Source organism: Photobacterium iliopiscarium (genome assembly GCF_003026395.1).
GTDB classification, from domain to species: Bacteria; Pseudomonadota; Gammaproteobacteria; order Enterobacterales; family Vibrionaceae; genus Photobacterium; species Photobacterium iliopiscarium.
The window spans coordinates 1-57,671 of the sequence record NZ_PYOO01000001.1 but is presented as its reverse complement, the minus strand read 5'-3'; the positions used below and the strand labels follow the sequence as shown (position 1 = coordinate 57,671).

Here is a 57,671-nt window from a genome sequence, read left to right as displayed (position 1 = left end):
GGTACGGATGCGCTTGGTAAAGCACAGACGGGTACTGGTAAAACAGCAGCGTTCTCGTTGCCTGTACTGAATAAAATTAATCTTTCTCAGCATAAGCCACAAGCTATTGTTATGGCTCCAACACGTGAGCTTGCAATTCAGGTTGCTGCAGAAATTAAAGTTCTTGGTCAAAACATCAAGGGACTTAAGGTTCTTGAGATTTACGGTGGTGCTTCTATCGTTGATCAAATGCGTGCACTAAAAAATGGTGCTCACATTGTTGTTGGTACACCGGGTCGTGTTAAAGACCTTATTACACGTAAGCAACTTCACCTAGACGAAGTATCTACTTTCGTTCTTGATGAAGCTGATGAAATGCTAAAAATGGGTTTCGTTGACGACGTTACTTGGATCATGGAACAAGCACCAGAAACTGCACAGCGTGTACTTTTCTCTGCAACTATGCCTCCAATCGTTAAAGAAATCGTTGATCGTTTCCTACGTGATCCAGCACGCATCGACGTTGCAGGTGAAAACCGTACTGTTGCTCAAGTATCTCAACAATTTTGGATTGTTAAAGGCGTAGAGAAAGACGAAGCAATGAGTCGTCTTCTTGAAACTGAAAATACAGATGCATCAATCGTATTCGTTCGTACTCGTCAAGATACTGAGCGTCTAGCTGATTGGTTATCTTCTCGTGGCTTTAAAGCTGCGGCACTTCACGGTGATATTCCTCAGTCGCTACGTGAGCGTACTGTTGATCATATCAAACGTGGCGTGATTGATATTCTAGTTGCAACTGACGTTGTAGCACGTGGCCTAGACGTTGCACGTATTACACACGTATTCAACTATGACATCCCATTTGATGTTGAATCATACATTCACCGTATCGGTCGTACTGGTCGTGCTGGACGTGAAGGTAAAGCGATCCTATTGGTTCGTACTAACCAAATCCGCATGCTACGTACTATTGAGCGTGTTACTAAGTCTCGTATGGAAGAAATCCAACTTCCTCTACGTGATCTAGTTGCTGCATCTCGTCTAAACCGTTTAGGTGAAGAACTAGCTGCACAAAAAGAACAAACTAATGTAGATGCATTCGTTGAACTAGTAGCTAAACTACAAGAGTCAATTGATGTTGATGCAGCAACACTAGCAGCAATGCTTCTTCAGCGCCAGCAAGGTAACCGTCCTTTATTCTATAAAGGTCCAGATCCAATGCTAGCAGCTATTGAGCGTGAATCACAACGTCGTGAGCGTCGTGGTGATCGTGATGATCGTGGCGACCGTCGTGGTGACCGTCCTGATCGTGGCGAACGCCGTGGTGATCGTCCTGAACGTGGTGGTGAGCGTGGCGAACGTCGCACTTTCAACAGCGCTGATTGGGATACTTACCAGTTACAAGTTGGTCGTGAGCAAGGTGTTCAAGTTAAAGATATCGTTGGCGCAATCGCAAACGAACTTGGCTTAAGCAAAGAGTTCATCGGTGCGATTAAACTTGCTCCTTCACACACTTTTGTTCAACTTCCTAAGAAGATGACAGCAGAAGTTACAGCACAATTGAAGAAACTACGTATTCGTCAGAATGACGTTCAAGCAGTTGTTGTTGAAGGTGAAGTGTTACGTGAACATCGTCCACGCACTGGTAACCGTGATGCAAACCGCAGTGGTGGTGAGCGTACTGGTCATCGTGGTAGCCGTGACGGCAATCGCGAAGGCAACCGTGGCGGTGAACGTGGTGGCGAGCGTCGTTTCGATCGCAACCGTGGCAACGACACTCGTGGTGGCTACCGTGGCAACCGTGATGGTGCAGCAGCACGTCCAGCGGGCGACCGTAAACCACGTACTGATGCATAATTTGCGCTAGTGTGATAAAAAGCCAGACGAAAGTCTGGCTTTTTTTATGCCTTTTTTTGAGGTATAGAGCTAATTAATTAACGTTACGACTAAGATTTATATCAGTAACACGTTTTAATAAATATTCTTTAAAATTAGCGCAACGGACCGGCATATGTTTTCTCGGTTTGTAATATAAACTTAATTCAAATTCACTACTGATATAGTTATTTAACACTGAGACTAATTTATTTTGCTGTAAATCTTCTTGGATTAAACTGTAAGGTAAATAAGCAATCCCACCACCAGATAACGCGATATTTTTTAAAATCTCACTGTCATCAACTTCCACTGTCCGTGAAATTTGCACTGAATTATATTCACCATCTTGCTCGAAAATCCATCTGTTTCCTCCCACCAGTGTGGTCGCAAATAAACATAAATGCTTTTTTAAATCGTTAGGTATTATTGGTTGTCCGTAACGTGCAATATAAGCGGGAGAACAACATGCTTTTAGCGGTTCACGTAATAAAGTACGTTTAACTAGCAGACTATCTTTATCTTGAAAGCCTCGATACGTTGCATTAGCGCGGATTGCAAAATCGACTTCATGAACATTATCCACCTCAAATGCCGTCTCAATGATTACAAAATTAATATTCGGGTTATCACTGACATATTCACCGATAATGCTACTTAAATAATATTTAGCAAATAGTGGGGTGGATGCCACTTTAATCGTGCCACTATCTTCCTGGCTAAGTGTTTGAATTTCATTAAGTATTTCGTTAATTTGAGTATTAATTTGTGTAAAACGTTGAAATAAATGTTGCCCCGTCTGGGTGATAGAAATTTTACGGGTTGTGCGTTTTACTAGGCTTATCCCCATCGTTTCTTCAAGTTCAGTGATCCAACGGCTACCCGCCGATGGTGAAATGCCGTATTGCTTAGCCGCTTCGGTGATGGATTGACATCGAACAACATGAAGAAAAAAAATGATTTTATCTAGCATTACTTTCTCTGTATCAATAAGTAAATTGGTATTAACGAACAATGATTAGAGTATACTAAATATGCGTATTGTTGCATTGTTTGTGGTTAGATTTAATTATAAGTGTGTCATTTTTGCAATTGTGTCTTGTTATATTGAGGCTAATGTTTAAATGAAAGTTATCTAAACTAGAGATTGAGCACTACGTTTTAATTTGATTATAAGACGATAATATAAGGGAAAATATATGCTAACAGGTAAGGTTTGTCTCGTCACAGGTGGAGCGCAAGGAATTGGTCGTTGTATTGTTGAAACCTTTGCTCGTCAAAATGCAACTCGTGTCATTGCTTGTGATATGAATATGGGCATGATGGCTGATTTAGAACAACAGTTCCCAAACGTCACAGCATTAGAGCTTAATGTTTGTGATCGAGAAGGGGTTGCTAAAGCAGTAAAACAGTTAACAGAACAATATGGTCATATTGATGTTTTAGTCAATAATGCAGGAATTACACGTGATAATTTGATTGATAAAATGACCGAGTCTGATTGGGATCTGGTTATGGATGTTAATCTCAAAGGTGTCTTTAATATGACCCAAGCGATTGCTCCAACGATGATGCAAACAGGCAGTGGTTCCATTATTACTATGTCATCTGTCGTAGGTACAGACGGAAATATAGGTCAAACTAATTATGCGGCAACGAAAGCGGGCGTTATCGCGATGACGAAATCATGGGCGAAAGAATTTGCCCGTAAAGGTGCACAAGTACGTGCAAATTGTATTGCTCCAGGGTTTGTAGAAACGCCGATGACTATTGATTTACCCGAAAAAGTGATTAAGCATATGACGTCAAAAACACCACTAAAGCGCATGGGTAAAGCTCAAGATATTGCTAATTGCGCATTATTTTTAGCGAGTGCTCAATCAAGCTTCATTACCGGACAAGTATTGAAAGTTGATGGTGGTCTTGTTATTTAGTGATGAACTATGATTAAACGTTATTCTAAAATCATTGTGTTTATTGGTACCTAATAGCAATAGATGCAATGATTTTTATATAATAGGGCAGGAATAAAAGAATAGAAATGATGATTTTCTCTGTGAGATCTTTATTTGTGTTATTTTATTGTAAAATAAGGATGATTTTGAAATTAAAACTAATATTTAAGCAAAAAAAGCCTTAAAATGCTACGGTGTTAAGTATATTTTAGCGGTTATGTATAGTGATATTTTCATCATCTACACTGTGGTTTATAAGCATTGCGTGTACGCCATTATCGGTTACACTTTTTTTTTGGTCACTTAAGCAAAAAAAAATTTGGTTGAATATAACAGCCTTAATGTTTGTGTTTGTTGCTAGCGGTTTGATTATTGTGCAACAGTACGAGGATTATGCTCGTTTTACAGATTGTATAAGTAAAGGCTTTAACTACAATGCTTTTTCAGCAGAATGCAGCTTAGTTTTACATGATAATTAATCATATCAGCTCATTCCTTTGAGCATTAGCTGTTTTTTACGACAGACTGATTCTTTATCTCATGCTTGCGACAATTACATGAGTAGAGTGGAATAAAGCGTAAATAGGCATTCCTAAACGTAATGTTTCATCCATTAAATCTTGATTATCAACAAAAGCACAAATACTGATTTCGTCGGTTAAGCTAATCGTAATTTCTGTTGATTGGCGATCTTGCTTCATTGCCGTGATTGTGCCGAGTAATTGGTTATCAAATCGATCTCGCTTTCCATGAATTAAATTTTCTTCGCTACAAATTGTAATTGCTGGACCTTTGATTAACGTGACTACATCTTTATTTTGTTTGAGGTGTAAACGTAGGGTACTGCCATGGGTGATTGTTGCTAGGATATTATGCTGCTCGGTAATGGCAATGGTAACGACATCATGTAAATCATGGGTTTCAATTGCGTGAATATGGCCAAATAATTGATTACGCGCGCTGGTTTGTAATGAAAAGCGACTCATAATACCGAGTAGACTATCTAATGGTGCATTTTCATCGTTAAGTGCTTGTAAGCCCATGTCTTGAATTTTATTTAAAAGATCATACATCTGGATCAGACGTTGACCAAATCGTGTTAGTGTCGCACCACCACCACCTTTACCGCCTTTCTCACAATTAACTAACGGTTGTTCGTTGTTATTATTCATATCTTTAATGGCATCAAAGGCTGCTTTATAGCTAATGCCTGCTAATTTAGCGCCCTGACTAATAGAGCCTGTGGTATCAATGGCTTTTAATAGTGCGATACGACGTGGATTGGCAAACATCTTATTATTCATTTGTAGTGTTGCAATGGCAGTAAGATTCATGGTCTTATTCTCATTCTTATTAGGTGTTTTTTCTATGTTATCGCATTTTGTGAAAGATTTTAAATCTAATAATAGAGATTGTTAGTTGTAACGATAATAATGGACAAGTATTTGAGTTGGCGCAAAAAAAAACCTTACTGATGAAGAACATCAGTAAGGTTTAATCAGGTTAAATTGTATTATTTTCCTGCGATATTTAAGCGAGAGAAGCGTATTTTAGGAGCATAGAAACTGCGGCTATAGTCATTATCAAGTTGGTTTCCTACAGCATCAATTTCTTTGATCATTTGGTAGAAATTACCGGCAACAGTAATACCACGAACTGCTTGTAAGCGTTGTCCGTCACGGCAGAGAAAACCACTCGCACCAAATGAGAAATCACCACTCACGGCATCTGCACCTGAATGAACCCCTTGTAATTCAACTAACTCTAAGTATTCTCCAGCAGTAATTTCCGCATCAGAACTGCTACCTGCACTGATGACGGTGTGGCTTCCTCCAACACCTAATCCACCTTTAGCCGATCGAGAACCGTTTGCTGTATTCTCAATACCAAAGTAACTCGCTGTGTGACTATTATGTAATAAGCTCTGTAACTTACCGTCACCAATCAATCGTGTGTCGCGGGTTGCAAATCCTTCGCTATCAAAGGCTTTAATTGCAAAGCCGCCATTTACATACGCCGTATCAGTTATGGTTAGCAGTGGGCTCGCAACTTGAGAGTGAAGCGCATCACGCCAAGGGTTTATTCCTTTCATGGCCGCTTGCCCTGATAGACACATGCCATAGGCTGAAAATAAATTACTCAGTGCACTGAGAGTAAATATTACCGAATAATGTTTACTCGCAATGGGTGCTCCGTCTAATAATGCTTGTGCCATGTCATAGCCATGGTTAATACAATAAAACGGATCTAATTGATGAAATAAACGCCCAGATGACATTCCACCATGCATTGCTTGTTTACCGTCTTTTTCATATAGAGTGTAAGCGTAGCAATACGTTGAACGCTCATTATGACTGCATAATGTTCCTTCGGTATTGGCTAAAATGACATGGTTATCGGATTCAGCAAAACCATTATAAGGCGCGCTCTTTGCGTGAGGTTTAGTGACTACTCCTTGTTCTAATGACAATGCGAGAGCAATTTTATCATCAACCGTTGCGGTTTCAATTTGATAAACTTCGGGCTCAATGGTAGCTAGACGGCTATCAAGACAACTGATTTTTTGATGTTGATCTTGTTGAGAGTATTGTGCGTTGATTAAGGCATTATTGACCATTAAATCAAGGCTAGCGAGATCCAGTGATTCAGAATAACTGGTAGCGGTGCGCTGATCTTTAATCACGCGAACACCAATGACTTGACCTGACGTTACTTTATATTCGTCAAGTTCACCTTGATTTGCTTTTAATGAAAAATTGTTACTACGGTTTGCAATAACATCGGCAGCGGCATCTTGCGCTTTAACCCGATCAAGTACGTAATCAATGGCTTGTTGTAGTGCATTTTGATCTGTCATTAGTTGCCACCTCCCACAAGAATATTATCCACTTTCAATGCCGCTTGGCCGACACTTGTTGGCACCGAGCCACTTACCGAGCCACACATACCAGCCGCGAGTGCAAAATCATTACCAATCATGCTGATTTCTTTCAATACTTTAGGGCCAGTGCTGATTAAGGTTGCTGATTTTAGTGGCTTAGTGATTTTACCGTTCTCAACTAAATACGCTTCTTGGACGGCAAAATTAAACTCACCCGTACCCGGTTGAACGGAGCCGCCGCCCATTTTCTTAGCATAAATACCGCGTTCAACACTCGCAAGCATATCATCGAGAGTGCTTGTGCCAGGTTCAATAAAGGTATTACGCATACGTGAAGTTGGGGCAAACTTATAAGATTCGCGACGACCTGAACCGGTACGTTCAAAGCCTGTTTTTAAGCCCCCCATACGATCGACCATAAAGCTAGTTAGTTTACCGTCTTTAATCAGTTGAGTACGTTGGGTTTCCATGCCTTCATCATCAATGTTGATTGAACCCCATTGGTTAGTCATGGTGCCATCATCGACAGCATTCACTACTGAATTGGCAATTATGTCGCCCATTTTATCGTAAAAAACGGAGGCTTTTTTAGCGACAGAAGTGGTTTCAAGTAAGTGGCCACAGGCTTCGTGGAAGATCACGCCACCAAAGCCATTACCAATAATGACGGGCATTTCACCTGATGGACAGGCTTCTGCAAACAGCTTGACCATTGCTTGCTGTGCAACATCATGGCCTAACTTTTGTGCGTCAAGGTGAGTATTAAATTCCCACCCTGTAAATGCACCCGGTGCTTCGTAACCTGTTGATTGCTCAGAACCATTTTGTGCAACAGCATTAGCAGAAATTCGAGTGTAATGGCGCGTGTCACCAATATGAAGACCCTCTGAGTTGAAAATCTCAATTTGCTGTTCACGTTGCGCAACGCTACCTATAAATTGGGCGATTTTTTCGTTTTCAGCGCGGGCTGCTTGATCTGCTTGGCGTAAAAAGGCAATTTTAGCCGCCATATTGGTGTCTTGGCTTAGCGGTAATTGACAGCTATGTTGATTGTTATAACGGCTTAAATTTAAAGAACCCGCGGTTAATATTTGGTCGCGTTTATCTTTTGCTGCAAGTAAAGACGTGACGCGTTTTAATTCTTCTTCGTCTGTACTATTAGTGTAGCCGTAGAGGACTTTATGTCCAAAAAACAGACGGATACCAATACCAAAATCAATGCCTGAGTTAACTTTATCAATTTCAGCAGAGATCAGTTGAACAGAACTTGATTGATGATGTTCGACAAATAATTCAGCAAAATCAGCACCAAGAAATAGTGCGTGATCAATGACTGTTTTAGCAGTATTAGGGTTTAGCATTTGTGCTCCCTTCTTTTTATGAGCTCTATTTTATAACCTAGCAGTAAAGTGATAAAATTTCTCACTATTACTGCAATTGGTATGAGCGATGAATCTATAACGACGGATTAATTAGATTATTTAGCTACCGTATTTGCAGTGATTGAACACAGAATATTTTCCAGTTCATCCCACGGTAAGATCTCACTATCAATAACTTCAATACGCGATTCAAATCCTTCTAGTGAGAGTTCATTTACTGACACAACTTGATTAACAACGTTAAAGGCAAAACAACCATTTTCAGTATTTACCACGGCTTTAATACGGTTAGCACTAAGGTTGGAGAATAAGCTAAATAATTTTGAGAATTCAAATAATTGATCAGCGGCAAAGAACCAGCCGCAACTGTGGTATCCCTGACCATGATTTTCTTTACGAATAAATTGTTGTCCTGGCGCTAATTCTAATTCTGGTAGTGGTTCTGCTTGGTCGTGACCATGATGGTGGCTATGTTGTGCTTGGCGGTCTGTTCGCTCAATATCTAACCATTCAAGTTCAAGTCGGCCATGTTCAACTTCAGCAATGAGTGCTTTTTGAGGTTCGGCTTTTTCCATTGCAGTTTGGAAAGTGTATAAATCAAAATCGTCACATTGATCGATTTTGTTGGCAACGACAACATCAGCCAGTGCGAGTTGGTCTTGAAAATTAATATTGTCGGTATAAATGTTCTCTGCAAAATGGCGCGGATCAACGACCGTGATAGTTGCACGTAAATCAACATAGTTACGGTAGCTTTCTGAGGTTAATTTATGAATCACTTCTTTAGGGTGGCCTAAACCTGTTGGTTCAAGTAATAAACGGTCAGGTTTTTGTGCTAGCAGTGCATTAATACCCACTGACATTGGCAAGCCTGCCACACAGCACATACAGCCACCAGGGACTTCTTTAATAATCGCCCCTTGCTGTTCTAAAATAGCACCATCGACGCCAACATTGCCAAATTCATTGATTAAAATTGCCCACTTTTCATGTTCAGGCTTACGTGAAAGCAAAGAAAGAATAGCGGTGGTTTTACCTGCGCCTAAGAAACCAGTAATAATATTTGTTGGAATGCGTTTCATGTTTTTACTCAATTCCTAAACGATGGAGTACAAAAATAATAATGCCAGTTTACGTGAGCAGCACTAAAGTAACTAGTATAACTGGATGAAGCGTTAGTTAAGTGCCGTTTTTGACTGCAAAAATGGTGCAAACTAAAAAAAGGTGGGTATGTTATAACGTTTTTGGCATGATTAATTATTCAATGAATAGACGGTGAATATGAATGATTAATTGGTTTATTGTGAGTTCTGATTCGATAAAAAAGATAGGTCATGATACGACCAATAATTGTCTTTATATTGATTTTGGTCAGCGTGACGGGTATGAAGTTTATACCAATGTATCGTTATATGCTTTTTATCACTTTTCGTTAGCGGTATCGATTGATGAGTATTACCAGCAGGTGATTCGAGTAAATTACTCAAGAAAACCGCAATGTTATTAGTGGTAACTTTGTTATCATTTTAAACGGCGTATTGAGTTGAAAAATATATGTAAAAAGCATAATTTAATTTATTTATTAAAATAACAAACATTGTAATATTTTCTTATTCATAAGTATTTATATGTAAATGTTATTTATCAATAAGTGAGCTAAAATGAGTATTGCTCTTTTGACAGAAGATGAGTTTCTATACCAGAATCGGATCAGTCAGCAGCAGTGGCAAGCGAGCCAAATCACATGGGCAACATTAAAAGCAATAGGTTTATGTCATGAAAAACGAACCGAGGCATTAAATGTAACTGCCGAGTCTTATGCGCGTATTATTCAACAATGTTCTCATGTTCATTCTGTACGTTGGCGAGTAAAAAAACCACAGCATCTTATGGAAAAAATTGTTAGAAAAACACAGCCACATAGTGCGACATTTAAAGCTAAATATCTGGGTATTAATCAATATAACTATGATGCCATTGTTACTGATCTTATTGGTGTACGTGCGTTGCATCTGTTTAAAGATGATGGATTAGCCATTCACGATTATTTAATGAGTAAGTGGCAATATGAAGAGCCACCTGTTTATTATGTTCGAAATGGTGATGATGATGTTTCTGCTGAATTACCCGCAGATATTCAAGTCAAAATACACCCAGCAGGTTATCGGTCATTGCATTATGTGTTTGGTAGTGAATTACAACAACGACCTATTTTTACTGAAGTACAAGTTAGAACTATTTTTGAGGAAGCATGGACAGAAATAGATCATAAAATACGTTATCCTAATTTTTCTACTGATGCGGAAATTTGTTCTTTTTTATTAATATTTAATCGTCTTGTTGGATCTGCTGATGAAATGGGATCGTTTGTAAGACAACTGGCTGTAGAAGCAACACAGCGACAACAAACATTGATGGCATTGTCCAATGGAACAGAAACCAATGCGAGTGATGTAGAAACACTATTTCAAAGGTTAGAAGAACAGTCTGAAAAACAGCATAATTCTCAGTTGGTTATAGATCAACTTCGTCTGCAAGTGATGCAATTACAAACGGATAAAAAAGCGTTACAGCAATCAATCAACGCTAATATATTAACGTCGGTAGCGACAGTAAGTCAGCGTTGTTGTAAAGCTTCTGAGTTGTTAGATAAATAGTTGTTCTATCTCTTTTTCGGATGGATTCTAGCTTGTTAATAGCAAAAAAACATTTATAGTGGTATGCATAAAAGTTATCAATTATAAAAATAAATGTACTGAGGAAATTTTTGATGAGAACGCGGTTGGATCGTATTCGCCATGCGGTTTGTTTTGAAGTTATTGGCTTAATCTTATTGGTGCTTGTATTAAGTCAATTTGGGTTTGATGGTAGTCATGTTGGTGTTGTCGGAATTGCGTTTTCAATTTTAGCAACAGGGTGGAACTATATTTATAATATATGGTTTGACCGTATGCTTTATCGTCGTTATAAAACAGCGGCGAAAACGACTATCATTCGTATTCTTCACAGTATTGGATTTGAAGCTGGCCTTCTTTTTGTGACTATTCCGATTTTATCTTGGGCGCTAAAAGTGACATTATGGGAAGCTTTTGTGCTTGATATTGGAATGGTACTTTTTTATCTTATTTATGCATATGTTTATAACATTGCTTATGATCGCTTATTTCCAATACCAGAAATGCAACAAGATTAAAATTGAATAATGTAAAAAAAAGCCCCTAATGTTGATATCATTAAGGGCTTTTTTATTGGCACATTATATTAATGATCAACATAAAAACTATAACAATTTTTACCTTTTTTCTTACTGTCATAAACCGCTTGATCTGCATTGTTGATCAATTGTTCGATATCGTGTGTTTGGTTATCTGTCACTGCGACACCAATAGATGCTGAAAACGGAATGACGATATCACCATTACTCACAGAACCATTAAGTTGGCTAATAAGCATTTCTAATATATTGATTAAATCTGTTTCATTATTGAAACCACTGGTTAATACAATAAATTCATCGCCACCAAAACGACCAATTAAATCGATTGGATTATTAAAAAATGACTTCACATGTTGAGCAAAGATACGAATAACATCATCGCCGTAATAGTGACCTAGAGTGTCATTGATGGTTTTAAGGTTATCAAGATCAATAAAAAGTAGTGCTAATTTTTGATGACACTTTTGAAGCGTAATGTTTGCATGTTGAATGAAATACTTACGGTTTAGTAAATTTGTTCGAGAGCAATAGACACCATCTTTAGTTGTGCTAATGATGTTTTTAAAATGATGATTCATATCGATATTACTGTTTTTTGATAGTGATTGAATCGGAATAATAGAGGTGCTTTCTTGAATAAATGCATCTATCGGGGAGGTGATGATAGATACTTTTTTCATTAGGTAATAGCCAATAGCGATTGATGCGATAATAGAGATAAAAATATTAATAATCATAAAAAGAACTTTATCTTTTAAATATTGATTATAGTTAAGTGTTGTAACTAAATACCAAGGGGTATTTTTTAATGGATGTAATGATAATATTTCAAGTTGGTTTTTATTATTTATAACATGATAATTAAATGTACTTTTATCATTAATATTATGTAATATTTGTTTGTTGCTTAATGAAGAATAAATATTATCTTTCTTGAGTGTATTAGTGTCTTCACAGTTATTAGTGTCTTTGCAGTCAGTTAAGATGCTATTTTTGATGCTGGTATTTTCTTGGTAAGCTAACGCATAATTGATCTCTGCATATGAAACAGATGCAAAAATAGTTCCTTCCTTTATAAGGTTATTGAAATAGTTACATATTATATAGACATAGCTGTTAGAAATAGGGGAATAAATTAAATTACTAATGGTTAATTTTTTTTGCTGTATTGCTTGTTGGAAATAATGACGATAGTTTATATTTTCAATATTTTTCCGATAGGTTGTTGCTGCATTACCCTTAATATCGGTAATGCCTAGTGTTTCGATATTAAATGCTTCTTGGTAAGGACGAATAATTTCAATTTTCTGTGATAATAATGACATATCTTTCATGATAACATCATTAGAAATTGCAGTTAGTAGGTCAGTGTGTTTGCTAATGATGGTTAAAATATTATTTTCTGTTACTGCTCTATTCCGTATAAGTAATTTTTGTATGTTGTTATATTGGTTATAAGACCAATAGCTAAGATTAAATATAACTAATAAGCTTAAGCATAGTAAAATGTATTGAGTTATTTTCTTTTTAATACTATGACTAATGTTCATGAAGTGGTGTCTTTTTATCAGGTAATGTATTTATACATATTTAAAGGTTATTTTACTGTTTTTGAAATGCGAGTGGAAAGTCTTTATTTGTAACAATTTGTCATACTTGAGGCTTAAAAAGGTATAAAAGTTAATAAGTTAGTACCTGACAGTATTTTTGTATGAAAAAATCGCTTTTTATTGGATGATTATTCTTTATTGAATGAAGCATCACAAATCAGCATTTAAAAGAAGAGCAAAATTTTAAATCAGCAGTTGTTAAATGTAATGCAGCATAAAGCAAGAATACTGTTATAATGTATACCGTTCAAAATAAAATACTGTAGTAAAAGATAGCAATGAGTTGTCATGAGTAATCGAGGTATATAAATAATATATAACAATTGCTTATATTAATAACTTGATTTTTATGGTTAATTTTTTGATGTTTAATACATTAGTTGTAATTATTTTATTGAGTTTTACTATGATTAAATAATTTGCATATCCTACAGTAATCGTATGCAATACTATAGATTATTAGTGAAAGAAATGATGGTGTTTGGGGTGGTCAGCGAGAGATTTGCTGGGTATTTGTCTATTTTTTGAAAATGATTTTTAACATGTTAGTAAACTATACTATCAGATTTATTTGTCATGGGTGATGTACGTTGAGTAAACAAAGAAAACTCGCACGAAAGGCGGTTGACGTGCAACAATCGATGATGATTGCGTGTGAAGAGTGTGGGTTAGTTGTTGATATCCCTAATTTAAATGAAGGTGAAAAAGCAGCGTGCCCTCGTTGTGGTCATACTTTAATAAAAGCCGTTAGTTTGCCTTTTCAACGCCCAGTTGCTTACGGTATCGCGTGTTTGATCATGCTAACATTAAGTCTTTCATTTCCCTTTTTATCTTTTACTGTTAATGGCATGGGGCATCAAATTACGCTATTAAATGCAGCGGAAACATTACAACATTTTGAAAATAGCGTATTAGCTATTTTATTAATGACAACAGTAATTATCTTTCCTGCGGCCTATATCGTGTTAGTTTTATATCTTTATTATACGGCTAAAAAAGTAAAACATATTGGTCATATTATTCATGCGCGTAGTTGGATTAAATTTTTATGTCGAATATTATTTAAAATTCAACCATGGCTAATGGTTGATGTGTTTTTAATCGGTGTGTTAGTTAGCCTTGTTAAAATTTCAGCGTTAGCACACATTGGCTTAGGTAATTCGTTTTGGGCTTTTTGTCTTTATAGTGTATTAGTTGTTAAATGTGTTTCGTTAGTTGATAGAACATGGTTGTGGGATCAATTTTTTGCCATGGTTCCTGTGTCAGGGGTTCATGATGGTGATACACACATGGATAATAACCATGTTGGATGTCATGCTTGTAATCAAATAAATCCAATGCCAACAACCCATCATGCACGTTGTTTACGTTGTGATAGCCGATTACATGTTTTCGATGCTAGCCATTCATTGCAATATGCTTGGGCGTATTTAATTGCGTCTATCGTTTTTTATATTCCTGCTAATTTGTATCCAATGATGTATACCGTGAGTTTAGGCCAAACGGAAGGCTCTACAATTTTAGGCGGTGTAGTATTACTTTGGAAAATGGGTTCGTGGCCAATTGCATTAGTCATTTTTATGGCCAGTATTTTTATTCCAATGGCAAAAATGTTTACCTTAGCATGGTTGTATTTCTGTGCGGGTAAACAAGACGATAATTCTGCTAATGTCGCTATTAAGCGTTTGAAATTATATCGCATGACCGAATTTATTGGTCGTTGGTCTATGGTTGATATTTTTGTGGTTGCCATCTTAGTGGCGTTAGTACAGTTACAAAATGTAATGGCAATCTCACCAGGGCCTGCCGCATTATGTTTTGCAATTGTGGTGATATTTACGATGCTGTCAGCCATGAGTTTTGATCCACGGGTATTTTGGATACCTAAAGGTAAATCATATAAACAAGATTCAGAGTTAGATGCTACTGAATCCAATTTAGTAGTGCCTAGTGTACATAAATGAGAAAGCAGATTATGAGTGATAACCAGCCGATTGAGGCTAAAGTGCAACGTTTGAAACAAGTATCACCAATATGGATTGTTCCGTTGGTTGCGTTAGGTATTGGCCTTTGGATGTTTATTCAATATCTAAATAGTCAAGGTCCTGTGATTACGATTCGGCTGCCTAATGCCTCAGGTATTGAAGTGGGTAAAACCGCGATTAAATCGTTAAACGTTAAAGTCGGCGTAGTAACTAAAGTCCAATTAAGTGAAGACTATAGTTACATTACTGTGACGGCTCAAATGGATAATGATACTGGGCGTATGCTTAAAAATGACACGCTATTTTGGGTCGTTAAGCCACGCATAGGTAAAGGTGGTGTGTCAGGTTTAGATACGCTTCTTTCTGGTTCATATATTGAAATGCAACCGGGCGAAGGTAAAGAGGACAAGCATCATTTTGTTGCGTTAGATGTCCCACCAGTTGCTCCTGCTGATGCCAAAGGATTACGGGTTATTTTAACCAGTCGTCAAGCGGGTAAGTTAGGCGTTGGTGATCCGGTTCTTTATGATGGATTTACGGTAGGTCGTGTTGAACAAGTTGGTTTTGATATCAACAGTAAACGTGCTAATTATCAATTATTTATTTTTGAACCTTATGATCGCTTAGTGCGCACAAGCAGTAATTTCATTTTAGCTTCTGGTGTTCAAGTTAAGGTTGGAGCGGAAGGCTTTAATGTTAAAATTGGCTCATTAGAATCGTTAATCACAGGTGGGGTAACATTCTCTACGCCAGCTGATGATCAAGGCTCATTACAATTAAAGCAAAAATCATATTATCGTTTATATAACAATATTGCTGAAGTTCGTGAGAAAATGTTTGAACAACATCTTGATTTTGTAATGTTATTTAGTGAATCTATTCGCGGTTTAAAAGCGGGTGCTCCAATTGAATATCGTGGTATTCAAATTGGTACGGTACAAAAAGTGCCATTACGTTTACCAACAAGCCAAGAAGGTTTCACGAGTAAGCAGATTCCAGTCTTAGTACGAATTGATCTTGGTCGTGTTTATGATCATACCGATGAAGGTACATTAACGTCATTACATGAAAACCTTGAAAAAGAATTTAAGAAAGGTTTACGGGCAACATTGAAAACGGGTAATTTGCTGACGGGTGCATTGTATATTGGCACTGATGTCTATAAAGGTGAAAAGCCAGTTAAGACATTGGAATATGATGGTTATGATATCTTCCCAACCAAAGCGGGCGATTTAGCTGAAGTACAAAAACAGCTAACAAATTTATTGAATAAATTTAATAAACTGCCTGTTGAAGATACATTAAATTCAATGACAGCAACGTTAAAAACATCTGAAAAAACCATGGCAACAATGCAAACGACGATCAATGATTTAGATCGTTTGTTAAAGCAAAAAGATACCCAAGCATTACCTGGTGATGTTCGTGATAGCTTGAAGCAGATTCAAACAACACTTAATGGTTTTGGTCCTGATGCTGCACCATATCAAAACCTTGAAGGCGCCTTAACACGTTTTGAAGCAGTAATGACTGAGTTACAGCCTGTGTTACGCCAACTAAATGAAAAACCAAATTCACTTGTATTTGGTGATGAGCAAACAAAAGATCCAGTACCTGTTGGAGGTCGTTAATAATGAAAAAGTGGTTAATCATCGCAATGGCTACTTTAGCCGTAACGGGTTGTAGCAGTGCGCCTGAAGGTGTGAATACCTTCTTGCTACCAGCGGGTAAGACATTGACAGTATCGCATGTTAATAATCAACCATTATTGATTGTGCGTCCGGTTGAAGTGGCAGCACATTTATCGGGTACGGGTTTAGTGTATCAAACGTCGGCAACCGAAATCGTGGAAGCTCAGCAAAATTTATGGGGTGAGGCGTTAGCAAAACAGTTAACCCGTCGTATTACTCATGATTTGCGCCAAAAGCAACATCGGTTGTGGGCGACACAGTTAACACCGACATTATCAACGACGGGAGCCCCGCGATTACAGGTACGTATTAACCAGTTTAATGGTGTATATACCGGCGTTGCTAACGTTGCGGGTGAGTGGATGATTATTGGTGCAAGTGGTGATTTACAAACAGTACATCCATTTGAGTTTAGTGTGCCATTAACGGCTAATGGTTACAGTGCTCAGGTTGAAGCTTTATCAACGGCTGTTGGTGAATTAACAACGCAAATAGCAAATGCTGTGAAGTAAGTTTATTCACTTAAAAAGAAGCCCACAGGTTAATAGCCTGTGGGCTTTTTTATTACTTTTAGTATGGTAGCGCTACCTTATGAAAGGGGTATTTATAGCTTAGAGAGTCCCGCTTTATTGGTGTGCTTGTAAAAACGTTAATGCATCATCCATAGTATTAAAAATAGTATGTCCTAAAGCGCGAGTTTCAGTATCAGGTTCTACAAGGTCGATAATTTGTAACGTAGCCATATTGGCAGCGACTGCCGCTTTAACGCCGTTATTTGAATCCTCAAAGGCGATACATTGATTAGGTTCAATATGTAGACGTTGTGCCGCAAGAAGATATATTTCCGGATTAGGTTTACCCTGAGTTACTTCATCGCCACAGGTTATGTGTGAGAAATATGTTGATAGTCCTGCGAGATGAAGTTTTTTCTGTGCGAGAGTTTTGTGAGTAGACGTGGCGACAACCATGGGGATCTTTTTCGTTTGTAACCAATCTAATAATGCGATGACACCTTGCTTAACCGGAATAGCTTGATGTTCAACAACGGCAAGGTAACGTTGCATCCAGCGAGGGTGAAAAACATTATAATCCAATAGGTTACCGTAGCCTTGTTCAATAATAGGTTTAATCCCAGCTTGATTACGTCCAATAATAGAGAGATAAACATCTTGTTTAAAGGGAATATTCATCTCAATACATGTTTGTTTAAAGGCGGTCATACACACTTGTTCGGTATCAAGCAATAATCCATCCATATCAAAAATTGCTGCACTATATTTCATCATATTCTCAGTGTGATTATTTTGTTAGACAGTTTCGCATAATATTAAAACCCAGAATAGACTATTTATAATAAACATAAATAATTAATTTATGATGATAATTTTATGGGGTATTTAAAGAATAGGTTGTGTATTTTTTATTTGATAATAATATATCTTCGTTATTTATACATATGTAAATAATATTATTTTAATTAAAAAGGAATATATCATGACAAACCATAACCTATCTAAGCCACTACCTGACTTTATAAAAAAAAATTGAATTTCATCTAGAAGAGCTTATTTATCCAAGAAAGAACCAACAACATTTAGTATTAGGTAAAAAACCGACAGAAAATGGTGTTTTATTACAGAGTAATGACTATCTTGCCATTTCTAATCATGATCATATTCGAGAAGCATATATAGAGTCGCTTAGTAATAATAAAAAAGACATTGTTATGTCGGCTATATTTTTACATAAAGAAGATGATCATTCATTTGAGCATCAGTTAGCAAGTTATACTGGGTTTGAGCATTGTATTTTATCTCAATCTGGATGGGCGGCAAATGTGGGATTAATTCAGACGATCTTACCTATAAATACACCTGTCTACATTGATTTTTTTGCTCATATGTCATTATGGGAAGGGGCTCGGGTTGCGGACGCTCAGATTCATAGCTTTCTACATAATAATATTCGTCATTTAGAAAAGCTAATAAAGCGTAATGGCCCAGGACTTATTTTAGTTGATTCTGTTTACAGTACCTTAGGTACAGTCGCGCCTTTAACTGAGATTGTCGCGTTAGCCAAAGATTATGGTTGTGCTATTTTGGTTGATGAGTCACATTCATTAGGTACGCATGGACCAAAAGGTGCAGGGCTCGTTGCAGAATTAGGTTTAACCGATGATGTGGATTTTATAACCGTTAGCTTAGCGAAAGCATTTGCTTATCGCGCAGGGGCGATATTGTGTAGTAACAAAATTGGGCAAGCATTACCGTTTGTTGCCCGTCCAGCTATCTTTAGTTCTGCGTTATTACCCCATGAAATTGCGGTATTAGAGGCGACATTGAATGTGATTAAAAACAGTGATGATCGCCGCGCACGATTGGTAGAGCAAGCTGACAAATTACGTTATGGCTTAATTCAACTTGGATTTAATATTCAAAGCCAATCTCAAATTATAGCCCTTGAAACCGGTAATGAAGACAATACTGAAATAATGCGTGATCATTTAGAAAATATGAATGTTTTTGGTTCTGTTTTTTGTGCGCCTGCAACACCAAAAAATAAAAACCTTATTCGTTTTTCTGTTAATAGTGAATTAACCGATCAAGAAATAGAGGTTATATTAAAAGCGTGTTATTTGATGAAAATTGAATTAGCATCATAATTATTACTAATATATTCTAATAGTTAAATAGATGGTATTAAAATAGTAAATAATATTAAGCCTGCTAATAGTATTTAGTAGGCTTATTTGTTTTTAATTATACAGATTTTTATATTATTAAATATATACTTCCAATGTATTTTTGAGTCAATATTAATACTTTAATGAGTAAGGAATACGATTATTTTAATTAGTTGTTGATATTGTTTTTTGCCGCTGTAGTATTTATTACAAGATTAACGATTAATTATTTAACGAAATTAAATAAACATGCATATGTTATTTAAGGGGTATTCATGCAAAAGAAAAAATTATGCCTATTATTAGCTATGTTTACAGGAAGTGTAAATGCTGCTGATTTTGAATCACCATTAATTTTACCTACAGAGATTGCTCATACAGAAGTTGCATCACAATGGGCTGTTGGTCATTATCAAAATATTAAGCAAGCGAATCGAGTTTGGAATAATTATAATATTGATATTAAATTGTCACCGGCTACTATTAGTTATCTTGATTATCCTTATGAGACAATTGAAGAAGTGTCTGACAATATTAAACAAATGATCGCAAATGACCCAAGTATTATTAATAATACGCTAACGACTTTTGCATCACAGGTTTCAAATACAACTAAGGGGCATGCACGCTCACCAATGGGATTTGAAGATCTAGAATCAATGAATAATGCTCAATTGATCCTAAGTGCTGATAGTGTAATAAATAGCCGTTATAAATTTGTTTATGCTCATGAAGTTGGACATACTTTTGGCGCTAAGCATACTGAGGCGAATACTGTTGGTAGTACTGATGCTCTGTTTAAAAACGCTTACGGCACCAAACAATGTAATGCGGAAGGAACAACCAGTTTAATGTCTGGCTTTAGCAGCTATAACTCAGCAAATGGCTTACCGTTTATTAATGGTCAAGCGGGTTGTGATCAAGGTAGTGGTGATGTAGTGAGTTTGCTCAATAAAACGGCATTAGCAAAAGAAGGCCTAACTGATTTAACTCACGTTCAAACACTTGCCGCGGTAGTACGCGAAGATATCAATGCCCAACAATTTGAAGTCACACTTACTAGAAGCAAAGATATTGATAACGCGCAGCAAGCAATGGTTTATGTTGCGACTAAAGTCAGTGGTAAGCAACAAGCCGCTCTAGCACCTAAAGAGGTGTGGTTTAGCGCAGGTAGTAAAACTGCGACGTTAACATTACCTTTTGATCAAGTATATCCCTTGTTTGATAATGCTGCTTCTAACCAAGGTACGTACTTAGTTGCCGTGACTAAAGATGAAGTAGTGCCAACGGATATTAACCTATTGGATCACAATACACAGTGGCCATTAAATCATGACAAAAAAGAAGGTTCAGGTGGTAGCTTGTCTTTATTTTGGGTGATAATGATGTCGCTGGTGGCTTATGGCCGTCGTAAAATAATGTAATTAAGTGGTTAGGTGAAAAGTAGGTGTATATAAAAATAACATCTACTTTTTAATGCTGATTTTAACCGTTTAATCATTTAACCATTTATGAACAGTATCTAGTAAGATTGTTTTTGAAGATGGTTTTAGTAAAAAATCAGTGACTCCAATATGCATTAAATGTTCTCTATGCTCTTCATCTAAAGATCCTGAGTAACAGATAATCGGAACGTCTTTATGCGAAGAATATTGGCGATTGGTTCTAATTTCTTTCGTTGCATCTATACCTGACATGATCGGCATTTGTGAATCCATTAAAATGAGATCAACGGTAGATTCTTGCAAATAAGTGAGGGCAGTGCGTCCATTATCAGCTTCAATAACATCATAGCCAGCATTTTTTAATAATATTCCAGAATATAAGCGTAATGAAATGTTGTCATCAACGATCATTATTTTAGCTTTGGTTGAACATATTGTTTTTAATGAGATATTATGGGACGTTTTTTTTGTGAAAATTTGTGTTGTTAATTTTTTTTGTAATTCATCAACATGATTATATTCGAATAAATAAGGTTGGTGTGTTTTTGAAAGTATTAGTTTTTTCACATCATCTTTGTGACGGATAAAGATGACTTGTATCGTAGTTGTTGCTATATGATTATAGAGTTTAGTTAATAAATTACTTTCTATTGATGTTAGATCAATGATAATACAATCATAATTATTATTATCAATATTTATGATATCGTAATTAAGTGTTTTTTTAGAATGGAGTTTGAAGTTATAAAAAAATGCAAGATGATTAATATCTATTAATTGTTGTGGCTGATTACCTAAGAATAATATTTTCTTTGTACTCATTAAGTCATATTGTATTTTATCTATTATAGGTGATGTGATCATTGGTAATCGAATAATAAAGGTTGTAGATATATTCTCAGTTGAATAGCACTCAATACTTCCTGCAAAGGCATTAATGACTTTTTTGCAGAAAGATAACCCTAAGCCCGTATTATTCTTTTTCCCTGACGTATAATATTCAGTGAAAATATTTTTAATTAACGATGATGGAATGCCTTTACCATAATCTTTTATACTTATAATCGTTTCATTCTTTTTACTATAAACAGAAATGATAATTTTAAAGTTTGGTTTGTCTTTGTAATAAAAAGAGTTTTTTAATAAATTAAAGAAAACATAGCGTAATAAAATATCATTTCCAAAAAACAGATTATCTGTGTTTATTTGAAAAAACACTAATGCTCTGTCACTTTTCTGTTGGTAGCCATATACATTAAGTGCATTATTAACCACATCGTGAATTGAAAGATAATGGAAAGAATGTGGTGATATTTTTTGACTATCAATCGAACTAAGTAACAGATTTATGGTGCTGTGGCCATTGTTTATGATAGAGATATTGTCTTGAATGATATCACGTAATTTGTGTATTTCGGCATTAGATATTAGACGGTGTTGTTGAGGATCATCTGTTAACGTTTCTGGAAGCAGTTCTAGCAAGACTTCTTGAGAGGCATATAAAGCACCAAGAGGATTTCGCATTTCATGAGCAATACCGCTACTAAATGAACGTGAAAATAATTGTTTGCTCTCGATTTCAATGCGATTACGATAATTAAAACAAATACCGGTTAAATAAGAAAAGCTGAAGACAACCAGGTATGAGTAATGAAATCCAATGCCAATATTTGACATCGACATATACCCCAATACTGCGGCACTGAATGCTGCTATTGTGGTAAATATCAGAATAAGCAACCAATCATAGATAATAATAATGGATAAAAAGATGGCAGCCATAAAAGACATTATCCATTCAACGGTCCATTCATTACGTATCATCATATAACAAAAGAAAAACGGCAAACAAAAGCAAATACTGAAAACAAAATGTTTCTCTTTATATCGAGAAAATAGGCTTGGCATGTAAGATTTAATAGCAAAGGGTAAAAAGAGGAATGCGCAGACTAAGCGTAATGGTAAGTTTTCATAAGGCTGCGGAAAGAGATAAGTCCAAATAAAATAATAAGCAGGGAAACCTATACTACCAAATAGCCCGATAAAAAATAAATTCGGTTCAATATAACGGTAAGCGCTGGTTATTCTTTGCTTAATGCTCATTTTGTTTCACGTGAATATGGATGACTATTGTTAATATTATCTGTGTGGTGAATCATTAGCAAGTTTTTACTTTTTGTTGTGCTTGCTAATTGTTGACTAATAAAGATGAGTTAAAAACTCTGTTTGTGACTTTTAAAGTGTTATGGTGACGACTTATCATTTTGGAGCGTTTTAATGTCTTTCTTTACCGCTTTATTTTACGACAATGTAATGAAATATACCGAAGAAGCTTGTTTGGTTGAATGGCGTCGAACCTTGCTTGAAAGCGTAGATGGTAATGTATTGGAGATTGGCGCGGGAACAGGGGCGAGTTTAGGTCTTTATCCACAAAAGCCTTCGTTAGCGCTCTATTTGTCTGAGCCTGATCAACATATGCGAATGCAATTAGAGCAAAAATTAGGTTCACAATCGAAAATTAAAGCGACAGTATTATCGTGCTCAACTGAGCATATTGACAGTGATGATGATTTTTTTGATTATGTCTTTGTGTCATTAGTGTGTTGTTCTGTTAAAGATGTGGCTGCGTCATTACAAGAAATTAAGCGGGTTCTTAAACCAAACGGGCGATTTATTTTTTTAGAGCATGTTGCTGCTGAGCCAAATTCTCGTTGTTATCATTGGCAACAACGGTTGAATTTTATTTGGCGTCGAGTTGCAGATAATTGCCATCTTAACCGAAATACAGAGCAGTCAATTATTGATGCAGGCTTTGTGATTGAAGATATTCAATATGAAAAAATGCGCAAAATGATTGCCGTCGTGCAGCCAACCATTAGAGGTATTGCGCGTATAGCACCTGAGTAATTAGCGCTATATCGCTTACATGCTAGAACTAAGCATAAAGCAGAGAAAAGAGTGCTGAACACTCTTTTCTCTAAATAACTATCGCAAGTATTATTGTACGATTTCGCCACTTTCAACCACAGTTTTACGTACGACATCAGCAAATTTTAATGCTTCATCACGCACTGTTTTTTCATTCACCGTCAGAATATTACGATTTTCCATAAGCAATTTACCGTCAACCACTGAGTGCTTAACATTGGTTGCATACGCTGAATACACCAAGGCAGAGTATGGGTTATAAACAGGGATCATGTTGGGTGCTTTAGTATCAATCACGATAATATCAGCCAGTTTGCCCACTTCTAAAGAGCCAATTTTATCTTCCATGTGTAATGCACGTGCAGCGCCAATGGTTGCCATTTCAATTACATTGATAGGAGGCATTGCCGCGCGATCTTTATTAACGAGTTTGTGTATTTTAGCTACTTGGTTAAACTCATCAATCGTGCTTAGGGTGTTACCTGACATCGGGCCATCAGTGCCTAAACCAATACGTAACCCATCGTTAAACATTTTCAATGCAGGTGCGACGCCTTTGGCTGATTTGATATTTGCACTCATGTTGTGGGCGACACCAACATCGTGCTTTTTCAAAATAGCGATATCTTCATCATTAGCATCAATGACGTGCGCGGCTAAGAAGTTTGAATTAAGTGCGCCAATCGATTCCATGTATTTAATCGGCGATAGGCCGCCTGAACGCTTAGCTATCACTTCACGTTCACGATCAGATTCAGCAAGGTGCATCATTACGGGCACATCATGTTTTAGCGATAGTTTAGCAATGGTTTGCAGGGTTTCAGTTGAGTTAGTATATGGGCCATGTGGTGCAAATGCTGGTGTAATACGCGGGTGATCTTTATATTGTTCAATAAAGTTGAGCGTGTATTTAATACCATCTTCTGGCGTTTTAGCACTTGCCACAGGGAATTGAATAATGGTTTCGCCTAAGATGGCACGCATACCTATTTGATCGACTGTTTTAGCCACTTCATCTTCAAAGTAATACATGTCAGCGTAAGTTGTTACGCCACCTTTAAGCATTTCTACGTTGCCAAGTTGTGCGCCAATACGGACCATATTACGCGAAACCAGTTTCTTTTCTAGCGGGAAAATATAACGGTGTAAACGATCGGGCACGTCATCGGCCATTGAGCGAAAAACGGTCATTGATGCGTGAGTATGGGAGTTAATGAGGCCAGGCATAACAATATCACCATCCGCATCAATGGTTTTGATTGCTTTGTATTCACTTATATTCGAACCATCAGTAACGGCATAAATCTTATTGCCTTTTACTGCGACTAAACCATTATCAAATACAGTTTTGTCTTGATCCATGGTGAGCACTGTCGCATTTTTTATTAACAAATCAACATTTTCGATGGCATAAGCTGATGTGCTAATAAGCGAAGTAGCAGCAAGAGAAACAGCAAGTAACGTTTTTTTAAACATAGTGAATTACCGAACCGATGGATTTTCGCCGATAATACAGTGCAATAAATGAATGAAAATAACTATTTTATTGATTACTTCTATTTGTGATCAAGATCTTGTTGGAGTGATGAATGTAACTCAGAAATGGCATAAAAACGCTCAATTTTGCAAATAGAAATCGATTGCTTGTTTGATTTTGGCATATTTAATATTGGATGGTGGATTGCTTATATGGGTAAATATTACTTTTGGGCATAAAATTTATACTTGGTAAATGTCGATATGTACATTACTATATATCGAAATATTATGGAGGTTGTTATGTCACTTAAATCTGCGGTTATTACTGCTGCTGTATTATCTCTTTTTGCACAACCCGCTTTAGCTGCTGATAATGTTACTGTCTTCGCTGCATCATCATTAACCAATGCGTTAAATGCTATTGCGGCAAAATATCAACAGCAGACGGGGGTTGAAACTACATTATCATTTGCATCATCATCAGCCTTAGCGCGTCAAGTTAGCCAAGGCGCACCGGCTAATATCTATTTATCAGCCAATGAAAAATGGATGGATTATGCAGAGCAACAAGGGGCAATAGCGGCCAATACCCGTAAAGATATCGTTAGAAATAGCTTAGTGATGGTTGCTCCTTTGGCGTATCCACAAAATAAAATCAAAGTAAGTGCTAATTGGAATTTAGCCAAAGCATTAGATGGTACCCGTTTAGCTGTTGGTGATCCTAACTATGTGCCTGCTGGTATTTATGCAAAACAAGCATTAGAATTTTTAGGATTATGGAAACAAGCACAACCATTATTAGCCAGTGCCAATAATGTGCGTTCAGCGCTGGTGTTAGTTGAACGAGGGGAAGCCCAATTAGGTATTGTCTATAAAACGGATGCTGAAATTTCTAAAAAAGTAAAAACAGTGTATCAATTCCCAGCCGATTCACATAAACCGATTGTGTACCCAATGGCACTAGTAAAAGGCAATGTGACGCCAGCTGCAAAAGGCTTTTATCAATATTTACAACAGCCTCAAGCCGCTGCGATTTTTAAATCTTATGGCTTTGATCAGGTTACAAAATAGTCGCGCGGTTTGTTAAACGTATAATAGTCATGGGTCAATGATAAGGTACTGAGTGAAAGCTTAGTGCCTTTTATGCTTTATTTTTGATTATGTTTAAAAATACAGCGAATAAGGCACAGAAATCAAATCATTGCTGACTGACGGCCAATGATTACCTATGCTATTGCTATAACGAATAAAAGTTTACAGGATTGTTGTTAGTGCTTACTGAATATGAATTAGAAGCGTTATATTTAAGTTTAAAAATTGCCAGTGTCGCGGTAATTTTCAGCTTACCATTAGGAATTGGTTGTGCGTGGTTATTGGCTCGTCGTCAATTTTGGGGTAAGTCATTATTAGATGGGCTGATTCATTTACCATTAGTGTTACCACCGGTGGTTATTGGTTACTTATTGCTGATCACTATGGGGCGTCAAGGTACTATTGGTAAATGGCTTTATGAATGGTTTGGCTTTACCTTTAGCTTTAGTTGGCGAGGTGCGGCACTTGCTGTCGCGGTGGTGTCGTTTCCATTAATGGTGCGTTCAATTCGATTAGCCTTAGAAGGTGTTGATAAAAAACTGGAACAAGCGGCTCGTACTTTAGGCGCTTCTTCTACTCGAGTATTTATGACAATCACTTTGCCATTAATGATCCCTGGCATTCTTACAGGGACAATTCTAGCCTTTGCGCGTGCATTAGGTGAGTTTGGCGCGACGATCACTTTTGTGTCTAATATACCGGGTCAAACTCAAACCATTCCTTTAGCAATGTATTCCTTTATTGAAACCCCCGGTGCGGAAAGTGAAGCGGCAAGGTTATGTATCGTCGCTATTGTGATTGCATTATTATCATTGTTTGCGTCTGAATGGCTAACTCGTGTGGCGAGAAAACGATTGGGGGCAGTGTAATGAGCACTAACATAGCGCAAAAGCGATTAAAAATGTGTTTTACTCAGCAATTAGGTGATCTTGCTTTAGCTATTGATCTTGATGTTCCTATGCAGGGTATTACGGCTATTTTTGGACGCTCGGGCGCAGGAAAAACCTCATTAGTGAATGTGCTGAGTGGGTTAAGTCATCCTGACGATGGCTATATACAGCTTGGTGATCGTGTCTTATTCAATAGCCAGCAAGGTATAGCGTTAAGTGCTGATAAACGTAATATTGGTTATGTATTTCAAGATGCGCGTTTGTTTCCACATTATACGGTAAAAGGTAATTTGAATTACGGCGTTAAACATACCGATCAACAACATTTTGATGATGTGGTTAATTTATTAGGTATTGCACCGTTATTATCACGTTATCCCGCTTCGTTATCTGGTGGTGAAAAACAACGGGTAGCGATTGGGCGAGCATTATTGACCAAGCCTGATATGTTATTAATGGACGAGCCTTTAGCGTCATTAGACATGCCACGCAAGCAAGAACTGATGCCTTATTTGGAGAAGTTAGCCAAAGAGGTTAATACACCGATTATTTATGTGACCCACAGTTTAGATGAGATTCTACGCTTAGCGGATTCAATGGTGATGTTAAACCAAGGCAAGGTACTGATTTCAGGGCATGTGAATTCTGTGTGGAGTTCTCCTGAAATGCGGCCGTGGTTGCCTGCAAAAGAGCAGAGTTCACTATTAAGTGCGCGGGTCAATATTAACCATTCCCGTTATGCATTAACTCAAGTGATGTTGAGTCATGATGCTTCATTATGGGTGACACAGTTACCTCATCAGCGAGGAGAATGGATACGCGTCCGTATTTTTTCTAATGATGTATCCATTGCTCGCCATTATCCTCAAGCAAGCAGTATTCGTAATATTCTTGCGGCAAGGATAGATAAAATTCATCATGCTGAAGACGAGCGCGTGGAAGTAAAATTACGTATTGGTGAAACCCATTTGTGGGCCAATATTACTGCATGGGCAGCAGATGAATTAGCACTTAAAGTCGGTGATCAAGTTTTTGCTCAGATAAAAGGTGTCAGTGTCACCAAAGATGATTTAGCTTAAAATGTTATAAATAACAGTATGATTTATAATATCACCAGCATCACAAACAAAAACAGCTGAATTAAATAAATCATAGCCATTTTTCGTTTCAGGTATTGGTCAACATAAAACTGTTGATGCTGCGAAGCTATGTGGTGGTGCCGATAATGTTGCTAAAGTTGAAGTGCAACAAACGTTCGTTAACGGTCTATTGAGTGTCGTTACATTACACCACGCCAAGCTCGCGTATTCTGTAAGTAATAGTCAGTATTTGCATCATACCAAGCCTCCAGCAGTGGAGGCTTTTTCTTTCCTGTTGCATCTCATTTCTGAAAACAAGCCATATCGCATATTGCTATATATCGCACTTTGCGATAATCTGGTCTAAAATTCATAGCAAAGGGTTAATATGCGTGCGGATCATCACTACAACTCGAATTAAACAGGCAATGTTGATGTACCCACAGTGGCGGGTTGGGTTGACTCTCTGGCAACAGACATTCAATCGAGCAGGCTTAAAGTTTGAATCTTTTGCTCAAATTAAAGATCTTTGGCGTACACAAAGTGGCTGGAATGTTGATCGTGTCCCTGCACGTAAAGTAGGTGAAACGGCTTTTAACGGTGACAATTACGACCTTTACATTTTTGACGTTCATAAGAACGACTGTCGTATTTTGGCTCGTATTGATAGCACTCGCAGCAAGATTTTTATTCGTGAGATTTTATCTCACGCAGATTATGACAAATGGATTAAAAGTCATATATAAGTAATCACCTCCGTATATTTTGGAGCAGTTATGATTAAACACCATGAAAATGTTGGATTGAACACCGCAAATCTAAGCGGCATGTTTGAGGCAATGTCAGATGTCCTAAGTGACTACGCACAGAATGCCCTAATTTTATTTAACTATTCAACGAAACCAATTGAAACTGAAGCGGAAGTGCTAGAACGCGCTGAATTAATGGACGAGCTAATGGATATGGCGACCTCTGAAACTGATGTTTGTATGGTTTATGCCCATGCAATTTCAGACCGCATCGAAGAATTTGAAACGAACCATTTAATTATGCCTAAAGTTCCCGCTGTAGAAATGCTAAAGGGCTTGATGGATATTAAGGAGCTTAAACAATCTGATTTAAAACATATCGCGCCTCAAAGCGTGATCAGCGATATTTTAAATGGCAAAAGAGCTATTAATTTAGCTCAAGCAAAAGGCTTCAGTGAGTATTTCAATTTACCTTTTGAAACCTTCATTGATTAATAGCCGCCGTGCTATCGCTAATAAAACCGCCGAGCATGGCGGTTTTGTTTTATCTGGCCTTTAATCACCGCGCTGACTCTTGCCACTATCTCAATATTCTCGGTTAGCTGTCGGCTAACAAGATAGTCTGATCGACCACAATAAAAATTGTCCAGATACAAAAAAGTTTGATCAATTTTGAGCTTTAAAGTCGCTTGGTAGTTAAGGTACGACAGAATCGCTTGGTGATCACAAATGGGTTAGCTATTAAGCTAACTCATAATTGCCCCAAAATTACTTAGTGCTTTTACTCGTTCATATTACATTAACGTGATTTTGAATTAGTTTTATTGGCTGTGTACCTGTTTCGTTATAACTAGATGCAGTAATTTTGACTGATTAGCAACATTCCTTACTTACCACATTCCCCAAAAAACACCTTAAAGCAAAATAATGTAACCAATCTCATGATAATTATGAATTAAATTGATTATGATTATCGGGATTTAGGGCATTCTTTTGCGTGAAAATAAGAGTACTTACTAATAAGCTGTTAAGTGCATAAGGGGAAAGTATGGAATTACACGATATAATTCAAAGAAATAAAATCGAAGAAAAATTTGATAAAAGTGTCAGTTTTAAACAGTTTGGTATGGAAAGTATCAATGAAATAGCACGAATAGATCCAAATATATTGTTTGAGATTGGTGCTCAGGCTTGGATGTTATTTGTTGAATCCGGAGTGAAGGTTAACCCACAGAAACTAGCTGCTGATTTTGATAATAAGAACCCTCTAATTTATCAAAAAGTAGAGAAAGTTATTAAACGAAAGGTAATTCAAGATTTATCTTTTACATATGCAAAAGTGGATGACCCTGATATAAATAGCGAAGGTTGTATACAATTGTCACTTTGTAGAATGTATCCAAATGATTTATATATTGCCGATGTTGTGTTTTATGATCCTTATAAGCCTGTGACGGAGAAGAACAAAAAATATGAATTACATTACTTTAAATCATTAAACCTTTTCGCTTTCCATCTTGAAAAAATCAAACTGTACTGTAAAGAAAACAATATTGCGCGAATCACTTTAACAACTTCATCTAATGAACAAATTCCGTACTTTGAAGCTTGTGGCTTTAAAATAGAAGACAACGGTTTTGCTAAAAATGCATTGGCGTATGGTTGGAGTGTACCTATGTATTTGTGGTGCGCTTAACAGATGCATCAACACGATTTGCTACATTCGGTATTCTAGGTTTAGATGGTAAATTTGAGCTTAATCTGCATGGTAGCAAACGTGTTATGCAGGCGTTATGGCTTTCCCTAATTCCATACAAATAAAAGGAAATAACATGAACGTAAATGCATTAAAAGAGATTATCGAAAATCATGAACACTTATTGGTAGAACGTGCTCAAAGTATGGGACTTGAAGAAAGATCAGTGCAAGTTGCGGCGTTAATTGTCGATGATCGTGGGTACGATGCTTTAGTTGGTCGCCAAATTTGGGTATTTGATAATGCTGTTCGACCTCTAGTCGAAGATGTGCCTTGTAGCGGATACCAAGGCTTATTTGGCGAAGATCAGAACGAGTGTCCAAATATCCTTGACGATGAAGATCTGGTTGAATGCTACCAAAACGAATCTTTTCTATGTGAAGCTTGCCAAGGAAATGCTAATAGTGACTCCGATGCACGAGATAGTTTCATGCGCGAATAAGCTCAAAGCCATAGCAATCTGTTTAAGAGTGATTCGGCACACGTAGCATTTTTATTATGCATTGGTTTTAGTGATTAAGGTAGCATGCGGAAGCATCGGTATTGCGAGCCTCACACATTAATTGGACATTAGTGATTTCGAGGAAATAGGTTAATCATGATTCTTTATAAATATATGTCATTTCAGTCTGCTTCAAAGGTAATGAAAAATGACTCAATAGGTTTTTCTTGCTTAGAAGACCTTAATGATCCATTTGAAGGTACAGCTATCTGTTTTGAAGAATCAGAAACATTAAGTAGTAAGCTACAGAAAAATCCACACCGTAATCGCTTAAGTCGTAACTATGGTGTGTTGTCTCTTACGCGTAACCCGCTTAATCCTATGATGTGGTCACATTATGGTGATGATCACAGAGGTGTCGTTATTGGCATTGATATGAAAAAGGCTAACTTGCTGGATGAAAACTCATGTGTGATTCCCGCGCAATATGGCGAGATAGTTTACACATCAACTATGCCACAAAACATGCTCCCGACTTCAAGTGTTGAGTCATTAATATCTGTAGGAACAGAATATAAGTGTTTCAGACATCATAGTTATGACCTGTTTAAAAATGCGTTTCTCATGAAAGATCTAACATGGGGATACGAAGAGGAGGTGAGGGTTGTAAAAAATATTAATGGCTCTCATAAATCTCGTTACTCAACATGTGAGTTTGAGAATGAAGTCGGAAAATGGAATCAAGTAACAATTCTGGGGCGACCACTGTATTGCTTATCAATTCCCAAAGAATCAATAGTTGAAGCATATTTAGGTTGTTCTAGCTACAGTAATGTTACCCGCTTAGGTATGGATAAAGATGATTACCTTAATATCCGCAAAGCTTGGCAATCAAGTGGTGTAAATGTTCGAATTAGTACGTCGTAAAGAAGGGACTTGGAACTTAGAAGTTTCTGACTACAAAATTTAGAAAGTAACTAACAAACGCTTAAGGTTTTAAGATACTTTTTCTAATCTGATATAAGCACATTAGAGTAACTGCACTAACGCATTTATGTCCAAAAATTGAGCTAGCTCGAATGGCTAGCTCAAATTTGTCCAAATTTTAGTTAGTCAGAACGGCTAACTAAAAAATGCCCCAAAGTGAGAAGCTGATTCCCCCCCCTCGCAATTTGAATTAGTTGCCCTTATACCCAGAACATTAACGTTGTGACCCAATTTATAATCCACTTCAGGTATAAAAAGAGCCAATATCAAGTTATGGTTGTATCAACAAATCTTAGCTGTGACTAAAATGTTCATTAGGTGATTTGATTACTCGTACTAGAAAATGATGAATAATCCAAATAGCCATTGAGGTTAAAATGACAGCAACCAAAATAGAACTAAAGCGATAAAAAATAGCAAATACCGCATCTTTTTGATCGGGAATCAGTGATGTTGTCAAAGGAACCGTTAATGCTGACATAGCCGAAAAAGCAATGCTGGATTTGATGGTGCCAAGGGCGAGCCAAGAACAAAAAAATCCCGCAGCAATAGCATAAGCTATAATGAAAAGTATGCCATTATCAGCCCAGGAATAGAGCCCTATTTGGATACATAACCCCGCTAAACACCCTAGAAACGTGCCTATAATACGTATTTTTGATGCCGCCAGTGAGCCAATTAATGTCATCGGTGACAGTACGATCAATATTGATGCTTGCGCTGATAATGAATCATTCAGATCGCCAAATTGAAATACCAAAAACGCCAACATAGCGATGATCCAACCCAGTGCGGTTTGTCTTATCATGCCGATATGATCGTAACGTTGAACATTATTGGTGGTGTCACTTACAGTATCTATTGTTGCTTCAGTTGTGGGTTCTGGAAAAAAATAATAAGCCAGCGCACAGATAGGCACTGTTACAATCGCACTACACCATAACGTTATTGAAAAGTCTTCTAAATCAAAACTGCTGTAGCTGGCAAAGTTAAGTGCTATCGAACCAACGAGTAGGCCAATAAAGCCAAATAAATAACTACTTTTATGGCTCATCGCGATACATTTTTCAAGAAAGAATATGCCAACAATAATGGTTAAAAGTAGGGGGGATGATTGGAAAAAACCGTTAATAAAGCTTACTTCAAGTGTAACCCAAATAACACCCACCACTAATTGTACGTAGCTATCCCAGTGCCAATGATCGGAATTCATCATGATATTAATGGGCAATAAGGCAATAAAAAACCCATATGACCAACCAAAGATCATACTGATAGCTAAGCCTACGACACAGCCAAACCAAAGTCGCATTGTTTTCATAAGTTATGACTCCGAAAATTAATTACTTATCGCATTACTTATTGATATTGGTTTAGTAAATAAAGTGCAGCACACTGGCTAAATGGATTTCTATTTTAGCTAACAACTGCCATACCAGATTGTTTTTCGGGTAGACAACAACGGTGGCACGTGAGCCAACAAATAACTGTGGAGGTAAAGGTTGCTGACTGATGAAATTGACACGTACTCGCTGTGCATCACGTACCCAACGGTTGCTGGTTTCAATACTTGTTAGATGTCCATTCGCTACTTGTTGTGCTGCGGCGACACCAAAGTCACGATTATTAATAGTTAATGGGAATACTTGACCCGGTAATGCATCGTAGGCGACATAAGCCATAGAATGAGAATGAAATTTAGCGATAGATTTTTCTCTAAAGTCTGCTGCTACCCACATAGAATCGGTTGGAATAAAGGTTAACATTGGCTGATTAGCATTTGCCATTGTGCCTACATCAACTTGAAGGTTAGTGATCACGCCATTACTTGGTGCTATTACTTGTGTATGGGCTAAATTCAGTTTGGCTTGGGCTAAGGTGTTTTCAGCCGCAAGTACAACAGTACTTTGACCGTGTTTAGGCCCTAACTGGGTTTGTACTACCACCGCTTGTTGTTTCGCCGCGGCTAAATTAGCTTGGGTTGTTTGGTTTTTAGCATAAGCACTATCACGCATTGATGCAGAAACGAGTTTCTTTTTAGCTAATTTGTTTATTCGATTAAAGTCATTATGAGCATTATTATAATTAGCTTGGCTGGTGGCAATATTGGCTTGAGCAACACTGGCTTGGGCATACAGCGCTTGTTCTTGCTGATGTGCTTGCTCTAAAGCCACTTGTGCTTGATCGACCGCTAAACGGTATTTTTGATCATCAATACGAAACAGTAATTCGCCTTTTACAACGGCTTGATTATTTTTAATATCAACTTGTGTAATTGTGCCTGAAACTTCGGGTGCAATTTGTACTACATAACCTTGCACACGACTTTCACTGGTTAACGGTACATATCTATCGGCAATAACAATGTAGGCCATAAGTAGAATAAAAATAACGATTAGACATCGCATCCAATGTTGAAAAGTAGTATGAGAATTAGGCATGAGATATTCCAGTGATCACAATCAAGCTGATCAGTATAAGAAGAATTAACTTGATTGAATACTGCGACAAATGTCACACTTGTGCGTTAAATATAGGACAATGTAAGGAGGACTAATGAAAGCATCAATGGATGATTTGTATTTATTTATGCTAACAGTACGACATGGCGGGATCAGTGCGGCTGCAACAGCACATGGATTACAACGATCTAAAATTAGCCGCCGTTTACAAGAATTAGAAAAAGCGCTCCATTGCCAGTTATTAATTCGTACCACGCGCCATATAGAATTAACCGAAAATGGACGCTTATTGTATCAGCATATTAATCAGCCATTAACGGAAGTGAATCACGCGATTAATTTACTTGAAAGTCAGCAAAACAGTTTACAAGGCGTTTTACGCTTAGCTGCGACAGCATCGTTTATTTCATCACCGATGTTTGCTGAAGTCTTAGATACTTACGCGAACCAGTTTCCATTGGTGCGAATAGAGTTACTCTATCTACAGAAAAGCGTTGATTTAGAAAGAGAAAATATTGATCTACAGTTACTACCGAATATGGCTGAAATTATTAATGTAGATTATGTACAACAAGCTTTTTTAACCTCAAGTAATGGTTTATTTGCATCATCAGAATATTTAAAACAGCATAGTGAGCCAAAAACAATTGCAGAATTACAACAACATTGGTTATTAGCCAGTCGTTATAATTCAACCTTGCTACAAGAGGGGACGCGGTTACGGTTAATGTCTGAAGATATTAATATGATTCAGCAGATGGCTGTGTTTGGACAAGGTATTGCATTATTGCCCAATATTTTAATGCAAGAATCTTTATTACAAGGAAAGTTGGTGCAAGTGCTAACGGATGTTAATTTCTCAGATATTATGATGACCGTTGTGTATCCATCACGGCGTTTTTTACCTGAAAAAACGCGCGCAATGGTAACGTTGTTACGTGAGAAATTTGCAGATCAATCATAAATAGGATGATTTTGATGTTAAATACTATGAATGATTATTTATTTCACGTGTAAATTTAATTTTATCAACGGCTGCGACCCAAGAAGGGCGGTTGATATAATGACCAATGATCAATGCGGGAATGACAAAGAGGATATGTGATAACGCAAGATGTATATTTGATGCGGCTAATACGGTATTACCGCTAGCATAATTGAATAATGCAATGGTACCAAAAATAACACCGAGAATACTTAATATAAAAAATCCGACGACACTAAGTCCAAGAATGTCTCGAGAATAAAGTTTAAAAAGGTTCATTAATTAACTCCTAACCTCGACGGTTTGTTATTGTTAAAAGAGTAAATAAGGGCGATTTGTCCCTGTGGTTTTATTACTATGCGCCTTCAGAATAAGAGTAATATTGATCTTGCACATAAATTAATGCTTACAGATTTAAATTGTCGATAAATACATTTTTTATATTTATTGGGACATTGTGATGTTTAATTTATGTGGCATTAACCAACTAAATGCGGTGGAAAAATGGGCTTTGGCATCGTTATCGATCACTCTTCCGTGAGATAAAATAATACGTTCAAAAGGCCACGTAAGGATTTCTTGAATTGATTGGCGTAATTGAGTGTGATTTTGAAAAGTGATCCGCCAATACCATGGCATTGCTGGCTTAAAATAACAGCCATTAATAACAGAAAGCGCAAAAGTAAGAGGGTGATGACTGTCTACCATCCATGCTAAAGCATCACCGACAATCAGTGTTTTTGAGAGTGGATCACAAAAAGCAATTTCTTCCATCCTGTCACTACCACGAATCACCGTTTGCAATAGTTGTCCTCGCCAATGAAGTGGTGTTTTATTGCCCAGCGCATCATCAAAGGTGAGATCGCTACGCTTATGGATGAGTCCTGGAGGGGCATAGAAATAAGCTTGAGGGTAAGCTAACCACCAATCGGAGAGATAAATATTGTGATTTTTGTTTGGTGTTACCACATAAGCAATTTCACCTAGTTGGCTAATTTTCTGCTGTAAGGTAGGTGTTATTTCAATCGGGGAATGGATAAAGAGTTTGTTGTTATCTAATCGAATAATCGTCATTCGGTGACCCATAGGCGCACCCGCTACGCGGTATGGCATATCATAATACCAAATCCGATCTTTACTCCATTCAATAAGAGTGTGATTTTTGCTCATAAGCATCATAACGATTAATCAATAGGTAATGATCATCATATGATTAATTTAGCGACGGTCAATATTTTTGTTACATATTTGTTCATTATAAATAACAACATAAAAAAATAGCCACCGTAATAAACAGTGGCTATTAGATTGTACAATTTAGACTCGCGTCGGTGTGATACTAGTTGTTGGTTGTTTCTGTTGTGGTACTCGACGCGGCTATTTCTGATGTAGCATTGGTTGCCGCTTGATCCATTCTTGCTTGTTCTTCTTTGGCTTTATGAATCATTGGTGTGATTGTTGAACCTTGCACGATAATAGAGAAAATAACCACGGCATACGTCATTAATACAATAATCTCTTTCACATCAATATCAGGACTAAAACCAATAGGGATCCCACTTGGAATTGCCATTGCCATTGCGAGAGCTAGGCCACCACGTAATCCCCCCCACGTTAATATTTTAATCGATAATGGGTTATAGGTGCGGTAGCGGTTAAATATTTTATAAGCATATTTAACGCTGAGGTAACGGCTTAATAGGACTAATGGTATAGCTATCACAACCGCTACGATATCAATCGCATGGAAATTGAACGTGATCATCATTAAGCCGATCAATAAGAATAAAACCGCATTTAAAATCTCGTCAGCAAGTTCCCATAAATGTGATATTTGATGAGCGGCTTCTTCGGATAGGGTATTACGGGTCCAGTTACCAATAATAATACCCGCAACTACCATTGCAAGCGGTGCTGAGACTTCAATATGTTCACTGACGACATAACCAAATGTTGGGATTAAGATCGTTAAAATTAAGCGGAACATATTGTCATGTGAGCTTTTAATCAAGAAGTGGAACACCACCCCAATAACGGCACCAAATGCAATGCCGCCTAAAGCCTCACGAACAAATAATAGCGCGGTGCTAGAGATTGTTGGGGCAGTTTTACTGAATGCAATTTCAAATAAGGTAACAAAAATAACTAAGCCAACACCATCGTTAAACAGTGATTCGCCTTCTATTTGAGTTGAAATACGCTGTGGTGCTTTGAGTTTTTTAACGATAGCTAATACGGCAATAGGATCGGTGGGTGAAATTAAGGCACCAAATAAACAGCAGTAAATAAAATCAACATCAATAGTACAAAGTTTAAACAGCGCCCATAACACAATCCCAATAAAGAAGGTTGAAAATAGGGTACCGATCAGTGCTAAAAATGTGATTTCAAATTTTTGATCTTTAAGGTGAGGCAATTTAATGTTTAATGCACCAGCAAAAAGAAGGAAGCCTAGAACACCTTTTAGTAAGAAGTCATCAAAGTTGACTGCCTGTATCATCTGAATGACTTCATGCTCTTCATTACGAGGAATATAGCCGAATTTACTTAATATTAAGAGAGTCAGTGATATGGCAATTGACCAGCCAGTGATGGCAATAGTCGGTTGAAACTTACCGATACGGTGGTTAATAATTGAGATAAAGACAGCAACGGCTGCCATTATACAGACGGTGTCATAAGCTGACATGAATAATGTGCTCCACTAGGTATCAAATAAGTTGTCGTTGGACAGCTGTTAGCATAATTATCTGATGTTGTGTGTAATAAAAAAGAGTTATAAATAAACGGGGTTTAATTTATATTCTCTATAAATATGTTTTTATATTTTGATGATATCAAACATAAATTGTTTATATTGTTTTGGAATGTAAAGTTCCATTTTTAGTAGTGATAAAATTATGTTTATAAAAAGATAAAAGAGAGATGAAAAATAATGGGCAGGTTGAAGTAATTAAAACGAAGGAAGGCAATAAAAAGTTGTTACGAGCTAATATTTAACAATCCATTAGCTCGTAAACAATAGATGAAGATGATAGATGTTATGCTTTTGCCGCAGCAATTAATAAACCAGGATTGTCACTAATAATAGTACTAACACCCCAACGGGTAAATTTATCCACTTGTTGAGGATCATTCATGGTCCATATTTGAAGCACTTTTCCTGCATCAGTAATTTCTTTAGCGAGTTTTTCATTCAGTAAATGATGATCTAAATGAATACTGTAGAGATCAAGTTTGGCATCTAAACGGGCAATGTCTGGCACCCAGTCTTCAATGATTAAGCCACGACGAACTTCTGGCCACAGTTTTAAGCAGTGCTTAACCGCATTATAAGAAAAACTAGAAAGGATCAGTTTATTAGTATCAAAACCATAATCTTTAATCGTTTCAATAGTTTTAAGAACTTGCAGTTCGACCTCGTCTTCATAATGAACTTTGATTTCAAGGTTGAGGCTGAGTCCATAATCATCACAAGCTTGCAGTAACTCGACTAGCGTTGGAATAGTAGCATCTGCAAATTCAGCACTAAACCAGCTTCCTGCATCTAATTGTTTTAATTCAGCGAGTGGTTTATGACGAACACTTCCTGAACCATTGGTACAACGACGAACACTTTTATCATGAATAATAACGGGAATTAAATCATCGCAAAGTTGAGTATCCGTTTCTATCCATGTAGCGCCAGCATCAGCAGCTGCTTTCATAGATATTAATGTGTTTTCTGGGGCGACTGCGCGCGCGCCACGGTGACCTGCAATCATCACTTCTCCAACCTACATATTATTCTCTCAACATAGAGAGTTACGGGTGAAATTTTATTGGCTTTACTTTAATTCGCAAGTGTTTAAATACGAATAATGATATCTCAATTGTTGTGTTTTAGCGTATGCCAACAGTGGTTAAGTCTATTTTGTCGTCAAGCTGACTATTTTTAAGTAATTGGTTTTGTATCTGGTGGTGGATTGGATTAGTATCTTCGCCCGTTGCGTCATTTTATTGAGAATAACACTGCGCTTGTGAATGATAAAATAACGTTTGCCCCTTAAATCTGAAACAAGGATATTCGAATGAAACTTTCTACGCTAGACCAACCCCTTTTCGATCACCTTTACAGCGATATTCGAGAGTTTCGTTCCACCTTCGACTTAGATATTGAAAATCCAGCCAGTTTAGATGCTCAAGCTGATGCGTTACATACCTCTTTAGCCGTTGAAGAGATGACAGAGCTTGCAGAAGCGGATTCATTGGTTGAACAAGCCGATGCGATTGTTGATTCTGTTTATGTTCTTATTGGACGTTTGGTGCATTTAGGCGATAAAAAAATCACTGATAATATTGGTATTAGTTATTTGATTGATATTTTATTGCAAATGTCTGAGCGTCTAGGATTCACGTTCATTGATTGCTGGAATGAAGTCCACTCAAGTAACATGAGTAAAGTCTGCTGCAACCAGCAACAATATGACGAGACTGATGCTTTTTACGCCAAGCAAGGTGTTGCATTAATGGCGAGTACTAAAGGTGATTATATCATTGCTAAATGTGCACAAGATGTTGAAGTTAATGGCAAGCTGATCCGTACTGGTAAAGTCTTAAAGTCTGTTTATTATCGTCCTGCCGATCTTGTTAAATTAGTTATTCGTTAATCTACGTTATAATGTTATTTCTTTGAATCCTCGCTATATGGCGGGGATTTTTTATTGGTATGAAGTACAAGGCTGAAGCAGATGCTCGGTGCTTTTTGCTAACGTTTTATTTAAGCTATTATTATGAACGCAAAAACAATGACACTTCCAGCGTCCCGCAGTTTAGCGCATCAATTGTTCACCATGACATGGCCAATGTTATTCGGTGTATTGTCACTGATGAGTTTTCAATTAGTCGATAGTGCATTTATCGGTCAGCTTGGAATTTTACCTCTCGCCGCGCAAGGCTTTACATTACCGATGCAAATGCTTGTTATTGGATTACAAGTCGGATTAGGGATTGCAACTACTGCCTTAATTTCACGGGTATTAGGTAATAATGATCATCACCGAGCGCGTCAATTAGGTGGGGTGGTGGTGATTCTTGGTGATATTGGCATCATGGCGCTGTGTGCGGCAATCTGGTTTGGTCGTCATCAGTTGTTATGGTTACTTGGTGCGCCTGATAATGTCTTTGGTGTTATTGATAGTTATTGGCCCGTATGGCTAACAAGTGCATGGTGCGGCTCGATGGTGTACTTTGCCTACAGTATTTGCCGTGCCAACGGTAATACCTTGTTACCCGGCATTATGATGGTGATCACCAGTGTGATTAATATTGGTTTAGATCCACTGTTTATGTTTACCTTTAATATGGGTATCAATGGTGCGGCATGGGCGACCATTGTGTCGTTTAGCATCGGGATGCTGGTGGTGTTTCCATTATTATTTAAACGCCAATGGTTGAGTTTTGATTGGCGAGGGCTTGCGGTTTATAAAGCGATTCAAGAATTAGTTCACATTATGGCACCAGCAATGCTAAGCCAACTATTACCTCCTGTTTCTGCTATTTTAGCCACAAAGCTGGTGGCTGGTTTTGGTGCGGCAACCGTTGCTGCTTGGGCATTAGGTTCGCGATTAGAGTTCTTTTCATTAGTGATTGTGCTTGCATTAACCATGTCGATGCCACCGATGGTGGGGCGCATGCTTGGTCGTAAAGACATTGCCAGCATTGAAAAATTGATCATGATTGCGGTGCGTTTTATCTTGGTTTGGCAAGTTGTTATTGCCGTCATACTCTTTTTAAGTGCTCAACCGTTAGCCCAGTTATTAACAACCAATACTTCAGTACAACAAATTTTAATGATCCACTTAACGCGAGTGCCTATTAGCCTTGGCGCATTAGGTATTTGCATGCTGATGGTTTCCGTCTGTAATGCGATGGGATTACCGATGCGTGCGTTGTTGATTTCTGCATTACGATTATTTGTGTGTTATCTGCCTGTGTTATGGATTGGTGCGCATTTCGCGGGTTTGTCGGGGCTGTTCACTGGTGCAATGTTAGGTAATATTGCCGCTGGACTCTGTGCTTGGGTGTTTTACTGTCAAGGGTTAACCAACATTCGAAATAAATACCGAGTTACATCAATGGCGTAACGGTTATGATAATGTGCGATATCCCAGATGTATTATTTGGGCGTAATAATAAAATAACGAAGTAACATTCACTACACGTGTTAACCAAGAAAGGATACCGACAATGCAAACATTCGCTATTGATGGTCAGCAGATGACTTACCGTGATCAAGGAACAGGTCCAGTGCTTGTCTTTGGTCATAGCTACTTATGGGATAGTGCAATGTGGGCACCGCAGATCGCGGAGTTAAGCCAACATTATCGTTGTATTGTGCCAGATTTTTGGGCGCATGGTGGATCTGACAGTGCGCCGTCAGCAACACGGACATTACGTGATTATGCTGATAATGTGTTGGCATTATTGGATCATTTAGAGATTGAAAAATTTGCTGTGATTGGTTTGTCTGTGGGAGGCATGTGGGGTGCAGAATTAGCCCTTAAAGCGCCTGCGCGAGTGACGGCATTAGTGCTAATGGATACCTTCTTAGGCTATGAGCCAGAAGTAATGCACGCGAGATATTTTGCGATGTTAGATACTTTACGCGATCAGCAACATGTTCCTGCGCCATTGATTGATATGATAGTACCATTATTTTTCCGTCGGGATGGTCATCTTCATAACCCACAATTAGTCAGTGCATTCCGTCATTCTCTTGCACAGTTACAAGGTGATCGCGCAGTGGCAGTGTCTGAGATGGGACGCATGGTGTTTGGGCGTCGTGATACGTTTGATGATATCGAGCAGCTTACCGTTCCGACATTAATTATGTCAGGTTTGGAAGATAATCCACGTCCACCACTTGAAGCACAATTAATGCATGATGCGATTGATGGCAGTGAATATGTGCTTATTCCTGATGCTGGGCACATTAGTAACCTTGAACAACCGCAATTTGTGACTGAACAATTACAGCGTTTTTTAAGTAAAGTATTACCTGCGTAACATTCAGATTCTAAGCCCAGTGAGTGTGCAATGCCTCACTGTGGCTTATTTTATTAGTGCGCTAGTGGTGGTTGGCTGTGCAGTTGAATAAATTCAATTGAATGATGGTTGAATGCTTCTGGTTGTTCGACATTACATACATGACCACAATTTGATAATTGAGTTAATACACTATTTTGATGACGTTTAATCATCTCTTTGACGGATTTAATAAACATATAATCATGCTCACCCATTAAATATAGGGTTGGGATGACAAGTTCTTTTTCCTTAAAGTATTTCATAATCGGGTTAACATCTGTCGCTAATTTGAACCACCGCTTAAATTCTTGCTGGCAGAGTTTTTTAGCTTCTCGAATAAATAAATGGCGAGATTGACGTTGGTTTTTTTGTGGCATAACGACATAAGCAAATATACGGTATAACCACATATAGGGCAGGATATGTTTGCTCAGATTGCCCAAACTAATTAACACTTGAGATCGTGTATTTAAACGTGTTATCGCACCACCTAATGTCATTGTTTGAACCCGTTCTGGCGCCAGTTCAGCCAGATGACGAATAATAATGGTGCCTAATGACATGCCGACAAAATGGGCTGATTCAATCTTAAGGTGATTAAGCACATCGATAATATCTTTGGTCACCATTTTAAATGTATATTGGTTATCCATTACATCTTGAAACATGGTGTTAGATTTACCATGACCACGCAAATCTAATAAGAGTAAATTAAAATGCTGTTTGTAGGCTCTTATTTGCTTAAACCAGATAGCAGAACTTCCCCCCGCACCATGGACAAATACGACCCACTCTTTACTTTGTTTATGAGGGTATGTTTTGTAAAACAGCATGTTATCCAAATTCTTCTTCCTTCCTTGAGAATGGCTTAGCATAGTAACATGAGAATTCTTACGTGCGCCTGTCTTATTAGGTATCAAATAATGATAATTGGAAGTTAGTCGTATTTAGTTGATCACTTCTTCATCGTCATGCGGAATACTATTAACAATTAATCGTTTAATAATATGCGGCACAATAGAGTAGATCGGCATTTGTTTTAAACGGCCACGAAATCGCAGTGATTTAACCGCATCACGATAACCCATGTTGCGGTGCAAAGGAAATTGGTAAATAAACGCATCAATAAACCGTTGTTGATAGAGCCAATAGGATAATTGATGTGATTTTTGTTGTTTAAAATAGGTTAATACATTTTCAGGAACAGTTAAATTAAATAAACGCTGACATAAACTAACGGCGAGATAAAGGCTATTATCATTGCCGACTTGTTGGTGAAGTTGAATTAAATTATGCCAAAAAGTCGCGTCTTTACTAAAATAAACAAACTGTAAATATAAGCTGTAAATATCCCGTAAGCCATAATGGTAATCAATTTGATGAAATAACATAATCGCTTGATGAAGCACCATCGCATCTGGCGATAGTAATGTTGCAGGCTCGCACAATGGCGGTGATAAATGGTGGTGCAACAAAGGCGTTGGATCGAGTTTATTGATCAATGTTTTGGGTAATAATTGAAAGTGAATCGCCAGCTCAGTACGGCGTTGTTTGTGGATCAATGGCGTGGTTTGCTGTGCCCAACGACGATAAAACGTTTCTTCATAATCAGCGATATTTTTATAGCGCCAGCCGTTATCTAATAGCGTTTTTTCAACGTTAGCAACATGTTGTTGTGGAACGTAAATATCAATATTATTTTTGATTCTGCCAGCAAACATATCGTTATTAAGGAACTGTAGTGCGCTACCGCGTAAGTAACGCCATGAGTTAATAACCCCTTGTAATTGTTCAGTGAGATGTTGATGTTCAAGTAATAATTGTTGTTGTTGTTTTTGATAGCTGTGAAACCCAGACAATAATTGTTGCTGGGTGTGCAGAGGAAGATCATGTTCGATGTGCGCTCGATCACAACACGCCTTTAATTGCCCTAATAACGATAGGTGACGAGCTTCAGTAATAATTTGATAACTAATTTTTTCATCAACATTCAGTAATATATTAGGATTGTTGAGGACATTTATGAGCAATATTTTTGACATTCATCCTGTTCCTTATCCCTGTTTTATGTTGATGAAGATTGTGTAGCGGTGTTCAAAGTAAGGTGAAAAGCCTTTTTATTTTGCATTATTACAAGGGCAGTGGGTAAGTAAAAAAGACTAAATGAAGTAAGTTAAATGCAAAATGAACCACGATCGCGACCGTTATCTTCTTAGTCCAATAATAGCTTAAACCATAAAGTATGCCAGCCAATGTCGCAATAATGATAAATAATGGTCCACCAGCAAAGTGCGCAAGTCCAAATAAAACACTCGCAATAATAATCGCCATCGGTGGTGCTAATTTCTTACATAGCAGTCCTTGAATATAACCACGGAAAAGCACTTCTTCGGCAACACACGTAAATATCAAATTATTAATCGCAAAGATCCACCACCATGACGGCAAGGTGAATTCAGGCTGTACCAGTTGTAATGCCCATGCTAATAACGGTAATGTGATTAATCCGCCACCAATAATACTTTTTTGCATGCGTGAGAGCGAAAGATGATGCCAGTTATATTCGTTATTGCTTACTATATTGGGCACGAGTAGTAGCAGTGCAAAAATAAGCATGGGTTTATCGATATTAAAGTAAAGCGTAAACGGTCGACTAAGTGGGCCACTATTGACGTGATCAAGTACCAATAAATTATTGATACCAGGGTACAAGTGCAGAATTAACCCAATGATCCACAAAACAACAACCATATGACCTGCATAGATCAGTGGCTTAGATTGTTGTTGAGCGGTAAAACGGGCAATCACGATACCACTGACCATAATGGCAGCGCCAATCACCGTTAAGATGTTCAACATCACTGCGGTGATCAAGGTCAGTAGTAGCGGTATGCGCCAAGACGTTGTTTTTGTTAACGCACAACCGATGCTGATTGCCAATAATAGCCATACCAACATGGTCGGTAAAATAAGATAATTCATAAAAAAGGAGTGATAAAAAATGATAATCGTTATCATATACACCAGATTGATGATTATTCAAACGTATTTTTTATGAGTTATTATCCACATGATCAATTGCTAAGATGATTGGCGACTTATAGATAGCCATCATCTGTGGTTACTCTCCCTTATTATATCAACATGGAATTAGGAAATGACGGATACATTACAATCGACAACACGTGCATTAATGGTACAAGGTACGACGTCAGATGCAGGTAAAAGTGTGCTGGTGGCTGGATTATGTCGCGTGTTGGCACGCCGAGGTATTCGTGTGGCACCGTTTAAATCACAAAATATGGCATTAAACAGCGCTGTGACCAAAGATGGCGGTGAGATTGGGCGAGCACAAGCCGTTCAAGCTCAAGCCTGTGGTATTGAGCCTAGCGTGCATATGAATCCTGTCTTACTTAAACCCAATACTGATGTTGGTGCACAAGTGATCGTACAAGGCCACGCTTTAGCTGATATGGATGCTGTGGGTTTTCATAACTACAAGAAAGTGGTAATGACGCCGATTATGGAATCATTCACACTGTTGCAACAACAGTATCAAACCATTGTTATTGAAGGTGCGGGTAGTCCTGCTGAAATCAACTTACGTGAAAATGATGTGGCAAACATGGGCTTTGCTGAAAAAGCCGATGTGCCGGTGATCATTATTGCAGATATTGATCGCGGTGGGGTGTTCGCTCATATCTATGGCACGTTAGCGTTATTGTCTGAATCAGAACAAGCACGGGTCAAAGGTTTTGTTATCAACCGTTTCCGTGGTGATATTAAGTTACTGGAATCGGGTTTAGAGTGGCTAGAACAAAAAACAGGTAAGCCAGTATTAGGCGTGTTACCGTATTTACATGGCTTAATGTTAGAAGCTGAAGATGCGATTAACTGCCAACAAGTTGATGCCGCTGATCATCAATTAAAGGTGGTAGTGCCTGTTTTAACCCGCGTGAGTAACCATACTGATTTTGATCCCCTGCGCATGCATCCTCAAGTTAACTTGCAGTTTGTCGGCAAAGGTCAGCCTTTTCCTGCCGCCGATTTGATCATTATTCCAGGCACTAAAAGTGTACGTAGTGATTTAGCGTTCTTACGTGAACAAGGTTGGGATAAACAGATCCAACGTCATTTGCGTTTAGGCGGCAAAGTGATGGGTATTTGTGGTGGTTATCAGATGTTAGGTGAAACCATTGCTGATCCGCATGCGATTGAAGGTGAAGCGGGGGTTAGCCAAGGTTTAGGGTATTTATCTATTGCTACCACCATTGAGAAAAACAAATGCTTGCAACAAACAGAGGGCACACTAACCATGCCTAATCAAATGCCTGTTACCGTTAAAGGTTATGAAATTCATGCGGGTGTTACTCAAGGTGTGAGTGCCAATGCGCCAGTGCAACTAACAGATGGTCCTGATGGTCAATTAGGCTGTGATGATCAAGTGTTTGGCACCTATTTGCATGGTATTTTCGAACAACAAGGTGCATGTGATGCTATTTTACGTTGGGCTGGTTTAGAAGCGACCCAAACTCCTGATTTTGATGAAATTCGTCAGCAAGGCATTGATCGTATTGCTGATACTATCGAAGAATACATGGATCTCGCGGCTATATGGCCACAATGGGCTGATAAATTTAAGCGTTAATTAGGCTATTTTGCACAGCTTATTTTACAACGATAGTTATTGCATAAGTTACTACCAACAACCACTGTTGGTAGTAACAATGAACTGATTTATAGCGTGGTTAAGCAAAAATCAGCCGTAACCACAAGCCTATCGGGGTTGTTGCACCGGTTGTTATTGATGAAATCTGACCATTTTTAATGATTATGATTGAAGGTGTCGCAGTAACGCCCCATTCTCGACCAATTTTACCTGTTGGATCATTGATGACCGGGAAATTGTATTCTTTATACTTCATAAATTGGGCAACCCGTTGGTTCTCGCCAGATGTAACCGCAACTGATACCACTTGATGATTATCTGCAAGCCAATCAACACTAGGGCTAACCAGTTTACACACTGAGCACCATGTCGCCCAAAAATAGAGTAATACGGGTTTTTCATCACTCATCTTTTTAATATCAACCCATTGCTGATCCAGTGTATTTGCCGCTAATGTAGGGATCACGTCTGATGGCATATCTTTACTGCGCCAAGCATCTATAGCGATAAAAAAGAGTGATAAAATAAGCACCAGTTTTATGATTTCTTTTGCTTTTAGCCATAGCTTAGTTGCTACATTGGTCGCTTTTTTAGATTGGTTTTTTTTAGTTGTCATTATTATTTTCCCCTTCCAAATTCTAGTGTTTGCATCGCCGTATCGTGGTTGAGTAATTCCGTTAGCATTAAACAGAGTTGTGCTGGTGGATGGGTTAACATGCCTGTTTTTAGCGATGGTGTAGCGACAGGGATCGTCGCTAGAAATAGCACTGATACTAACGATACCGTAAATAAAACAGTACTAACAATTTGATTTTTAAACACAATATTGCTCCGTGAATAATTATATAAAAAGATATAAGTATTAGGAGGGGCTGTTATCACACACTATGATGCCTTGGTTTTTTAAGACGTAATAATGATCGATCTTCAGACCCTGATTGTGTTTATTCTTGAAAGGTACAAAAAGCTAAATGTCGCCGTACACCATAGGAGGTTGTTGGCTCAGGAGGGAAGTACTTAACACCCGATTGCTTTAATATCGCTGCAATAATAACAAGGGCGAGGATAAACATTGGAATCGCAAAATCAATGTTAATCGTGTTGGCATTAACAAGATGCTCACTATTGCTGCATTGTGTTTCTAGATCTGAGTGTGTTTGTGGATGAGATTGAAGCTGTTCAGTTGCGTCAATTGTCGGCGCTAAAGAACATAATGTAGAAAGGCCTAAATTTTGAGAAATACACACCAATAGCACAATACTCACTAAAATCAGTGACCATGAAGCGAGTGTTTGACGCTTATATTGTAAGAGTGAGAATTTCAAAAATTAACTCTATGGTGAAATATTTAACAGAATAATATCATATTTAGCCCATGATAATTAATCAATATTTAAAGTGTTATTAAAAGTAAATAACATCAAGTACACCTGAACATTAATTTTCAAAATATAGCTGTTCTATTTTTGTTGTTATATGTAAAGATGTTCACTTCTTAAAAAGTACATTTTCGAATGCATTTTTACATACTGCGGATATTGTTATGTTATGAAATCGTCTACCACTCGACTCGATCGTTTTATAAGTCAACATAGTATTTACTCTATATCAGACACTCGTCTTTTGGTTGCTCAGAAAAGGATCATCGTGGATGGAGAAGCCGCACATTCAACGCATCAAAAAGTGACTCAATTTATGCATGTTGAATTAGATGGTCACAGCCTTCAAGATAATAAACCGATTTATATTATGTTGAATAAACCGCAAGGTATTGTCAGTGCGACCAAAGATTCTAAGCATACAACCGTATTAGATTTAATTGATCATCCTCAAAAAGATGAATTACATATTGTTGGGCGGTTAGATTTTAATACGACAGGGTTAGTGTTGTTAACTAACGATGGCGCATGGTCACGTCAAATAAGTCTACCTGAAACCAAACTCGCAAAAGTATATGAAGTGACTTTATCAAAACCTGTTACTGAGGAATATATTACCGTGTTCAAAGAGGGGATTTATTTTGGGTATGAGAATATCACCACTAAGCCCGCGCATTTAGAAATCGTCTCAGAGTATCAAGCACGGCTTTCATTGGTTGAAGGGAAGTACCATCAAGTGAAACGTATGTTTGGCTTTTTTCAAAATGAAGTATTAGCACTGCATCGTGTGTCGGTAGGGCATTTATCGGTAGCTGGGCTTGAAAGTGGTCAATATCGAGAGTTTTCGATTGATTAAAAACAGATAAAATAAATCCGACTTATTTAAGTCGGATTTATGTATAAATAAGTGTGATCTTATTTACTTCGCAGGCACTGCCGCTGGTGTATTATCTTTTAGCCATGTTTTCATAAAGCTAATTTGTTGTTGTTGTGATTTGATAATACTTTGTGCGAGAGTCTTCGTTGATTGATCTTTTAGATAAGGCATGATGACTTCTGCCATTTCTACTGCTGCTTCATGGTGAGGGATCATACCCGCAACGAAATCAACATTTGGGTGACCGGTTAATTTAACTTCCATCATGTTGTGCATGATTTTCATTGATTTGGTCATCATTTCTTGTGAGTTAGCAATATCACGTTGTGCTAGTGGTATTTCTTTGTGTGTTGCTAGCCAATGCTTCATATAAACCACTTCTTCTTTTTGTGATTTAATAATATTAAGCGCTAATTTATGCACCGCAGGGTTAGTCAGTGTTGGTAGAATTGATTCACTCATCACAATCGCACCTTCATGGTGAGGAAGCATACCCGCTATAAAATCTAAATCAGGATCACCCGTTAATTTTAACGTATGCATACCTGCCATTGCCGCCATAGAGTCTTTCATCATCGTTTGTGATGCTTGTAGACTAATGACAGTTTTAGTTGGCATTACATTACTGTGATCGACCACATTTTCACTTGCAAATGCAGTGGTAGAAAGTAGTGCTGACAAAACAATAGCTAAAGATAATTTTTTCATGATGAGCTCGATGTGTGTTTGTTATTAGGATGACAGCATAAAGCTTCCACTACAGGGAAGGTCAAGCCGATAATGCTATAAATATTCACCTTTAAGCTGGCTTACGGGTTTATTTTTAAATAACCAATGTATCGTTGTATTTACAATTATAAAGTATAAGTTCCAGTTAAAATAATTAGTACTCTAACTAAAATTTTCGTTTGATGCCTATCTTTGCTACAATCCCGCGGTTGTTTTTAAAGGTGGGTAAAATGAAATTATTGTATTGGTTAGATGAGTGGCTAACACACTCTCGTTCACAGCAGCAAGCGCAACTTCCAATGTCAGGAGGGGACTTACTTGATGATATGTTTGTTAAGTATGAGTTTGTTGATGTAAATAAGCCGCTACTGTTTACATTTTCGCCTGCGGGAACCAACGTACAACAACACGATATTGATGAGGATTTTGCACCTTGGGGATTCCACCTCGCTAAAAAACAGAACGTGAATGTTATCTCTTTTCAACATTTAGGAAAGAGTAATTGGTTTCGTAGTCGTAACTTAATTTTCTTTCTTGAACAGTTAACTACGTTACTTGAACCGTTTAGCTATCGTTTAGGCTATGGTCTAAGTCGTGGTGGTTTTGCGGTGGGTGCTTTTGCCAATTTATTGCAACTTGATCAAGTTTTATTATTTCATCCTGTGAGTACTAAGAATAAAACCATCGCCCCGTGGGATGATCGCTCTAGTACTGAACTAGCGCAGCAATTTGATTGGGAAGGGGATTATCATGATCTTAATTTAGGTAAAGCTAAAGGCTATATTATTTATGATCCCACCAATAATATTGATCGCTTACACGCCAAACGTTATCCAGAATTGACCCATTTACGTGTGTTTGGAATGGGACATGGCACGCATGCCACTTACCTCAATAAATTTGGTTTTTATAAGCAGGTTGCCGTCGATTTTATTCGCCATCAGCAACTTGATATTGCTCAGTTTCGTCAACAAACAAAAACATTACGCTTTAAAGAAGATTATTATCAAAGCCTAAGTAAGGCCAATGCATATTCAGAGCACCGATTAGGGTTATTGAGTAAAGCGCATAATATTTTGATTGATGAAAAAGAAGCGCATGTACAAGAGCATCAAGCTCAAATTGATGTACAACCTTTGATTGATATTGCCTTGAAACATCAAGATGATCACCCACAAGATGCGATTCAATTGCTAGAGATGGCGCAACAACTGGTTCCTAACGATCCATTAGTTGAATATAAATTAAGACAGCTACTGTAAGATAATCCCGTTAAGACTGTTATTGATTACTATCACCACATCATTCATTAATATTCAAAATCAGGAATGATGTGGAGATTGATATCAGTGTTTATTTACTGTTAATCATTGTTTGTGTCGTTGTTGCGATTGTCTTGAGATATAACATGAATAAGAAACAGATATTCTGCTGAATACGTTTTGCGATATTTTTTGAATCGTCAACCGCATATCTGTGAATACAAGGTGGAGTGTTACGGTATAAATAGTTAATATTATCGGTAATTAATAAATGCCGTAGCTGGTGTTTTAAATTATTCATATCCAATAATTCTGTCATCAGATAATCGTAAATATGATGAATATTAATAGCATTGAATGATATTTTTTTATCGGTGATATTAATAAATCCCTTTGTCATCACCATCACTTCTTCTGACCAGCGCGTAGGATCATACTGACGTGCAAGGTAATGCGCAAAAGCAAAATAGCCATAGTCACTATTCAGGTTTGTCAAAGTAGTCTTATCGCGGTTCACCATATCAACCCAGCCATCAATATAGGGTGCTAATTTGGCATGAAAATAAGCAAAAAATTGTGAATATGAGCCTTTTATTTTGACTAAATCAAGGGGCTGTAAGGTCAGTTCAGCGTTTACTTGAGCAACAAGCAAATCTGTTGTTAATGCTATTGTAGCTTGTGATGGTGCTATCGTTATATTGTTCATATCTATCTTCGCTAGCTATACAATCGTATGATTATTAAAATATTTTTATAGGGTGGGATTAGACAACGATTAGTAGTGGTGTTTTGTAGCCTAGCTCGCAAAAAATTAAAATAATGAGGCTGTTTAGTTGCACTTTTGACTGAATGGTTAAGTTATAATCTATACGAAGTAAAGTCGGGCGTATATTTATTGAAACTCAAATTTATATCAACCCTAATAATTAGCTGACCATTTTTTAAATCATTAGATTTCCTATCACTATTGTTATTACGCTCTGTTGAAAAATAATACGGTTTATTATTCGTCATCTCGGAAGTAAGGTACGAGCTATCCGTGATCTAATCATTGCGCGCTTGAGCCCTAAAGACGCCAATAAGAACTTATTAAAATAACAATAATAATAACGTTACGACATGTTGATGATAGATTCTTGATCTTGTTCTGTAGGGAATGATGAATAATCAAGTTCGTACATTATCACGATAATTACACGGGTTATTATCCGTCATCTCGGAAGTGAGGTACGAGCTATCCGTGATCTAATTATTGCGCGCTTGAGCCTTAAAGACGCCAATAATAACCTGTTAAAACAACAATAATAATAATGTTACGACATGTTGATAGTCGATTCTCGATTTCGTTCTGTAGGGAATGACGAATAATTAAATGCGGACATCATCACGAAAATAACATGGTTTATTATCCGTCATCTCGGAAGTGAGGTACGAGCTATCCGTGATCTAATCATTGCGCGCTTGAGCCTTAAAGACGCCAATAAGAACCTATTAAAACAATAATAATAACGTTACGACATGTTGATGATAGATTCTTGATCTTGTTCTGTAGGGAATGATGAATAATCAAGCTCGTACATTATCACGAAAATAACATGGTTTATTATCAGTCATCTCGGAAGTGAGGTATGAGCTATCCGTGATCTAATCATTGCGCGGAAGATAGAGAATTTATTCACAGTAAATATATGGCTGTCCTATGTTCCACAAAAAATTAAAATAGTAAGGATATTTAGTTACACTTTTGACTGAATGGTTAAGTTGTAATCTATGCGAAGTAAAGTCGGGCGTATATTTATTGAAACTCAAATTTATATCAACCCTAATAATTAGCTGACCATTTTTTAAATCATTAGATTTCCTATCACTATTGTTATTACGCTCTGTTGAAAAATAACACGGCTTATTATCCGTCATCTCGGAAGTGAGGTACGAGCTATCCGTGATCTAATTATTGCGCGCTTGAGCCTTAAAAATGCCAATAAGAACCTGTTAAAACAACAATAATAACGTTATGACATGTTGATAGTCGATTCTTGATCTTGTTCTGTAGGGAATGATGAATAATTAATTTTGGATATCATCACGATAATTACACGGCTTATTATTCGTCATCTCGGAAGTGAGGTACGAGCTATCCGTGATCTAATCATTGCGCGCTTGAGCTCTAAAGACGCCAATAAGAACCTGTTAAAACAACAATAATAACGTTACGACATGTTGATAGTCGATTCTCGATTTCGTTCTGTAGGGAATGATGAATCACCAAGTTCGTACATTATCACGATAATTACACGGCTTATTATTCGTCATATCACAAGTGAAAAACTGGACACCTATAATTTTTTATCTACCTACTGTCATTCCTAATCGAGAATTATTGGGAGGGATATAGAGAATTCACTCACAGCGTATTGAATTTATAAAGTAAAGATATGGCTATCCTATGTTCCATATTCTTTGACTCTAGTAGAAAAACTGGAAACTAGATGGTAAGTGCCCGATTTTGTGATTACTATCGGGATTTATAAGTAAAAAAATATCTGATTTATAATGTTTTTTATATTATTGCGAGATAAATACGGGCGCATGCTCAAAGAACAAATTCGGGCAAGTTGTTAATATAATAAGTTGTTAGGTTTATGGAGGAATCAGTGTTATACAAATATTTGGGCGGTCAACGCATTGAAAAATTCATCAAAGAGAGACAGCTTAGGTTTACTCAACTTCAGGCATTAAATGACCCGTTTGAGTCTAGTGTTTTATTGCAAATGGAAGTGGAGGATGTTGTAAAAGCGGAGACTCTTGAAGAGATGAAAGCTAAACGTAAACAGCAATTCCCAGCAAAAAGCGCGCAAATAGATACTCAATTTGAGCGTATGCAGCAAGCTTCAGATTATCTGAGCCTACCTCATGTTCAGGGGGAAATGGTTACGAACTATCTATCGAGTTTGTTTGGTATATTGTCGCTTTCAAGAAACCACAGAAATATGCTTATGTGGTCACATTATGCTGATTCACATACAGGGTTTGTTGTTGCGTTGGACGAAAATCATAGTTTTTTCAGTGATAGTGGTCGTGAAGAATTTAATCCACCTTTAAAGCGCGTTACTTACCGACATAATAGAAAGATTTCTGAATTACCAACTTTGGATAGTTTGTATTGCGAGAAGTCGCTAGATTGGGCATACGAGGAAGAGGAGCGTTTGTTTAAGGACCTTGAAATTTGTGAAAAACAAAAATCTACGTGTGCCTTTGATTGCTCAATTTATCTCCATGAAGTCCCACTAGAATGTATCAAGGAAATTTATTTTGGAGCTAATATGAAAGAAGAACAATGCTTTGAATATCGGAAGTTAATTTCTGAGTCAATGCCAAATGTTTCAGTTTACAGAGCTTCGATTAGCCCAGAAGAGTACTCCCTGAACTTTACGGAATTATAAACCTAACAGATAAGGATATGTGTCGCGCAGCCGACACCTATCCGAAGTGTTGGACAAGCCCGAGCAACCTTATATAAGTAAATATTGCGAATGTCATGAAGGGTGGTATTGAAAAGAAGTCGAGCGTTATCCTTGGCGTGAACCAATCAATTTAATTTATTGATTTATAATTAGATCCTCTTTAATTATTACGCGTTAATGCCATTATCCTTATTATTTTACGTTTTTATCTGGGTCGAAAAATCCCCGCTAATTGCATGACATGCTGACAGCATGGACAAAAGGGTTGTGCCGTTAAACGGACAACTTTTTGTTGTGAGGGCAACGTCAGTTGCCCTGCTAACATAAAGGCATATTGGATCACTTGAAGTTGTTTCTTCTCATGTCCTCGTAATAAACCATAATCACGAACTCGCCTTAATCCTTTTGGTAATACATGTTGCAATATCAGCCATAGAAACTGTAATACAGGTAAAGTGCGTGTTTTCATTGTTTTTGTTTGATTATCTTTATATCGAAATGTCACCTGATGATCATCGAGATAAAGAATGTCTTTATCAGCAATTACACCCCGATAAAGGTATTTCGATAAATACAATAATGCAGGTTTTCCATGACCAACATAGCGACAATCTACCACCCATTTATTTGCTAATTTGTCAGGTAAGGGGAGCTTGAGTACGCTGGTGATATATTCCAGCAATCTAGCTCGCCATACTTTCGCTAACGCAAAAGCATTAAATAGGTACTTGTTTTTACACTGTTTCCATTGCCGCTTGTTTTCATCAAATCCACCGCCAGTGATCACCATATGAATATGAAGATGTAAGTCTCGACGACGATTATGAGTATGTAACACAGAAGTAAAACCTATTTTATTGCCAAGATGTTTATTGAGAAACGAAGGACACCCATAATTTTTTATCTACCTACTGTCATTTCTAATCGAGAATTATTGAGCGGGAGATAGAGAATTTACTCACAGCGTATTAAATTTAATATAAATATTGGACACCCATAACTTTACCTTTAGAAAACAGATAAGAATTAACGCTATTGTCAGGGCTGGTTATCGTCATGTTCTATAGTGAATGCTCTCGCAAGGGCGATAGGGAATCTACTAACCGTATGTTGAGTTTTAAAGTAAAAATATGGCTGTCCTTTATTTTTTTCCGATTTTGTGATTACTATCGGGATTTATAAGTAAAAAAGTATCTGATTTATAATGTTTTTTATATTATTGCGAGATAAATACGGGCGCATGCTCAACGAACAAATTCGGGCAAGTTGTTAATATAATAAGTTGTTATGTGAATGGAGTAAATATGATTATAGATAAACCTTACCATCGAAATTATAGATCAATGGTTAATAGCCCAAATTCTGGATATAGTGGATGGGCTTATATTGTTGATAGAGAGTATTCTCAAAATCCGACTCATTACATTAGAGCTTTCATGATGTTACAAGATGATTTACAACAAATCTTTGAGTTTGTTGAACCGTCGGATACCAATTTGAATACGCATAGTTTTAGAATTCATGAATTATTGATGAGAACGTGTATTGAGATTGAAGCTAACTTTAGAGCAATTTTGAAGGAAAATATCTATACGCCAGTTGATCATAAAGGAAAATCTAGGTCTGAAAATAGTTGGAATATTAGAGATTTTCATAAAGTTAATATAAGTCATAGGTTATCATCGTATCGAGTTCAATATCCTGTATGGGATGGTGAAAGTCATACATTTGAACCTTTTAAACAATGGGTTGATGGAAGCTCATTGAATTGGTATCAGGCTTATAATGCCAGCAAGCATGATCGTCATGATAATTTTAATAAAGCAAATCTTAATAATTTACTTAATGCCTTTGCTGCGTTACAGATTTTGATTTCATCTCAATTTAAAACGGAGAGTTTTTCGGCAACACGAAGTTTAGGTATTATGATGGACTCTTACCACCAACTGAATTCTGGAATCGGAGGGTACTTACTAATTGGTTTTCCTTCAGATTGGCCTGAAGAACAAAAATATTCCTTTGATTGGTCTGTATTGAAAACAGAAGCAGAACGTTTTCAAAAATTTAATTACAACGAAGTCTAGATTCACATAACAAATGCATCAACACGATTTGCTACATTCGGCGTTGTCAGTTTGCCTTTAGTTTCAGTGATTAAGGCGTTAAAATTCAGCTAAGTCTGCATCGTAGAAAACGTGTTATGCAACCAGCGAAAATTTCGATTTAATAGTTAAGGAAAATAAATGGTAATTCCAGTAGCAAACTCTCCTGATTTGGAGTTTGAAAAATTGTGGCTACAATGCCTTATAAAAATAGGGACTGGAAAAAAACATAGGACACCCATAACTTTTTCTTTAAAAAACAGATAACTATTATGCTATATCAAGGCTGATTATCGACATTCCATACGGTGAATGTCAGTGAGGGCGATAGGGGATCTACCTGTCCACATGTTGTAGTGTTTATGTTTATCTGCGAAATTTAATATATTTAATTGGCATCTTTAAGGCTCGATCACGCGTTGAGTAGATCACGGATAGCCTCAATGGTATGGACTCCCCACCTTACTGACATTGTCAGCTAAAGTTATAGTGTCAACCAAAAAGGAGCCCATACCATGAATAAGCCTAGCACTATTTGTATTGATCTCGCTAAAAACGTTTTTCAA

General features: G+C 37.4%; 50 protein-coding genes and 3 pseudogenes (1 of these 53 running past the window's edge). 29 read left to right on the top strand and 24 right to left on the bottom strand.

Annotated features, from left to right (window positions below):
• Positions 1-1,839 carry the 3' portion of a DEAD/DEAH box helicase gene (locus C9J51_RS00275; RefSeq protein WP_045040560.1) on the top strand. It extends 126 nt beyond the left edge of the window, so 1,839 of the gene's 1,965 nt are visible here — the last part of the coding sequence; its start codon lies off the left edge, out of view; it ends in the stop codon at positions 1,837-1,839.
• A 73-nt stretch (positions 1,840-1,912) separates the two neighbouring features.
• On the opposite strand, the gene C9J51_RS00270 is transcribed toward C9J51_RS00275, so the two are convergent.
• Complete coding sequence (locus tag C9J51_RS00270) at positions 1,913-2,830, bottom strand: LysR family transcriptional regulator (RefSeq protein WP_107274775.1); 918 nt, start codon at positions 2,828-2,830, stop codon at positions 1,913-1,915.
• A 226-nt stretch (positions 2,831-3,056) separates the two neighbouring features.
• Here C9J51_RS00270 and C9J51_RS00265 point away from each other — a divergent pair, with 226 nt between their 5' ends.
• Entirely contained in the window at positions 3,057-3,791 is a 735-nt protein-coding gene (locus C9J51_RS00265) for a beta-ketoacyl-ACP reductase (protein WP_045040561.1), read from the top strand.
• A gap of 554 nt (positions 3,792-4,345) precedes the next feature.
• Here C9J51_RS00265 and C9J51_RS00255 read toward each other — a convergent pair.
• The 4 genes from C9J51_RS00255 to C9J51_RS00240 all read right to left on the bottom strand — a co-directional run bounded on the left by C9J51_RS00255 (position 4,346) and on the right by C9J51_RS00240 (position 9,157).
• Complete coding sequence (locus C9J51_RS00255) at positions 4,346-5,146, bottom strand: TOBE domain-containing protein (RefSeq protein ID WP_045040562.1); 801 nt, start codon at positions 5,144-5,146, stop codon at positions 4,346-4,348.
• Between the two features lie 179 nt (positions 5,147-5,325).
• Positions 5,326-6,669, bottom strand: coding sequence for a TldD/PmbA family protein (locus tag C9J51_RS00250; protein WP_107274774.1), 1,344 nt, complete (start codon positions 6,667-6,669; stop codon positions 5,326-5,328).
• Positions 6,669-8,054: a TldD/PmbA family protein gene (locus C9J51_RS00245; protein WP_107274773.1), complete on the bottom strand. Its 1,386-nt coding sequence runs from the start codon at positions 8,052-8,054 to the stop codon at positions 6,669-6,671. Before C9J51_RS00245 ends, C9J51_RS00250 begins: the two co-directional genes overlap by 1 nt.
• A 116-nt stretch (positions 8,055-8,170) precedes the next feature.
• On the bottom strand, positions 8,171-9,157 hold the full coding sequence (locus C9J51_RS00240) for a CobW family GTP-binding protein (protein ID WP_045040563.1): 987 nt from the start codon (positions 9,155-9,157) through the stop codon (positions 8,171-8,173).
• 203 nt (positions 9,158-9,360) lie between these two features.
• On the opposite strand from C9J51_RS00240, the gene C9J51_RS00235 reads away from it, so the two are divergent.
• The 3 genes from C9J51_RS00235 (at position 9,361) to C9J51_RS00225 (ending at position 11,268) form a co-directional block, all read left to right on the top strand.
• Entirely contained in the window at positions 9,361-9,582 is a 222-nt protein-coding gene (locus C9J51_RS00235; protein ID WP_045037872.1) for a KTSC domain-containing protein, read from the top strand.
• A gap of 154 nt (positions 9,583-9,736) precedes the next feature.
• A complete protein-coding gene (locus C9J51_RS00230; protein WP_107274772.1) occupies positions 9,737-10,732 on the top strand; it encodes a RelA/SpoT domain-containing protein in 996 nt (331 codons plus the stop codon).
• Between the two features lie 113 nt (positions 10,733-10,845).
• A complete protein-coding gene (locus C9J51_RS00225; RefSeq protein ID WP_045037874.1) occupies positions 10,846-11,268 on the top strand; it encodes a PACE efflux transporter in 423 nt (140 codons plus the stop codon).
• Between the two features lie 68 nt (positions 11,269-11,336).
• On the opposite strand, the gene C9J51_RS00220 is transcribed toward C9J51_RS00225, so the two are convergent.
• Positions 11,337-12,626 carry a diguanylate cyclase domain-containing protein gene (locus C9J51_RS00220; RefSeq protein WP_170073300.1) on the bottom strand — a complete coding sequence of 430 codons (1,290 nt, stop codon included), beginning with the start codon at positions 12,624-12,626 and terminating at the stop codon, positions 11,337-11,339.
• Positions 12,627-13,543: 917 nt separating this feature from the next.
• Here C9J51_RS00220 and C9J51_RS00215 point away from each other — a divergent pair.
• From C9J51_RS00215 to C9J51_RS00205, 3 genes are read left to right on the top strand one after another with little or no spacing between them, the layout of a single operon-like run.
• Positions 13,544-14,866: a paraquat-inducible protein A gene (locus C9J51_RS00215; RefSeq protein ID WP_045037896.1), complete on the top strand. Its 1,323-nt coding sequence runs from the start codon at positions 13,544-13,546 to the stop codon at positions 14,864-14,866.
• A gap of 11 nt (positions 14,867-14,877) precedes the next feature.
• On the top strand, positions 14,878-16,518 hold the full coding sequence (pqiB, locus tag C9J51_RS00210; protein ID WP_045040566.1) for an intermembrane transport protein PqiB: 1,641 nt from the start codon (positions 14,878-14,880) through the stop codon (positions 16,516-16,518).
• Between the two features lie 2 nt (positions 16,519-16,520).
• Positions 16,521-17,090, top strand: coding sequence for a PqiC family protein (locus C9J51_RS00205; protein ID WP_045037877.1), 570 nt, complete (start codon positions 16,521-16,523; stop codon positions 17,088-17,090).
• A 114-nt stretch (positions 17,091-17,204) separates the two neighbouring features.
• On the opposite strand, the gene C9J51_RS00200 is transcribed toward C9J51_RS00205, so the two are convergent.
• Entirely contained in the window at positions 17,205-17,861 is a 657-nt protein-coding gene (locus tag C9J51_RS00200; RefSeq protein ID WP_107274770.1) for an HAD family hydrolase, read from the bottom strand.
• Positions 17,862-18,072: 211 nt separating this feature from the next.
• Here C9J51_RS00200 and cqsA point away from each other — a divergent pair.
• Together cqsA and C9J51_RS00190 are read left to right on the top strand one after the other, a co-directional pair.
• Positions 18,073-19,240: pseudogene (gene cqsA / locus C9J51_RS00195) on the top strand (alpha-hydroxyketone-type quorum-sensing autoinducer synthase).
• Between the two features lie 296 nt (positions 19,241-19,536).
• Positions 19,537-20,685 (top strand): M12 family metallo-peptidase, encoded by a 1,149-nt coding sequence (locus tag C9J51_RS00190; RefSeq protein ID WP_107274769.1) that lies wholly within the window; start codon positions 19,537-19,539, stop codon positions 20,683-20,685.
• A gap of 69 nt (positions 20,686-20,754) precedes the next feature.
• Here C9J51_RS00190 and C9J51_RS00185 read toward each other — a convergent pair whose 3' ends face one another.
• Positions 20,755-22,809, bottom strand: a complete 2,055-nt coding sequence (locus C9J51_RS00185) for a hybrid sensor histidine kinase/response regulator (protein WP_107274768.1) — start codon at positions 22,807-22,809, stop codon at positions 20,755-20,757.
• 174 nt (positions 22,810-22,983) lie between these two features.
• Between C9J51_RS00185 and C9J51_RS00180 the strand changes: the two genes are divergently transcribed.
• The gene (locus tag C9J51_RS00180; RefSeq protein ID WP_045040570.1) at positions 22,984-23,613 is read left to right on the top strand and encodes a class I SAM-dependent methyltransferase; all 630 of its coding nucleotides are present in this window, start codon (positions 22,984-22,986) and stop codon (positions 23,611-23,613) included.
• Between the two features lie 90 nt (positions 23,614-23,703).
• Here the strand turns inward: C9J51_RS00180 and C9J51_RS00175 are convergent, their stop codons facing one another.
• Positions 23,704-25,110, bottom strand: a complete 1,407-nt coding sequence (locus C9J51_RS00175) for an amidohydrolase (protein WP_107180344.1) — start codon at positions 25,108-25,110, stop codon at positions 23,704-23,706.
• A gap of 303 nt (positions 25,111-25,413) precedes the next feature.
• Between C9J51_RS00175 and modA the strand changes: the two genes are divergently transcribed.
• The 9 genes and pseudogenes from modA (at position 25,414) to C9J51_RS00125 (ending at position 32,048) form a co-directional block, all read left to right on the top strand.
• Positions 25,414-26,184 (top strand): molybdate ABC transporter substrate-binding protein, encoded by a 771-nt coding sequence (modA, locus tag C9J51_RS00170; protein WP_045037883.1) that lies wholly within the window; start codon positions 25,414-25,416, stop codon positions 26,182-26,184.
• A gap of 200 nt (positions 26,185-26,384) precedes the next feature.
• Entirely contained in the window at positions 26,385-27,074 is a 690-nt protein-coding gene (modB, locus tag C9J51_RS00165) for a molybdate ABC transporter permease subunit (RefSeq protein ID WP_045040571.1), read from the top strand.
• Entirely contained in the window at positions 27,074-28,174 is a 1,101-nt protein-coding gene (gene modC, locus C9J51_RS00160) for a molybdenum ABC transporter ATP-binding protein ModC (protein WP_045040572.1), read from the top strand. The genes modB and modC overlap by 1 nt, the downstream gene beginning before the upstream one ends.
• Before the next feature lie 79 nt (positions 28,175-28,253).
• Positions 28,254-28,414, top strand: a pseudogene (locus C9J51_RS19675) (Bor/Iss family lipoprotein); the annotation flags it as partial.
• A 152-nt stretch (positions 28,415-28,566) separates the two neighbouring features.
• Positions 28,567-28,920 carry a type II toxin-antitoxin system HigB family toxin gene (locus tag C9J51_RS00150; RefSeq protein WP_045040573.1) on the top strand — a complete coding sequence of 118 codons (354 nt, stop codon included), beginning with the start codon at positions 28,567-28,569 and terminating at the stop codon, positions 28,918-28,920.
• 30 nt (positions 28,921-28,950) lie between these two features.
• Entirely contained in the window at positions 28,951-29,418 is a 468-nt protein-coding gene (locus tag C9J51_RS00145) for a helix-turn-helix domain-containing protein (RefSeq protein ID WP_107180346.1), read from the top strand.
• A gap of 553 nt (positions 29,419-29,971) precedes the next feature.
• Positions 29,972-30,619: a hypothetical protein gene (locus tag C9J51_RS00140; protein ID WP_045040574.1), complete on the top strand. Its 648-nt coding sequence runs from the start codon at positions 29,972-29,974 to the stop codon at positions 30,617-30,619.
• 136 nt (positions 30,620-30,755) lie between these two features.
• Positions 30,756-31,121 carry a hypothetical protein gene (locus C9J51_RS00135; protein ID WP_045040575.1) on the top strand — a complete coding sequence of 122 codons (366 nt, stop codon included), beginning with the start codon at positions 30,756-30,758 and terminating at the stop codon, positions 31,119-31,121.
• Positions 31,122-31,277: 156 nt separating this feature from the next.
• Positions 31,278-32,048 carry a DUF2971 domain-containing protein gene (locus C9J51_RS00125; RefSeq protein WP_082301522.1) on the top strand — a complete coding sequence of 257 codons (771 nt, stop codon included), beginning with the start codon at positions 31,278-31,280 and terminating at the stop codon, positions 32,046-32,048.
• Positions 32,049-32,400: 352 nt separating this feature from the next.
• On the opposite strand, the gene C9J51_RS00120 is transcribed toward C9J51_RS00125, so the two are convergent.
• Together C9J51_RS00120 and C9J51_RS00115 are read right to left on the bottom strand one after the other, a co-directional pair.
• Positions 32,401-33,429: a DUF2955 domain-containing protein gene (locus C9J51_RS00120; RefSeq protein WP_107274767.1), complete on the bottom strand. Its 1,029-nt coding sequence runs from the start codon at positions 33,427-33,429 to the stop codon at positions 32,401-32,403.
• 52 nt (positions 33,430-33,481) lie between these two features.
• Complete coding sequence (locus tag C9J51_RS00115) at positions 33,482-34,549, bottom strand: HlyD family secretion protein (RefSeq protein WP_045040576.1); 1,068 nt, start codon at positions 34,547-34,549, stop codon at positions 33,482-33,484.
• A 115-nt stretch (positions 34,550-34,664) separates the two neighbouring features.
• On the opposite strand from C9J51_RS00115, the gene C9J51_RS00110 reads away from it, so the two are divergent.
• Positions 34,665-35,534 (top strand): LysR family transcriptional regulator, encoded by an 870-nt coding sequence (locus C9J51_RS00110; protein ID WP_045038667.1) that lies wholly within the window; start codon positions 34,665-34,667, stop codon positions 35,532-35,534.
• 24 nt (positions 35,535-35,558) lie between these two features.
• Here C9J51_RS00110 and C9J51_RS00105 read toward each other — a convergent pair whose 3' ends face one another.
• The 4 genes from C9J51_RS00105 to C9J51_RS00090 all read right to left on the bottom strand — a co-directional run bounded on the left by C9J51_RS00105 (position 35,559) and on the right by C9J51_RS00090 (position 39,319).
• Positions 35,559-35,834, bottom strand: a complete 276-nt coding sequence (locus tag C9J51_RS00105; protein ID WP_045038668.1) for a hypothetical protein — start codon at positions 35,832-35,834, stop codon at positions 35,559-35,561.
• A 165-nt stretch (positions 35,835-35,999) separates the two neighbouring features.
• The gene (locus tag C9J51_RS00100; protein ID WP_045040593.1) at positions 36,000-36,725 is read right to left on the bottom strand and encodes a DUF4336 domain-containing protein; all 726 of its coding nucleotides are present in this window, start codon (positions 36,723-36,725) and stop codon (positions 36,000-36,002) included.
• A gap of 169 nt (positions 36,726-36,894) precedes the next feature.
• A complete protein-coding gene (locus C9J51_RS00095; RefSeq protein ID WP_045040577.1) occupies positions 36,895-38,244 on the bottom strand; it encodes a cation:proton antiporter in 1,350 nt (449 codons plus the stop codon).
• Between the two features lie 352 nt (positions 38,245-38,596).
• Positions 38,597-39,319 carry a glycerophosphodiester phosphodiesterase family protein gene (locus tag C9J51_RS00090; protein WP_045040578.1) on the bottom strand — a complete coding sequence of 241 codons (723 nt, stop codon included), beginning with the start codon at positions 39,317-39,319 and terminating at the stop codon, positions 38,597-38,599.
• 306 nt (positions 39,320-39,625) lie between these two features.
• On the opposite strand from C9J51_RS00090, the gene C9J51_RS00085 reads away from it, so the two are divergent.
• From C9J51_RS00085 to C9J51_RS00075, 3 genes are all read left to right on the top strand, one after another.
• A complete protein-coding gene (locus C9J51_RS00085; protein ID WP_045040579.1) occupies positions 39,626-40,204 on the top strand; it encodes a nucleoside triphosphate pyrophosphohydrolase family protein in 579 nt (192 codons plus the stop codon).
• A gap of 123 nt (positions 40,205-40,327) precedes the next feature.
• On the top strand, positions 40,328-41,680 hold the full coding sequence (locus C9J51_RS00080; RefSeq protein ID WP_082301524.1) for an MATE family efflux transporter: 1,353 nt from the start codon (positions 40,328-40,330) through the stop codon (positions 41,678-41,680).
• Positions 41,681-41,783: 103 nt separating this feature from the next.
• Positions 41,784-42,602, top strand: coding sequence for an alpha/beta fold hydrolase (locus tag C9J51_RS00075; protein ID WP_045040580.1), 819 nt, complete (start codon positions 41,784-41,786; stop codon positions 42,600-42,602).
• 53 nt (positions 42,603-42,655) lie between these two features.
• Here C9J51_RS00075 and C9J51_RS00070 read toward each other — a convergent pair whose 3' ends face one another.
• The 3 genes from C9J51_RS00070 to C9J51_RS00060 form a co-directional block, all read right to left on the bottom strand.
• On the bottom strand, positions 42,656-43,456 hold the full coding sequence (locus C9J51_RS00070) for an alpha/beta fold hydrolase (RefSeq protein ID WP_045038684.1): 801 nt from the start codon (positions 43,454-43,456) through the stop codon (positions 42,656-42,658).
• A 114-nt stretch (positions 43,457-43,570) separates the two neighbouring features.
• Complete coding sequence (locus tag C9J51_RS00065; protein ID WP_045040581.1) at positions 43,571-44,665, bottom strand: nucleotidyltransferase family protein; 1,095 nt, start codon at positions 44,663-44,665, stop codon at positions 43,571-43,573.
• An 88-nt stretch (positions 44,666-44,753) separates the two neighbouring features.
• On the bottom strand, positions 44,754-45,605 hold the full coding sequence (locus C9J51_RS00060) for a CPBP family intramembrane glutamic endopeptidase (RefSeq protein WP_045040582.1): 852 nt from the start codon (positions 45,603-45,605) through the stop codon (positions 44,754-44,756).
• A gap of 175 nt (positions 45,606-45,780) precedes the next feature.
• Here C9J51_RS00060 and C9J51_RS00055 point away from each other — a divergent pair, with 175 nt between their 5' ends.
• Complete coding sequence (locus tag C9J51_RS00055; RefSeq protein WP_045040583.1) at positions 45,781-47,271, top strand: cobyric acid synthase; 1,491 nt, start codon at positions 45,781-45,783, stop codon at positions 47,269-47,271.
• A gap of 100 nt (positions 47,272-47,371) precedes the next feature.
• On the opposite strand, the gene C9J51_RS00050 is transcribed toward C9J51_RS00055, so the two are convergent.
• The 3 genes from C9J51_RS00050 to C9J51_RS00040 form a co-directional block, all read right to left on the bottom strand.
• Positions 47,372-47,908 (bottom strand): protein disulfide oxidoreductase, encoded by a 537-nt coding sequence (locus C9J51_RS00050; RefSeq protein ID WP_107250810.1) that lies wholly within the window; start codon positions 47,906-47,908, stop codon positions 47,372-47,374.
• 2 nt (positions 47,909-47,910) lie between these two features.
• Positions 47,911-48,114: a hypothetical protein gene (locus tag C9J51_RS00045; RefSeq protein WP_045040585.1), complete on the bottom strand. Its 204-nt coding sequence runs from the start codon at positions 48,112-48,114 to the stop codon at positions 47,911-47,913.
• Positions 48,115-48,236: 122 nt separating this feature from the next.
• Complete coding sequence (locus C9J51_RS00040) at positions 48,237-48,617, bottom strand: hypothetical protein (protein ID WP_045040586.1); 381 nt, start codon at positions 48,615-48,617, stop codon at positions 48,237-48,239.
• A gap of 223 nt (positions 48,618-48,840) precedes the next feature.
• Here C9J51_RS00040 and C9J51_RS00035 point away from each other — a divergent pair, with 223 nt between their 5' ends.
• Complete coding sequence (locus C9J51_RS00035; RefSeq protein WP_045038680.1) at positions 48,841-49,527, top strand: pseudouridine synthase; 687 nt, start codon at positions 48,841-48,843, stop codon at positions 49,525-49,527.
• Between the two features lie 63 nt (positions 49,528-49,590).
• Here C9J51_RS00035 and C9J51_RS00030 read toward each other — a convergent pair whose 3' ends face one another.
• Positions 49,591-50,256: a DUF305 domain-containing protein gene (locus C9J51_RS00030; protein ID WP_052668179.1), complete on the bottom strand. Its 666-nt coding sequence runs from the start codon at positions 50,254-50,256 to the stop codon at positions 49,591-49,593.
• Between the two features lie 251 nt (positions 50,257-50,507).
• On the opposite strand from C9J51_RS00030, the gene C9J51_RS00025 reads away from it, so the two are divergent.
• Positions 50,508-51,539 (top strand): hypothetical protein, encoded by a 1,032-nt coding sequence (locus C9J51_RS00025; protein ID WP_045040587.1) that lies wholly within the window; start codon positions 50,508-50,510, stop codon positions 51,537-51,539.
• 91 nt (positions 51,540-51,630) lie between these two features.
• Here the strand turns inward: C9J51_RS00025 and C9J51_RS00020 are convergent, their stop codons facing one another.
• Entirely contained in the window at positions 51,631-52,245 is a 615-nt protein-coding gene (locus C9J51_RS00020) for a hypothetical protein (protein WP_045040588.1), read from the bottom strand.
• Between the two features lie 1,948 nt (positions 52,246-54,193).
• On the opposite strand from C9J51_RS00020, the gene C9J51_RS00015 reads away from it, so the two are divergent.
• Entirely contained in the window at positions 54,194-54,982 is a 789-nt protein-coding gene (locus C9J51_RS00015; protein WP_045040986.1) for a DUF2971 domain-containing protein, read from the top strand.
• 226 nt (positions 54,983-55,208) lie between these two features.
• Here the strand turns inward: C9J51_RS00015 and C9J51_RS00010 are convergent.
• Positions 55,209-55,886 (bottom strand): annotated as a pseudogene (locus C9J51_RS00010) (IS91 family transposase); the annotation flags it as partial.
• A 421-nt stretch (positions 55,887-56,307) separates the two neighbouring features.
• On the opposite strand from C9J51_RS00010, the gene C9J51_RS00005 reads away from it, so the two are divergent.
• Positions 56,308-57,087, top strand: a complete 780-nt coding sequence (locus tag C9J51_RS00005; protein ID WP_052668300.1) for a hypothetical protein — start codon at positions 56,308-56,310, stop codon at positions 57,085-57,087.
• The last annotated feature ends 584 nt before the right edge of the window (positions 57,088-57,671 follow it).

What these genes read in the sequence shown, in the direction of transcription:
- C9J51_RS00110 (WP_045038667.1), top strand. Translation starts at nt 34,665, where the DNA reads ATGAAAGCATCAATGGATGATTTGTATTTATTTATGCTAACAGTACGA.
- C9J51_RS00215 (WP_045037896.1), top strand. Translation starts at nt 13,544, where the DNA reads ATGATGATTGCGTGTGAAGAGTGTGGGTTAGTTGTTGATATCCCTAAT.
- C9J51_RS00120 (WP_107274767.1), bottom strand. Translation starts at nt 33,429, where the DNA reads ATGAAAACAATGCGACTTTGGTTTGGCTGTGTCGTAGGCTTAGCTATC.
- C9J51_RS00250 (WP_107274774.1), bottom strand. Translation starts at nt 6,669, where the DNA reads ATGACAGATCAAAATGCACTACAACAAGCCATTGATTACGTACTTGAT.
- C9J51_RS00100 (WP_045040593.1), bottom strand. Translation starts at nt 36,725, where the DNA reads ATGAGCAAAAATCACACTCTTATTGAATGGAGTAAAGATCGGATTTGG.
- C9J51_RS00140 (WP_045040574.1), top strand. Translation starts at nt 29,972, where the DNA reads ATGGAATTACACGATATAATTCAAAGAAATAAAATCGAAGAAAAATTT.
- C9J51_RS00235 (WP_045037872.1), top strand. Translation starts at nt 9,361, where the DNA reads ATGATTAATTGGTTTATTGTGAGTTCTGATTCGATAAAAAAGATAGGT.
- C9J51_RS00105 (WP_045038668.1), bottom strand. Translation starts at nt 35,834, where the DNA reads ATGAACCTTTTTAAACTTTATTCTCGAGACATTCTTGGACTTAGTGTC.
- C9J51_RS00240 (WP_045040563.1), bottom strand. Translation starts at nt 9,157, where the DNA reads ATGAAACGCATTCCAACAAATATTATTACTGGTTTCTTAGGCGCAGGT.
- C9J51_RS00005 (WP_052668300.1), top strand. Translation starts at nt 56,308, where the DNA reads ATGATTATAGATAAACCTTACCATCGAAATTATAGATCAATGGTTAAT.
- modC (WP_045040572.1), top strand. Translation starts at nt 27,074, where the DNA reads ATGAGCACTAACATAGCGCAAAAGCGATTAAAAATGTGTTTTACTCAG.
- C9J51_RS00145 (WP_107180346.1), top strand. Translation starts at nt 28,951, where the DNA reads ATGATTAAACACCATGAAAATGTTGGATTGAACACCGCAAATCTAAGC.
- C9J51_RS00075 (WP_045040580.1), top strand. Translation starts at nt 41,784, where the DNA reads ATGCAAACATTCGCTATTGATGGTCAGCAGATGACTTACCGTGATCAA.
- C9J51_RS00230 (WP_107274772.1), top strand. Translation starts at nt 9,737, where the DNA reads ATGAGTATTGCTCTTTTGACAGAAGATGAGTTTCTATACCAGAATCGG.
- C9J51_RS00190 (WP_107274769.1), top strand. Translation starts at nt 19,537, where the DNA reads ATGCAAAAGAAAAAATTATGCCTATTATTAGCTATGTTTACAGGAAGT.
- C9J51_RS00175 (WP_107180344.1), bottom strand. Translation starts at nt 25,110, where the DNA reads ATGTTTAAAAAAACGTTACTTGCTGTTTCTCTTGCTGCTACTTCGCTT.
- modA (WP_045037883.1), top strand. Translation starts at nt 25,414, where the DNA reads ATGTCACTTAAATCTGCGGTTATTACTGCTGCTGTATTATCTCTTTTT.
- C9J51_RS00115 (WP_045040576.1), bottom strand. Translation starts at nt 34,549, where the DNA reads ATGCCTAATTCTCATACTACTTTTCAACATTGGATGCGATGTCTAATC.
- C9J51_RS00180 (WP_045040570.1), top strand. Translation starts at nt 22,984, where the DNA reads ATGTCTTTCTTTACCGCTTTATTTTACGACAATGTAATGAAATATACC.
- C9J51_RS00080 (WP_082301524.1), top strand. Translation starts at nt 40,328, where the DNA reads ATGAACGCAAAAACAATGACACTTCCAGCGTCCCGCAGTTTAGCGCAT.
- C9J51_RS00200 (WP_107274770.1), bottom strand. Translation starts at nt 17,861, where the DNA reads ATGAAATATAGTGCAGCAATTTTTGATATGGATGGATTATTGCTTGAT.
- C9J51_RS00265 (WP_045040561.1), top strand. Translation starts at nt 3,057, where the DNA reads ATGCTAACAGGTAAGGTTTGTCTCGTCACAGGTGGAGCGCAAGGAATT.
- C9J51_RS00205 (WP_045037877.1), top strand. Translation starts at nt 16,521, where the DNA reads ATGAAAAAGTGGTTAATCATCGCAATGGCTACTTTAGCCGTAACGGGT.
- C9J51_RS00225 (WP_045037874.1), top strand. Translation starts at nt 10,846, where the DNA reads ATGAGAACGCGGTTGGATCGTATTCGCCATGCGGTTTGTTTTGAAGTT.
- C9J51_RS00095 (WP_045040577.1), bottom strand. Translation starts at nt 38,244, where the DNA reads ATGTCAGCTTATGACACCGTCTGTATAATGGCAGCCGTTGCTGTCTTT.
- C9J51_RS00055 (WP_045040583.1), top strand. Translation starts at nt 45,781, where the DNA reads ATGACGGATACATTACAATCGACAACACGTGCATTAATGGTACAAGGT.
- C9J51_RS00035 (WP_045038680.1), top strand. Translation starts at nt 48,841, where the DNA reads ATGAAATCGTCTACCACTCGACTCGATCGTTTTATAAGTCAACATAGT.
- C9J51_RS00270 (WP_107274775.1), bottom strand. Translation starts at nt 2,830, where the DNA reads ATGCTAGATAAAATCATTTTTTTTCTTCATGTTGTTCGATGTCAATCC.
- C9J51_RS00185 (WP_107274768.1), bottom strand. Translation starts at nt 22,809, where the DNA reads ATGAGCATTAAGCAAAGAATAACCAGCGCTTACCGTTATATTGAACCG.
- C9J51_RS00025 (WP_045040587.1), top strand. Translation starts at nt 50,508, where the DNA reads ATGAAATTATTGTATTGGTTAGATGAGTGGCTAACACACTCTCGTTCA.
- C9J51_RS00135 (WP_045040575.1), top strand. Translation starts at nt 30,756, where the DNA reads ATGAACGTAAATGCATTAAAAGAGATTATCGAAAATCATGAACACTTA.
- C9J51_RS00125 (WP_082301522.1), top strand. Translation starts at nt 31,278, where the DNA reads ATGATTCTTTATAAATATATGTCATTTCAGTCTGCTTCAAAGGTAATG.
- C9J51_RS00070 (WP_045038684.1), bottom strand. Translation starts at nt 43,456, where the DNA reads ATGCTGTTTTACAAAACATACCCTCATAAACAAAGTAAAGAGTGGGTC.
- pqiB (WP_045040566.1), top strand. Translation starts at nt 14,878, where the DNA reads ATGAGTGATAACCAGCCGATTGAGGCTAAAGTGCAACGTTTGAAACAA.
- C9J51_RS00065 (WP_045040581.1), bottom strand. Translation starts at nt 44,665, where the DNA reads ATGTCAAAAATATTGCTCATAAATGTCCTCAACAATCCTAATATATTA.
- C9J51_RS00245 (WP_107274773.1), bottom strand. Translation starts at nt 8,054, where the DNA reads ATGCTAAACCCTAATACTGCTAAAACAGTCATTGATCACGCACTATTT.
- C9J51_RS00050 (WP_107250810.1), bottom strand. Translation starts at nt 47,908, where the DNA reads ATGACAACTAAAAAAAACCAATCTAAAAAAGCGACCAATGTAGCAACT.
- C9J51_RS00090 (WP_045040578.1), bottom strand. Translation starts at nt 39,319, where the DNA reads ATGATTGCAGGTCACCGTGGCGCGCGCGCAGTCGCCCCAGAAAACACA.
- C9J51_RS00020 (WP_045040588.1), bottom strand. Translation starts at nt 52,245, where the DNA reads ATGAACAATATAACGATAGCACCATCACAAGCTACAATAGCATTAACA.
- C9J51_RS00255 (WP_045040562.1), bottom strand. Translation starts at nt 5,146, where the DNA reads ATGAATCTTACTGCCATTGCAACACTACAAATGAATAATAAGATGTTT.
- C9J51_RS00030 (WP_052668179.1), bottom strand. Translation starts at nt 50,256, where the DNA reads ATGAAAAAATTATCTTTAGCTATTGTTTTGTCAGCACTACTTTCTACC.
- C9J51_RS00060 (WP_045040582.1), bottom strand. Translation starts at nt 45,605, where the DNA reads ATGAATTATCTTATTTTACCGACCATGTTGGTATGGCTATTATTGGCA.
- C9J51_RS00085 (WP_045040579.1), top strand. Translation starts at nt 39,626, where the DNA reads ATGAAACTTTCTACGCTAGACCAACCCCTTTTCGATCACCTTTACAGC.
- C9J51_RS00220 (WP_170073300.1), bottom strand. Translation starts at nt 12,626, where the DNA reads ATGAAAGATATGTCATTATTATCACAGAAAATTGAAATTATTCGTCCT.